This is a genomic window from Prevotella sp. HMSC077E09 (genome assembly GCF_001814685.1).
GTDB classification, from domain to species: domain Bacteria; phylum Bacteroidota; class Bacteroidia; order Bacteroidales; family Bacteroidaceae; genus Prevotella; species Prevotella oris.
The window spans coordinates 1-53,774 of record NZ_KV817567.1 but is presented as its reverse complement, the minus strand read 5'-3'; the positions used below and the strand labels follow the sequence as shown (position 1 = coordinate 53,774).

The window sequence follows — 53,774 nt, the reverse complement described above, 5'->3', positions numbered from 1 at the left end:
AGTAAATTCGCATTTGGTAGTTGAAACTACCCAAGTATAAAATAAGTAAAAAAAATTACTCTTTTTATACTTTTGTGGTCAAATTCAGAAGATAATTGTCTAATATTACCATAGCAGCCATAGCTTCAACAACAGGGACAGCTCGCGGCAATACGCAGGGGTCATGACGCCCACGGACATCTATCGTTGCAGAATGACCTTGGATATCGACGGTCTGTTGTGGCATGAGAAGCGTAGCCACAGGCTTGAATGCAACGCGAAAATAAATATCCTCGCCATTGCTAATGCCTCCTTGAATTCCTCCACTATGATTGGTTACCGTTGAAATCTGACCATGATGTGACACAAAAGCATCGTTCATGGTGCTGCCACGCTGTCCCACTCCCGCAAAACCCATACCATATTCAAAGCCTTTCACGGCGTTGATACCGAGCATGGCGGCTCCCAACTGGGCATGAAGTTTACTGAACTCCGGTTCTCCGAGTCCTACAGGACAACCCTGAATAACACAAGTGATGACGCCACCAATGGTGTCTCCTTCTGCTTTTACCTGTGCAATGAGTGCTGCCATGCGTGCAGCCATCTCCTGATCCGGGCAACGAACGATGTTATCTTCTGTGGTGTTGAGGTCGTAATGACGGTAATCGTGGTCAAGCGCAATGTCTCCCACTTGCGAAGTATAAGCTCTGACACTGATATTCAGCTTGCGGAGCACAAGCTTGGCCAAGGCTCCTGCCACACAGCGGGCTATGGTGATGCGGGCCGAAGAGCGACCACCACCACGATGATCGCGTAGCCCATATTTTGCATAATACGTGAAATCGGCATGCGAAGGGCGGAATAAATCACGCATGTTGTCATAGTCTTTCGAGTGCTGATTAGTGTTGTAGACAGCAAAACCGATTGGAGTTCCCGTGGATTTACCCTCAAAGACACCACTGAAAAACTCTACCTTGTCCGGTTCAGCACGGCTTGTAGTAATTTTACTCTGGCCCGGTCGACGGCGGTTCAGTTCGTTCTGGATGAACTCCATGTCGATAGCTATGCCGGCAGGCATACCATCAACAACGCCTCCCACAGCCACACCGTGACTTTCACCAAAGGTAGTGAGCGTGAATATATTGCCAAAAGAGTTTCTCATCATGCCTGTTTTTTCATCCTATTCATGGCAACCGCCACCACAGCTGCCACCGCAACAGCCTTCACCGCCGCTTTCACAACCACCTTCGCCACAGCCACCTCCGCAGCCACTGCAACCACCTTCACCGCTGAGCATATTCATAAACTTGGAGATTTCCTCATTTGTCGCCTCGCGGTTTTCTGCAATCTCACCAACGAAATTCAAGGTCTTGCCTGCCAACGGATGATTGAGATCCACCTTCACCTTATCCTCTGAAATGGCAAGTACGTGGCCGTTGAAGCGGTTCCCATCTTCGTTTTGAAGTGGAATGACAGCATCTACAACAATATGTTCATCGTCAAACTTACCATTGACACAGAAGATTGACTTGTCAAGATCAAGCACATGCTCCGGATTATGGTCTCCATAAGCCTGGTCGGGAGTGAGCGTGAAATCGAAATGTTCGCCCTTGTTAAGATTAACCAAGGCCTCCTCGAATGCAGGAATAGTGATACCGAAGCCACTCAGGAAATCGAAAGGACGTTCATCAACGGTCTGTTCTATCACTTCTTTCTTGCCATCTGTCACATCATACAGCGTGTATGAAGCAGCAATATATTTGCTGATTTTATTTTCCATTATACCTATTATTATATATGATTATTCTACAAAGTTAATGCTTTTTATTGGAACGCCACATATTGTACGCCATTATTACGGTCAAATGACACTAATAATATCCCTGACACTGGTGCAACCATGGGCATCAAGCCAGGTATTTATTCCGTCTTTCACCTTTTTCGTAATCGCAGGATCTACAAAATTAGCAGTTCCTATCTCTATAGCTGTGGCACCACACATCAGAAATTCAATCGCATCCTCTGCACTGCTGATGCCTCCTAAGCCTACCACGGGTATCTTTACTGCATGGGCCACATCGTAAACCATACGCAAAGCTACAGGCTTCACGGCAGGACCACTCAACCCTCCCGTGCGGATGCTCAACAGCGGTTGTCGCTTTTCAATATCCACAGCCATACCCATTAAGGTATTGATTAACGAGACGGCATCAGCTCCTTCAGCTTCACAAGCGCGGGCAATTGCAGCGATATCCGTCACATTCGGAGAGAGCTTCACAATCAATGTCTTGTGATATACGGCTCTGACAGCCTTGACAATGCTTGCTGCCCCCTCACAGGTCACACCGAAAGCCATACCTCCTTCTTTCACATTCGGACAGCTGATATTCAATTCTATGGCAGGAATACGATCGAGTTCATCTATCCTTTGAGCACATGCAGCATACGACTCAGCACTGTTTCCACTCACATTGACAATCATGTTCGTGTCAATATCCTTAATCTGTGGATAGATCTTTGAACAAAAATAATCGACACCTTTATTCTGCAATCCAACACAATTGAGCATCCCACTGGCTGTTTCGGCCATACGAGGATAATCATTCCCTTCGCGCGGAAGTAATGTCGTACCCTTTACGATAATGCCTCCAAGTTCATCAAGTGGTACAAGATCTGCAAACTCCAGACCGTACCCAAAGGTCCCTGAAGCAGTCATTACAGGGTTCTTGAAATTTAAGTTATTTATTTTTACATTTAGATCTGCCATAATAACTTCTTAATATTTAACACCGGTCCCTCTTTACAGACGCATAAATTACCCTCTGTTGTCTTCTCAACACAACATAGACAAGCACCCAATCCGCACGCCATTTTATTCTCTAAAGACACCTCACATTCGATGCCTCTTGCATGTGCATAACGCGCTACACTCATCATCATTGGCTTAGGCCCACAGGTAGCTATACGCGAAAACTTTTCTTTTTTGAGAACTGAATGGTCTGTTACAAAACCTTTCTCGCCCAAACTGTCATCTTCAGTCGTCACATAGACATGCCCAAGTTGCTGAAACAGGTCAAGCTCTAACAGGTCATCTTTAGTGCGGGCACCCAACAGGAAAGAGGGTTCTCCACCTCTTTCTTTAATTTCATGTCCTAAATGAAGCAGTGGAGCTACCCCCACACCGCCACCAACCAACAGCATGTTTTCACTCGGATCCGTAGGGAGTGTGAAACCGTTTCCCAAAGGATAAAGACAATTCAGCGTATCTCCGACATGGAGTTTTCCTAACTGTCGCGTTCCATCACCAATCATGGCAATGAGAAGCCACAGTTCATTTTGCTGATAATCTACTAAGTTTATTGAAATTGGACGCCGAAGATAGGTTGACGGAGAATAATCAACTCGGACTTCGACAAATTGTCCTGGCGTTATAGTCGGTAGAGGACTATCAGACGTAAGCTTCAAAAGCACGTGCTTAGAACTAAGTGCCTCTACTGACTTAACCGTCAGATCATGAATGAATTTCTTCATCTTTGCTTTTGCATTTAGATTTATGCAAAGATAAGAAAAAAAACTAAATCGACAAACAGTTAACCTTTTTGAGGAACAAAAGTCTCCCAAGTCTTATCATCATAAAAGACTCTTATCTCTACAATTTTACGTTGATGATTGTCAATTATTTTCGTAGTTATTTTCTTAGTATTATTGAGTGTTGCTCCAACACCGTGCACAACATCTTGATCAAACAGTGTTGGAGTGGAGGAGTTAGAAGCTCCAGGAAATTCGACCAAGCCTTCCTGAGGCACTGAAGTGTTATCAGTTGTCCCGGAATCAGATGCAGATTTATCTCCCATATACATGGATCCTGAACCAAACAAAAGCCAGTCGGTAGACAAAGATGGTATCTTCGCCTTAATAGCTTCAGCGATAGCCAAGGTCGGTTTGGTTCTCCCATTGAAGATACTGCTGAGTGAAGCAGGGGAAATTTGTATGAACTGAGCAAAGGTTTGCTGAGTCATGTGTTGACTCTCCATAATCATTTTAATTCTATCTTTCATAAGCTTATAACATGCAAAAAAGGGAACTTTACCCTAATTTTCATTGATTTTACAAAAGTAAAACAAAAAAATGAGATACGCAACAATTGTATATTAAATTTAGAACCAAAGAATTTATGTTTTAATTTGTAAAGTTTACAATTCTACATATACACATGTGGCAGAACAACTATATAAAATACAAAACTAAATTTACAAGTCAAAATGCTATATAATGCTTCATATAGTGAAGTATAGCAAAGTTATTGGTTTATAGATAGATATTTATTGGTATTAAACAAGATCTATATGGATATGCAATATAGAAATAAGAATCGAGGCGTTTATATTGATATTTGATTTGAAAAAACTGTATAAATCACTGGATATCAATGCTATTATGTTAAATTATAATCCGAAACATATATATGCATATAGGATTTTATATCTAAATATACACATTTGTATATTGCAGCTAAGAACAAGAATATGCTTATATAAACATAAATACAACATTTACATATACAAACATGCAGTGTAATTATTGTTGTTTAGTATCGTAAAGTTTATCATTGTAAACGCAAATAAAAGTTAACTCTAAATTTAAGGGGGCTTAAATTGGCTAAAAACGCCATAGCTCGCGTATTCTGAACGAGGGGTTTATATTTTGAAAATACGCGAGTTTTAGAGGGGGTAAAAACAGGTTAAAGCATTTATTTATAATGATTTAAGCCTAAAAAAAGCACCCTTCAAGAGTGCTCGTTTTAGAGGAAAAAGAGGTAGAAAAAGGGTGTGTTTAGTGCAAAATGAAGAAAATCAGCTCCTTCATTAACTCTCCCGGAGGTGTATTTGGGTTATCAAGACCCTTACTTTTGGCATCTATTTCTCTTATTTTAGAAATTATCTGCATCGTTTTCATTCCCGAGTAGTTTCGCATCCCTGTAAGATAGTCTCTGGCAGCCCACCCATTTCTCAATTCCAGGAACTCTGCAACAGCATTTTCATTGTTTTTATTTGGCGAATAAAATGCTATCATCAGATTTTCGAAATAAGAAAAGAGCATTGGGAGAAATGAAAACAACGATCCTGCTTTGGGATTGTTGTCAAAATATTTTATAATTAAATTCGCCTTATAAATATCCCTCTGAACGATTGCATTTCGTAGTTCAAAAGCATTGAAATCTTTACTGACTCCTATTTCCTTTTCAACCACATCAGGGGTCACCCTCCTGTCAGATGCAGGCAAAGAAATCAAGACCTTATCAAGTTCAGAAGTCAATCTGTTCAAGTCAGCTCCCACATGATCGGCAATCATCTGGGCAGCTTTCTGTTCTACCGTGGCTTGATGCTGTCGCAAATAAGTTTCAATAAATCCAGGCAATTCGCGCTCATAAAGTTTCTTACTCTCAAAAATCACAGCGCCACCTGCCTGTGCAGCTGGAATAATCTTCTTTCTTTTATCAATACTTCCATTCTTATGACAAAAGACAAGAACCGTGGAAGGAACTGGATTTTTGAAATATTTCTCCAAAGGTTCCGTACCTTTCAAGTTCTGTGATTCTTTCACTATCACAACCCGTTTCTCGGCCATCATTGGAAAAGCCTTGGCAGAATCCACGATTTGTGAGGCCGAAACATCAGAGCCAAACACTATAGTTTGATTGAAATCACGCTCTTCCGGCTTCAGCACATTATCTGCAATATAATCTGAAATCTTATCAATGTAATAGGATTCTTCCCCCATCAATATATATATAGGTGAAAAATTGCGTGCTTTCAAGTCACGCATTATCGTTTCATACGATGTTCCTGTATTTTTCTTTTCAGGCATCCCGATATTTTATTTTTATTGTTTATCTTTGCAAAAAACAGGCAATAGAGGCTTGTAATTATAAGAAAGCCCTTATCTACAGCCCGTTCTTTCTCTGCAAAAATAATAAAATGATTCCATTAAACCTACCCGATTACGAAATAAAGTTATCCCGCACTCCCACAAAGCCAACGATTTTCGATATTTTACGCCGTAAGTATGTGGCTCTCACTCCAGAAGAATGGGTGCGCCAACACTTTGTACATTTTTTGATTAATCACAAAGGTTACCCCGCAACTCTTTTGGCAAACGAAGTGAAACTCAAGATTGGCGACAAGCATCTTCGTGCAGACACCGTACTCTATTCACGTGAACTGAAACCGCGTATCATCATTGAATACAAGGCACCCCATATTGCCATTACACAGAAAGTGTTTGACCAAATCACGGTCTACAATATGCTACTCCACGTAGACTATCTCATTGTGTCTAACGGTCTCCAACACTATTGCTGCAAAATGGATTATAACTATCAAAAATATTTATATTTAGAGGACATCCCAAACTATCAAGAAATTCAACAAATTTGATTGGAAATCAACCTCTAAACAGGTAATTTTTCAAGACGATCTGCTTCTACCGAAAACGAAATCCAGACACAATGATACCACAAAAAGAAAACTTTCTTTCAATCACAACCTTTAGGTAAACCATCATCCTCCTACAGATGTTGCAACAAAGCGTATCTATTTTCGACAACTCCTATAAGGAAACGAATTATATGTTAATTTTCTTCAACTAATTTTACAATAGCTCTCATCAGATTTGCGTATTTGAAACGAAAATCTTCCTCACTCCAAATTCGCTCAAATTTCAGGCATTTAACAAACTATTGAAAATCAGCACGTTATGAATTTTCAAGCTGATATTCGCAGTAAAATCACGACAAAAAGTATTGCAATCTGTATGGAGTTACAGCGTAATCTGCATCATTTCATCGCGTATTCTGACGCAAAAAAGCGTGTAATTTGCATCAAATTACAATGCATTACACGCCATATTGTATGCTAAAATCAATTAAATCATGAGGTAACTCCCCTATTTCTGCTTCTTTATTTCTACAGAAGGAGAAGCTTAGAAGTGTTAAAAACAGGATATAATATTTACAAAAAGCAGAGTTACTTGGCCGTTATTTCCCTGCTTTTCACATGCCGAGTTCCAACGGGCGATAATCCAACAGCACGGTCATGCCCTCTTCCAACGAGCGCTTTACATCAATCAGACGCTGATTGCTGCTACCTCTGAAAATCAAATCAGTATCTTTCTGCGCCTCTATAAAAGGACCATCAACCAACACATCAACGTATTGAAGCAATTCACGCTGTGCCGGGCTCTTCAACAATGTTTCGAAAACAAAGCCGCTATAACACCATATCGTTTTCTTCGTCTGATGCTTGATAGCCTTTGCCAAGGCCAGAAAACCTTCCGGTTGGAACATCGGATCACCCCCCGTGAAGGTCACATTGGCAAAAGGATCCTTAGTGATTTCCTGCATAATTTCGGCAGTTTCCATCATCGTTCCATTCTTAATATCCCACGACTGCGGGTTATGACAACCTGGGCAGCCATTTGGGCAGCCTGCACAATAAATAGATGTGCGAAATCCCGGGCCGTCAACCATCGTGTCGTGCACTATTTTCAAAACACTTATCATAGCCATTTTCCAAACAAAAATACAGCAAAATCCCCTCCCTTCAGACAAGGGAGGGGATATCATTCTTACTTACAAGCACCATCAACATGCGTCACGCGATCATTCAATTCGGCTAATTTTCCTTGGTTCCAACGGTCTGTTGTTCCCACTAAATAGCCTGTGATGCGCTGCAACCTATCTATATGTCGGCTGCCACACTTAGGGCAGACATCGAGCTTGGCATCCGAATTTTCATAGCCACAATCCATACAACGGTTGCGGTTATGGTTCACACTGCCATATCCAATGTTGTATTTATCCATCATATCTACTACGTTAGCAATGACCTCCGGATTATGCGTTGCATCGCCATCAATCTCTACATAGAAGATATGTCCACCACGTGTAAGGTCATGATAAGGCGCTTCCACCTGTGCCTTATGCAGTGCCGAGCACTTATAATATACCGGAACGTGGTTTGAATTGGTGTAATATTCACGGTCAGTCACGCCTTCTATCTCACCGAAACGCTTGCGGTCGAACTTTGTGAAACGGCCCGACAGTCCTTCAGCCGGCGTTGCCAACACACTGTAATTATGCTGATAACGCTCCGAGAAATCGTTAACACGGTCACGCATATACGTTACAATCCTCAAACCTAAAGCCTGCGCTTCTTCGCTTTCACCATGATGCTTGCCTATCAAAGCCTTCAGACATTCGGCCAGACCAATGAAACCGATACCGAGAGTGCCTTGATTAAGCACACTTTCAATCGTGTCTGAAGGCTGAAGCTTATCGCAATCAATCCACAACTTCGTCATCAACAGCGGGAATTGCTTAGCAAAAGCAGTCTTCTGGAACTGGAAACGGTCGTCTAACTGCTTAGCTGTTATCTCCAATATATTGTCGAGTTTGGCGAAGAAAGCATTGATACGCTCTTCCTTATCAGCAATTTGCATGCACTCAATAGCTAACTTAACGATGTTGATTGTCGTAAAACTAAGGTTACCACGAGCCACACTTGTCTTTGGACCGAAACGGTTTTCAAAAACGCGAGTGCGGCATCCCATTGTCGCAACTTCCCACAGATAGCGCTTCGGATCGTCAGCTTTCCAGTTGCTGTTCCGGTTGAATGTCGCATCAAGATTTAAGAAATTCGGGAAGAAACGGCGTGCAGTTACCTTGCAGGCCAACTGATAAAGATCATAGTTTCGGTCTTCAGGAAGATAGCTTACACCACGTTTTTTCTTCCATATCTGTATCGGGAAAATAGCCGTTTCACCATTACCTACACCCTCATACGTTGATTTCAGCAGTTCACGCATGATGCAACGCCCCTCTGCCGAGGTATCCGTTCCATAGTTGATTGACGAGAAAACCACCTGATTTCCACCCCTACTGTGAATGGTATTCATGTTGTGAATGAAGGCTTCCATAGCTTGATGCACGCGGTTCACGGTCCTGTTCATAGCGTGCTGACAAAGTCTTTCGTCACCTTCAAGCCCATCAAGGTCTTTCAGAATAAAGTCATCGAACTCCTTATGATACAGTGAAGCAAGATCACGTCCCGTCAGTTTCTCCAAGTTTTTCACATCTTCTATATATGAACTGCGCACATAGGGGGCCAAATAGAAGTCGAACGCAGGGATAGCCTGACCGCCGTGCATTTCATTCTGACAGGTTTCCAAAGAGATACAAGCCAGTACTGCCGCCGTTTCTATGCGCTTGGCAGGTCGCGAAGAGCCGTGTCCGGCCACGAAACCATGCTCCAGAATATGATCCAACGGATGCTGAACGCAAGTCAGACTCTTTGTCGGATAATAGTCTTTGTCGTGAATATGAATGTAATTATGTGCCACAGCATCACGCACATCTTCAGACAACAGATAATCATCCACAAAAGGTTTCGTTGTTTCCGAAGCAAACTTCATCATCATTCCGGCCGGAGTGTCTGCATTCATATTGGCATTTTCGCGTGTCACATCATTATTCTTGATGTTCACAATCTCCATAAACACGTCACGGGTCTTGGCTTTTCGTGCGATGCTTCGCTGATTGCGATAGGCAATATACTTCTGTGCTACATCCTTTCGAGCACTCTTCATAAGCTCCATTTCAACGGAATCCTGAATTTTCTCCACGGTCATCTGACTCTTGCCATGAATGCAAATGTGGTCTGTAATCTTCTGTACGAGTGCGTCATCCTCACCCTTTTCGGTGTGCATCATGGCCTTTCGGATGGCTGCCATGATTTTCTGTTCGTTGAAACCGACTATTCGTCCGTCTCTTTTTACTACGGTCTGTATCATTATTTTATAGGTGAATATGGTTTGAAATTCATTTGCAAAGATAGCATATAAATATATAAGTTAATCATTTTGGACAACTTTTTGCGTGTTAATAAATGTCAAGTTATTAGTTATCAATATATTACAAAAATTTTTGGAAAACTTTATAAATAATATGATTTAATTTTGTTTTCAAAACAGGAAACATTTAATCAACATGCAATACGTAAAACATTATCATTTAATTAATTTGCAATCTACATACCTCATCCAACAAATCAGTCTGAAACTTGTATCAACCTGCACCTCAACACATTACGGACAGCCTTGCAATATAAGTCGAATTACGTGCTGATTTGACGCAGATCAGCGTGTCATTTGACGCAAGTTAGCGTGTCACTTGATGCAAGTCAGCGTGTCATTTGATGCAGATGACAAGCTAAAATAACAGAAACTACATCTTCAACACCCCTCATAGAAGTCCATTCTAACTGATAAAAACAATCCGTTTTCCATGTGCATTATGCTTATTACGCATTATTCGTCTCCAAAACTTGCGTATTCCAGAGAAAATTCCGAATATTGCATTGGAATTCATCCATAACAAAATACATTCAAACGAAGCTGAAAACATGAAATATCTATTGGTATCCGACATTCACGGTTCACTGCCGGCATTAGAGAAAGTGCTTGATTTCTATCATCAACAACATTGCGACATGATGTGCATCATGGGCGACATATTGAATTATGGCCCACGAAACGGACTGCCGGAGGGCCTGAATCCCAAGGCCATTGCTGAAAAACTGAATGCCATTGCCAATGAGATTGTGGCCGTAAGAGGCAACTGTGACTCTGAAGTCGACCAGATGTTGCTCTCCTTTCCTATCCTGCAAGACTACATGCTTCTGGTAGATGAGGGTAAGAAACTATTGCTTACGCATGGTCATATATATAATAAGGTGAACCGCCCCAAAGGTAATTTCGATGCAATTATCTATGGACACACCCATCTTTGGGAGCTTGAGAGGACAGAAAACACCGTTATTTGCAACACAGGGTCGGTCACATTTCCTAAAGGAGGAAATCCTCCGACGCTTGGAACATACGAAAATGGAACCATAAAAATATTCCATCTCAATGGCAATCTCTTGAAAGAAATCAGCCTTTAAGATGGAACATCCCTGACATTTTGGCTTTGAAAGTGCTGTTCTTAGCCTTTCAAAGCAATATTGTAATTATAATATTGCTGCACACCTGTAATGTCTTTTACCACTTTAATGAAAGGAGGGAAGTTCACAGACTCCTTTTCTGCAATGCCTTTTGTTTCCAAAATCATCAGTCCGCTGACAGGCTTCTGGAAGTTATCCAATTCAAAATACTGCCCTTTCCAAATGAAACTCTTGCGCGTTTTCTGTATTTTTTGCCGATAAGGATCGGCTTGTTGCAACAGCGATGTATAGAGGTTCTTGCTTATCTGACGCTCTGTTTCAAGCTGTTCTGTGTCAGAAATATTCTTTTTTGTCGTATGCACATAGACGTATTTGCCCTGCCAACCACGACGGCGCAAGCGCACTTCGCACCCCGGTTCAGCCACTAAATAGGTCTGGGTGATTTCACTTTCAATACAGTTTGGTATCTCACCGGTCAGTTCTACAATGTATTTTCGCTCTTCAACGATTGGTTGTGGAATACCCAGAACATTCGAAATCTCCTTCAATACACGATGAAGCTTGTTATTAAAGTCCTCATGATTATTGATAACTCGCAAGTGCGGATGTCCCGTCCAGGCTTCAATCACCTTCTTATCAAGCACACGGGCCAACTCCAAACCCTCTGTACGCTGTTTGTTATTGCTGGTAATATAGAACTTTTCTGCACCATCTGCAGCCGAAACCAAATGTAAGACCGCATCATAACGGTGGTCGCGAAGTTCGCTCGTACTCGTTCCCACATCTTTCGTTATAGCGTTCCACATCTCGGAACTCATATAGGCAGAGATATCCATTGCACCGCGATCACAGATAATCACAGCCGGTTCTTCACACTGTTCAGCCATTCGTTGGAACTTATCCTCAAGCGCCAACTGTACTTCCAACGTAGCCTTTTCGCCTTCATAAAAAAGTTTTTTATTCGTCGTCAGATAGTCCATACCCGACTGACTGAACATTGTCGGCACTTCTGGAATGGTAAAAACCTTATAGCCAAGGCTCGAAAAGTGTTCAATAACCTTGACCAAAGCCGTCGTTTTCCCTGCACAAGGGCCGCCCGTGAGAACTATTTTCTTAACTGTTTTCATCTGTTTCGTTGTGTACAATCAAGACACAAAGTTAAGCTAAAAATCCCACTTAAACAAATTTTCAGGCTGTTTTACGCGAACGATTGCGTGTAGTTTTCGGCTTAGCCAATTCAGGATGACTATCCATATAATTCTGACGATACTGTCTGGGAGTCATATTCTTGAAACGGAAGAAAGCACCATAGAAGCTCTGTCGATTGGAAAAGCCAACCATTTCTCCGATATCTTCAATGCGAAATTTAAGATATCGCGTATCAACAAGCATTGACATGGCTTCATTTACACGCTGTGCATTAACCAATCCGCAATAGTTTGTGTGGAAACGTTCGGCACATACAGCCGAAACATAACGCACATTAGTTCCCAAATCATCAGCCAATTGCTTTGCACTGTAGTCTTTATCCCTATACTTCTGCTCGATTATAATCTTTTGATTAATTCTCTCTTGCAGGTCATCTTTTACCTCTGAACTCATCAGAACGCGATAAACGGCCGACCGTTCACGCTTTTCTGTAATATTATACTTAGGCATTGTTCGCTATTTTTTTTATTGATTATTGTTATTCCTATATACAATCTACAGATTGTCTACCAATCACTTTCCTTTTTATGGGCTGCAAATTTAATAAGAAAAAAAGAAAAATGAGCAGACAAAATATAAAAAAAACTGAAAGATTGTCAATCTTTCAGTTTCCTGTTTCCATTACAGTTGCTGCCTCATTCAGCAGTTTCTGTCTCTTCTTTCTTCTTGCGAATTGTTCGTTTTGCACGCTTCGGCTTCTCCTCTGCAGCAGACTTTTCTGTCTTTACACCAGCCAATTCCGGGTCAATCATAATGCGACCGCAGTACTCACAAACGATGATTTTCTTATGCATCTTTATGTCTAACTGGCGCTGTGGAGGGATTTTGTTAAAGCAACCACCACAAGCATCACGCTGAACATAAACAATACCAAGTCCATTACGGGCATTCTTGCGAATTCGTTTGAAGCTTGTCAGCAGGCGAGGCTCTATCTTTGTCTCGAGTTCCTTAGCCTTTGCTTTCAGCTTATCCTCTTCTTCGCGGGTCTCTTGCATAATCTCATCCAGCTCATCTCGCTTCTCATTGAGATCTTCTTCACGTTCACTGATACTCTGTTGTGTACTTTCAAGATCGCGTTTACACTCCTCTATCTTAATCGCTGCCTCTTTAATCTTCTTGTTACAAAGCTCTATTTCCAGCGACTGGAACTCGATTTCTTTCGTCAAGGTGTCATACTCACGATTGTTCTTCACATCGTTAAGCTGGCTCTTATAGCGCTCTACACTGGCCTCAGCATCAGTAATCTCGTGCTTTTTCTGGGCAACTGCATCCTGAAACTCTGCGATTTCGTTCTGAATTTTCTCTACGCGGATGTGCAAACCTTCAAGTTCATCTTCCAAATCTTGAACCTCCAAAGGAAGTTCTCCACGCAATGCTTTCTTCTCATCAATGCTACTCAATGTTGTCTGCAGCTGATAGAGGGTCTTCAACTTCTCCTCAACTGACAAATCTGTAGGATCTTTCTTTGCCATAATTCTTATAAATAAATGATGGGATTAGTGTTCAATTCCGTGAGATAACAACTCACACCAGCACACCGTTCCTCTATGATTGATTTAAAAATTTCATTCGTAAACTGTTCACTCTGATAGTGACCAATGACTGCAATCTGTATTTCCTGGTCGTGACCAAAGTACTCATGATAGTGCATTTCGCCCGTAATAAAAGCATCTGCACCTGCAGCTATGGCATCATCAAGCAGGAATGAGCCCGCCCCACCACAGACTGCAACCCTCCGAATGGGCCTACGCAGCAGCTGATTGCACTGCACACACTCCACATCGAAACGCTTTTTGAGCAACAATACAAGGTCATCGGCTGCCAATTCTCCCATGAATTCGCCCACAACTCCTTCGCCTCCTTCAACCCCGTCAACGACAGTCTGCTTACCAAAGAAATGCAGATTGTGCAGTCCGAGCTTTTCAGCTATCTTGAAGTTCACGCCACCTCGTGCACTGTCTATATTCGTATGCATAGACACAATAGCGACATGTTGCTCAATAGCCTTACGCACTGTCACCTGCACTTCATTCTCATCGGCAATCCTATTCAACTTGTGAAAAATGAGCGGATGGTGGGAAACGATGAGATTACAGCCTTTTGCAACCGCCTCATCAACGATTTTCGGGGTCACGTCAAGACACAATAAAGCCCCTGAGACTTCCGCTTCTGTCAATCCAATCTGTAGGCCGGCATTGTCATAGTCAGCCTGCAGAGGCAGAGGCGCGAACTGTTCAAGGGCACCAATTACTTCCTTTATCTTCATGCGATGCATAAAATGAGACTACAAAGATAGCCATTTTATTACATGATGTAAGGTCAATCGCCTATTGTTTAACGTTTTTTACCAGTCAGCAAGGTTTGCTTCAGCCTCCACTTTCGCTTCAAGTGCATCTTCAAGTGCAGGAAAGAAGTCGAAACCTGTAATGCGTTCTATCGCATCAATGCTATTCACATAGTCGCCTTTCGGTCGGTTTCCTGCCTCATTCTTATAGATGAAGCCTATCGCCTTGGGTGTCCCTTCCATACAAAGCACCACTTTAAAGAATGCTTCCGGCACCACAACCTTAGCCTTACCGATAGTTTTGTGCTTCTGATTGTAAAGGATTGGGCCTGCCACGATATAGATACGGCCATACTGTTTAGCCCACTTGCGACACTGATTTTCCATTTCATTCCAGTCACCTGCATTCAGATTGTGGTTCTGCGGACATATATTCGTCATGAGAAATGACTGTTGTTGTGCCGTCTTATCCCACTTATTATCGCCCGAAGGACACATATGACCGCGATCATAGCCACTCCTACTGTAGTCAAACGTGTTTACTTTCACGCCTTCTGCCTCGTTGTCTTCCTGAAATTCAATGCCTTTGCGCTTGTAAGGGCCGGTAGTATGCGACTCCGTCAGCTGCCAAGCCACCCAATTTGGAATATGCGTTTCTGGATTATACGACACCACATAGCCCACTCTTCGCAACAACTGTTGTGGAATACCCTTAGGAACCAGCTGTGTCAGCAACCGATCATCGCCTGCAGGGGCCTTGTACTTGATGTTCTTTCTGACAATGGTTTCAGTGTCGTTCACTGCGCATGCTTCGACCGTCTGCCGTATACTGCCTATCAAAGGCTTGTGCCCTCCCTTAGCAAAGTCACATCCTAACGCCCCAAAGAGCAACGTCAGAAAAGCTAAACCAAGCAGAAAAGTCTTTTTCATGCTTCTGCCTTGTTTACCATTTCCTGTGATTTCAGCTTGCCATATTCATCGAATGCGTAGCGTTTGGCAAGCATCAGAGTCAGTAACAAGGCTAAAGGCGAGGCTGCCAACACCATTGCAAACGTCAGCAACTGCATCAGAACAGCCGAATAAACATCGCTTCCTGCCAGCAACATTGCCCATATCACCATTGGTGTTACACCTATTATTATATAAGCCATGCGCCCCAATGACGGTATCATGCTACGTTCCAAAGCCCGTTTCACGAAATATCTTACAGCCTGATTATGGCTTGCCCCATTACCCAGAAGATAGTAGAAAAGAGCGTTATGATTTCTCAAACCCGCATAATAGGTTTCAAGTGCCTTGCAATTGCTCTCCATAATGCCACCAAGAATGAAGCCCGTCACGGGAATAAGATAGCGTGCATCAAAGGGATTTTCGGTCGAAAAAGCAGCCAGAACCACAAGAACACCGATGCCGAATGTCACGACAAGTGTAGAAATGAAAGCCGGAATGAAATAGCTTTTCATGGTCAAGCGTGCCCTGTTCACCGTCACCACCGAAGTCAGCAAGGCCAACAACACCACCCAAAGGATATTCAGTGCGATGTTGTTCATGCGGAAAACAAACTCCAACATGATGCCAGTCAAAGCCAAATAACCCACGACTTTAGCCAAAGCCAAGGCAAACTTGCGCTGCAGATTGAGCTTATAGAAATAAATCAGATATACCGGGACACACAGCAGTATCACGAGGATACAGATACCCATAAAACCAATATTCATTGCTTGTTCTATTTAATCATTACGGTTCGAGCAGCGACTTATCGCACTGCCCCTTTACTTCTTCATCGTCAGTAGCTATCACAATCAGTCCGCCCGAAGCCGTGTACAGCCGTAGATAGTCCATCATTTCAGGCGTCATAGCCCCGGGAAGCAGGTCGATAATCATGTGGTTGCACCCTCTCATCACGGCTACAACCATCATCATTTGCTGCAAAATATCCTGCCCTACGTGCTCAACAAGCGCATTCCACAAGCCATCCGCTATGCCCACCTTACGCCATTCGCTTTCAATAGTGCCTTTTGTCAAGTCTTTATCGACCGTCATCATTGCCTGCATAGTCTCGCCAACAGTTTTGAAAGGCAACCGTAAATCGCGCGGCACGAAGGCTGTATGACTTCGATAATAAGCTGCCGAACGCTCGTCGATTACATCACCATCAACCGACATAAAGCCCGACTTGAGAGGCTGTAACCCTAAAAGAGTGTGGACAATCGCCTGCCGTTTGTCGCTGCTCCAAGCATAGATACAGAGCATTTCGCCCGCATCAACCACTAAGTTAATGTCGGCAGCCATCGCGGGATGCTCCACTCCGCTTAGGGTTCCGTTCTTGATTTCCAGCATTTCCGTTGCTTTTTATAAGGCAAAGTTACGGTTTTTTATCCTAAATGCAATATCAATCAATATAATTTTAGCAAGGAGTGACCGTAAACACTACCATGAATGCTATGCTTTCTCTATGGATATTCGAGCATCAGAAAATAAATAAAAATAATCAAAAAACATGACAACAAGAGTTATTCTGCATGGTTCTGTTTTTCTATTAACTGCAAATCATCTTCCCGAATGAATGCTTTTGACTTGTCATTCATATCATTTCGCCTTTCAATCTAAGGCATATTGCGGTGCATTTTGCATCACTTCAGCACATAACTTGACGCATATGACACGCTGATTTGACGCATATTGCAAACCATTCTGCAAGGCATAACAAAAAAGGGAAAACCACATTGCGGTCTTCCCCTACGGCAAAGATAATCAATTTTCTAAGCAAATGCAAATCAACTGTCATTTAAGTTTACAATCAAAGCGCTCATTCCGGCTTTCCAAAGCTATGAAAACCGCATTCGAAACGCACTGAAAAGCTTCACGATGCACCCTGAATGAAGCGTGTGCTACTCTCATTTCTCACAAAAATATTCACCTTTCTATTCTTCAAACTCACAACAATTGGAAAAAAACAACTAATTTTGTAACCGGCAAACAATTATATATTGAACTATCACTCCTACGATATGGCAAACAAAGACTTTGTACTTCCAGCCGAATGGGCACCGCAACGAGGCATTCAACTCACGTGGCCCCATGCTCAAACCGACTGGCTTCCCTATCTCGATGACATTACAAAGACATTCGTTGAAATGGCAAAAGTCATCACAACGGATGAGCAACTTCTCATCGTTACGCCTGAACCCGACAAGGTGAAAGCCCTGCTTGAGCAGCAACTTTCAAGCAGTCAACATGCCAATATCCGCTATTTCGCGATAGATACCAACGACACTTGGGCACGCGACCACGGGGCTGTCACGCTCTCGAACGGCACCTCATTACGCATGCTTGACTTCAAATTCAATGGCTGGGGAGAGAAATTCAACTGGCAGAAAGACAATGCCATCACACGCAACATGGCTCAAATGGGCGCCTTTGACGGCACCATAGAAGACCACACCGACTTTGTTTTGGAAGGCGGAAGCATTGAAAGTGACGGTAAAGGCACCATTTTCACCACCGCATGTTGCCTCATGGCACCTCACAGAAACCAACCCATGACGCGCGAAGACATTGAGAGAAAGCTGCTCGAAACACTGCATGCAGAGCGCATTGTATGGCTTGAACACGGTCAACTCCTTGGCGATGACACCGACGGACATATTGACACGACCGTGAGATTGGCGCCCAATGACACCTTATTATATATATATAGTGACGAGAACGATGTGCATTTCGCTGACTTCCAAGCTTTGGAAGACCAGCTGAAAACACTGCGCACGCTTGAGGGGAAGCCCTATCATCTGCTGCGATTGCCTTTTCCTGAGCCGATATACGACAATGAAGAGCGGCTTCCTGCAACCTATGCCAACTTCGTTATCCTCAATCATCACGTGCTCTGTCCTACGTATGCACAACCCGAAAGAGACCGTTTAGCCATGCAACAACTGCAGAATGCCTTCCCCGACCGCAAGGTTATAGGCATTGATGCACGCACGGTTATCCGCCAGCACGGCTCACTCCATTGTCTCACTATGCAATATCCAAAGTTATGAAAGAAATAAAAATAGGTTTTCTCCAGCAACATAATGTTGCTGATCCTGCTGTGAACATTCAACGCTTGGCAAAGGGAATAGCCGACTTAGCTGCCCGTGGAGCACAGCTCATTGTGTTGCAGGAACTTCACAATTCGCTTTACTTCTGCCAGGTGGAAGACGTCAACAACTTCGATTTTGCAGAGCCGATACCAGGGCCTTCAACGGGTTTCTATGGTGAATTGGCCAAGCAATACGGAGTGGTTATCGTCACTTCGCTGTTTGAAAAGCGTGCCCCGGGACTCTATCACAATACGGCTGTAGTGATAGAAAAAGACGGAACGATAGCCGGGAAGTATCGGAAAATGCACATACCTGACGACCCTGCATACTACGAAAAGTTTTATTTCACGCCTGGAGATCTTGGCTTTCATCCCATCGACACAAGCATAGGACGACTCGGAGTGTTGGTATGTTGGGACCAATGGTATCCCGAAGCAGCCCGCTTAATGGCGCTGCAAGGGGCCGAAATCCTTATCTATCCCACGGCCATTGGCTATGAAAGCAGTGATGCGCCCGATGAACAGGAGCGACAACGCGAGGCATGGACGACCGTAATGCGTGGGCATGCAGTGGCCAACGGACTACCTGTCATTGCTGTTAATCGCGTTGGTCATGAGCCTGATCCAAGCGGACAAACGCGAGGAATTGAGTTCTGGGGCAGCAGCTTTGCTGTCGGACCGCAGGGCGAAATCCATTACAGAGCCAGCAATAATGAAGAAGAAAGCATCGTGATAGAAGTTGACATGCACCACAGTGAGCAAGTACGCAGGTGGTGGCCCTTCCTCCGTGACCGCCGCATTGACAGCTATCAGGATATCACTAAGCGCTATATCGACGAGTAAAATAGCTGTAAAGTTATGTACAAACCATTGAAACATCATCGCATTCTCGGTGAACATCGCCCCAAAAAATCGTCAATCATCGGCGCGTGGATAGTTGCTTTACTCTTCATTTTCCTTGGTCTCATGACCTTTTACACCATGATGACGTTTGACGATTATGACTTATCAGCACGCATTTACTTGGGGTTGCTGGCCTTAGCCTTTATTATTGGCAGTATGGGTTATGTGATAAACCAAGTAGTTTCGAAGCTGTTCATCACACCAGAAGCCGTGATTCGTGTTAGCATTTTCGGCAAAACAATCCTTCCAATGGCCGAGATTGACTGCTATGAAGATGAGAAAAACCGAATCACTCTGCATGCAACGAGGTTGTCAAAGTTTATTATTATATCCAATGATTACGATGGTTTTGCGAGCATAGAAGCATGGGCTCATTCGCAATTTCAAAACAAAGATGTCATTGATGAAAAGCAAGAGACGGAAGAAATGCTATCAGATTTGCACTATGGAGCAAGTGAAGAAGATATCAGAAATAAGGCAAACAAGCTCAAGAAAATAATCTATCCACTCAATGTCGTCACTACAATCGTAGTCTTATTCATTGTGTTTCTCCCCTCGTTTGCACATGACTTTATCGTCTCAATTGCCGCACTTTTGCCCCTCGTTGCAATCATTGTCTACAACAAAAGCCATGGATTGGCGAAATTTTATGTCAGTAAAACAGACCCTCATCCATCGCTATTGTCGATAGGAAGTGTTTGTTCTTTAGGCCTGTTATATAGTGCTTGGCGAGAGAATCTCCTTCATATTCCTTCTCAATTCTGGTTGATTGTCATCGTGGTTACACTCGTCCTGACTTATCTTTGCACACGAAATGAGCACATAACGCCAACGTATGGGCAGCGCGATCTGTTTCTTTTCATTGGAGTAACACTAATCGGTTGCTTTGTTTATAGCTATAGTACGCTCATATTTTGCAATATAACTTTCGACCCATCTAAGCCAAAGTATTTTGATTCGAGCATTAAAGATAAGTCGAGTACAACAGGAAAAGGGCATCGATATTACTTAAAACTCGCTCCATGGAATGACTTAAAAGAAGATGAAAGGGTATATATCTCCCACAAACTTTACAATAAATTACAAATCGGGGCGCCTGTAAAGATTGAGCAATATGAGGGGTGTCTCGGCGTCAACTATTATTATCCAATACTTGATTAAAGCCCAACGACATGAACAAATACTTGTTGTTACTCTATTCCTTGCTTTGTCTTGCTTTTCAAGGACAATGTGCAAATGTCGGAAAGACTGGTTCTCGAGAAGAGATACCATGCTGGGACGTATGGCAAAGACTGACATTGAAAGGTCAGTTATATGGCAAAAAGACTTATCAAATAAGGTATGTCAGAGATACGAATGATGAGTTTCGACGCGGATATATCCATTTCTCAAGTGGTAAGACAAGGTTTGCAACCATCAAATTACCGCTTACCGACTTTGAATGTAAGAACTTCTGTGTAGACAGTCTCATGCAAACCAAGCGTGGTTTCATATTGCTTATCAGTTGGGGAGGAGGCAAATATTTCTACAATATGAAATATATCTTTCGCTATCGGCAAGGTTCTTTCTTCCTCGATAAAATTATCACACGACTTTTTCAGCCAGAAGAAGATGAGGAAAAGACCACATATAAGCGCATGAAAAAGCCTTTGAAAATGAAAGGAATGATTGCTCTGCCCGAACTTCTGAAATGAAAACATCTAATATAAAAGGCCTGCAGACATCACCGTTTGCAAGCCTTTTCCTTGTTTTATAATTCTTCTTCGACTTCTTTCTTACCGAAATTCGGATCGATTTTCAGGAAGGAGGCAACGGCGAACGGCAGCAAACAGCTGATCATCACAATGATAAAGAACATCCGATAGCCTACCGCCTGGGCCAAAGCACCGGCAAACAAGCCCGGCAACATCATCGAAAGGGCCATGAACCCCGTGCAAAGTGCATAATGAGATGTCTTGTGCTGACCTTGAGAAAAGTATATCATGAAGAGCATATATGCACTGAAACCAAAGCCATAACCAAAGTTCTCAAGGCATACGCACACGTTGATTGCAATCAGGCTTTCAGGCATTGCATAAGCTAAATACACGTAAGCAACATTGGGAATTGTTATTGCACAGGTCATAGGCCATAGCCACTTCTTCAGTCCATCACGGCTCGCCAGCATCCCACCGATAACACCTCCCACCAACAAACCTATCACTCCGACAGTTCCATTGACCAATCCGAACTCCTGAGGTGACAGTCCTAATCCGCCTTTACTTGGCAAGGCTTGCAGGAAAAGCTGTGATACGGGAGTCAACAATGCCTCTGGAAGTCGGAAAAGAAGCAAGAAAGGAATAGCCACAAGCACTTGTTTCTTGGAGAAGAATGTAACGAAAGTCATCACAAACTCCATCAGAATATCCTCTGCACACCGCTTCTTTACATGGTCAGCATCCTCTTTCGGGCGTGGAAGAACATAGTTATGATAGAGATAGAAAGCAATGAAAAGTCCTGTCAGTCCATAGAAAATAAGACTCCATGAGAATTTAATCTGATAACGGAATACCACTTGAAGCACACCGGCAAGCATGATAAGAACGCCTTTTCCGACTATCATTGAAAGACGATAGAACGTACTCCGAATGCCCACAAAGAACGCTTGGTCGTGTTGGTCAAGTCCCATCATGTAGAAACCATCAGCAGCTACGTCGTGAGTTGCACTTGAAAAGGCCATCATCCAAAAGAAACAAATCGTTCCTTGCAGCCACCATGAAGCCTGAATGGTAAAGGCAACGCCCGCAAAAGCAGCGCCAAGAAGCAGTTGCATGGCTGTAATCCACCAGCGTTTTGTCTTATACAACTCGAGAAAAGGACTCCAGAAAGGCTTTATCACCCATGGTAAATAGAGCCAAGAGGTATAGAATGTCACTTCTGCATCACTCAACCCAAGCTGCATATAGATTTCGATGGCCAGCACTGTCACGGCAATATAAGGCAGCCCTTCAGCGAAATAAAGTGAAGGAACCCATGTCCAAGGTCTTGAATTCTTCATGTCTAATGATAGATTTGTTCGATAGTTGCACCTTTATAATAATGCAACAGGATTTCATTATAATTGTAACCACGCTCTCCCATGACGGCTGCGCCAATCTGACAAAGCCCTACACCATGCCCCCAACCGGCTCCAATGAGGACAAACCGCTGCGGAATTCCCTGCTCATTGCGGTCAAGTGCATCGACCACAAAAGCCGAACTGTAGAGATGAGTCTTGCTCAAAGCACGGCGAATCTCCAGTTCCTTGCCAATGACAAGCGTCTTTCTGTCGCCTATTATCTTAAGCTTTGAAAGTCTTCCACTCGTTCCACGCTCCATAGGAATAAGGGCAATGATATGCCCAAAGTCTATTCCAAGTTTCTCGGTTATCAGCATCTGAAGCTGCTCCTGCGTATATTCCACGCGCCAACGGTAGAAGTCTGACGTCTCCTGGTCATAGTTGTTGAGCACTTGTGAAAGCACTTTTACATCGTGTGTATTGCAGAAACTCTCCGGATTTGAGCGTATCCAACGGTCTGCATCAGCCTCAATATTCAACTGAAGTGACTCATTATGCGGCGCATCACGTAGGGCAACGAGATAAGGTTTGCGCAGATTTTCCCAGCAATACTGGAACTCTTCGGTCTCACCTCCACAGCATTTAGAGAACCTTGCATCGCAGATTTCACCGTCATACAGCAGTACCTGCCCCTTGGTTTGCCTGATAGCCTCTGCCACCTGTGGGCTTGTTTCTTTCGTTATTCCTTGATAACGCTGGCAATGATCATCGGCACAGACATCGAAAAGCGTATGATCTTCGCGGTCATACCAGCGGATAAGTTCTCCTTCGGTCGGCATTTCAGACGACATGGGCTTGCTTTTTCCATGATTATCCTTGCGGTTTTGCATCTGCACCAACAGCCAACTACGCGATATCACAGCATGAGCCTTGAGCAGTTCGAGGCTCGAAGTAGCACTCATTTCACTTGAGATAACACTCTCCAAATAGCTTTCAACCGGCAATTCATTGACAGCACACACCTTATCTTCATTGACTATGAACTTCAATCTGCCAAGAAAAGTCTGCGTTTCCTTACGCTCCCAATGAAAGTTTACACCTATAGTGACACCGAAAAGTGAGAAAGAAGCATCGCTTTGTTGTGGTATAAAAGTCAGCTCTTGATAGCATTTTCCTTTCCAATGTATGCCTTTTTCTGCAAAATCAACCGTTTGTTCGCCCTCTGCAAGCGTCCCCTCTACAAGATAAGGCGCATCAAGACGAAACCTAATCTGACTTCCACTGACAATGCCTACCGACACATCCGGCTGTGCATCTACCTGCATATGATTATCTTTCAAGACCATTTTCAGTTGTTTTCTTTTATGCGTTCAACCACCGCCTGCATTGTCTTTTCAGTGACACCACACTCTTTCAGGATGGTTTCAGCCTGCGTTTCGGTCAGTTTATTGAAGTCTTCTTCACGCGGAACTATCAGTAATCCCGACATATCCAAGGCTCCGGGACTTACCAACAACTGTTTTTCGCCCTCGTCAGAATAGCAATCCGGACGATGCTTTTCACGCGGAATAACCACTGAAATATACTGTCTGCCTTCACGCCAAGCCACGATATTCATCATCGGCTCGGTCTCTCCGTCACGTAACGGCAAGCACTTATACACAAGATGAAAGAGCTTTTTGTCGCTCTCGGCACTCGTACTGCGAATGACAAGCGCTGGAACCACAAAGTCACGAAGCAGACAAACATCGTTATCTTCATTCAATGTGACTATCAGTTCAAGGCTCTTTTGCATGCGTTTCCATTCACGTTGCAAGGGCACAAGCCCACTTTCACCCGCTTGCAGATGCTGATGATCGGGAGCACTCGCCCCACATTTCGGCCCATTATAGAACACCATGAGCGCTTTATACCTTGAAAGCAGCTTATGAACCTCACCATAATGCGACAGAATAGCCTGTGGCTCATGGCGCAAAGCAGGAATAGTGAAGTGGACAGGAAGGATAGGGAACGGATTAACAAGCAGGCAGAAGTCATCATCAAGCCTTTTCGTCAGCTGTTCTTTCGGCCGATTTGATGCACAAAGAAAGCAAGGACGCTGTGCCAATGTGTGTGCATCAATCTTCGCCCCAGTACTTACCATGCGTGCCGGATTATACTGCACGCGCAATATGCCTAATTGTTTTGTCTTCACATCCCGCAGGTCTTGATAGCGTTTTCGGGCATCCTCCCACTGTTTCAACTGTTGATTGAAAAAGCGTTTCAAGTCGTCATCGTCACCAAGAGAAGCCTTTTTGCTCACCAACTGACGGCGTGCCTTCAACTCTATCGTGCGCAAACGATCCTTATAAAGATTGTTGGCATTCACCTTTTCAATGCTCAATGCAGCATCGCTGTTGCCTCCCCACCGCCTGCAAAGATAGAGTTCATCGTATATTCTGCCTATACGATAACGGCGACTGAAAGCCAATCCCAACGCATAATCCTCGCCATAACTGGTGTTGGGGAAATGAATTTCACGCAGAAGTGGCGTAAAGAATGCGCGTGGAGCACCCAAACCATTAATGCGTAAGGCATTGTTGCAACCGTTATCTTCGGTCCATTCACGATGTTCTATCATTCCCGGAGGCAGTGTCTTGAGTTCAAAATCACACATACGATAGGCACCTATAATCATTGCTGCATGCTGTTCATGGAACGCATCAACGATTTTCTGCAGCGTATGTGGGGAAGAATAGAGATCATCGCTATCCAACTGAACGGCAAAACGGCCACACCTTGCATCGTCAACAGCTACATTCCAGCAGCCGCCAATCCCCAAATCAGTGCGTTCAGGCTCAATAACTATGAGGCGTTCGCAAGCTAACTCGCGCAGGATATCACCCGTATGGTCACTGCTGTGATTATTGACAACAATCACATTATACTTGAAATCGGCCTCTTGTTGCAATGCACTTTTCACGGCATCGGCTATCGTTCGCTCGCGATTATACACTGGAATGACGACAGAGGCCTCGCAATTGAAAGGCTCACAGTCAAAGTTTGGCGCTTCATAATCATGCGTATCAATGCATGCACCAACGGCTTCGAGATGCAAAGTAACAGCCTTTTCCATTTCTATCTGTACCTCGCGGTTGCGCGGATTGACGTAATCGAACTGGCGTTCACCGCTCTTTCGCGTATCAAACTCCTGTGCTGTGTAGAGATATTCATTGATATGGAAGAGTTCCCCCTTGCGACTGAGGAACAGACGCAGGTCGTAAAGTCCGGCAAAAGCAAACTGATGACCGCCCTCTTTGCCGCAAGTTGCAGCATATTCATGCAACAGATCGGCACGAATGAACAGCAAGGAACCGAAATCAAAATCGTCACGAAGACTCCCCATCTGATAGTCTATGACTGGATGTTGCTCGCGTTTCCCGTCAACAACCGCATGATAATCGCTGTAAACCAAGGCCACATGGGTATCTGTGGCCACACGAAGCAGGCGGTCAAGTGCATGCAGGCCTAACACAAGAGGCGTTGATTTGAGCGCAAGAAGCACATAGTCGGCCTCTGCATTTTCACTGACTTTGCGCATGGTGTCGGTCGAAAGCAAATTGTCAACAACGATAGTCGTGCAGTCATCAGCCCGCTCCGCGACCTTGAAATCCGAGTCCACGAGTAAGTTTATCTGTCGGATTGTCTTACTCCTCCGCAACATCTCGATGGTCTCTTTCAGGTCGTTGGGATTGCTGCAAGGCAGAAAACAGTCTATTTTTCCAATCATAAAAATGTGTTTAACGCGTGTTGAGGCACTGTTGCAACCGCCGGATTGCCCATTGGCATGTCAGCAACGACACCATATTTCCTGCAAAGATAGCAAATAAAATCGAATTACATGCTGCTGAAACACGATTTTTCCACAGGCGCTTTAATGTCGCTCTAAAAGTAAAGATATTTCATTATCCATTTGCATTTGCCTCAAAAAATGATTATCTTTGCCGTAGGGAAGACCGCAATGTGGTTTTCCCTTTTTTGTTACTCCTTCCAAGAAGGCATCCAACATGCGTCAAATCAGTGTGTAATATGCGTCAAATCGCAAGATAAAATGACGCAAAACACACTGCAATATGCCTTAGATGGCAAGACGAGATGATGCAAATGGCAAGACTGAAGCATTCATGTGAGAAGATAATTTGCTGTTTATGGAAAAACAGAACCATGCAGAACAATTCTTATTGTCATGTTTTTTGATTATTTTTCAAAATCTTTTTTGCTGCTTTCCAATATCAAATTACAGACCTGTGAGCCTATACCTAAGTCGTAATTTGCAAGGGCTTAAAGACTGTCTGAAAACAAACCACACTCCTACCCCCTGCATTCCACGCTCTCTCCACAAATCAAAAAAACAATACAAAGCGTGAAACATTCAACATTATTTATTATCTTTGCAGTATGATTTCTTCGAAGAAAGCACTTTTAGGCATGACCTTGAACGAGCTCAAGGAAGCCTGCAAGCAATTGGGAATGCCTGCCTTTACGGGCGGACAGATTGCAAAATGGCTATATACGCATCACGTGAAGCACATTGACGAGATGACAAATATATCCAAAACTAACCGTGCAAAATTAGAAGAAGCCTACACTATAGGTTGTGCAGAAGCTTTGGAAGCACAGCAATCCAAGGACGGAACCATCAAATATCTATTCCCCACAGCAAGCGGAAAGTTTGTAGAAACGGTGTATATCCCCGAGAATGACCGCGCCACTCTTTGCGTTTCGTGTCAGGTGGGCTGCAAAATGAACTGTCTTTTCTGTCAAACGGGAAAGCAAGGCTTTGAGGGAAGCCTGACAACTTGTGACATCTTGAACCAGATTTATTCGCTTCCCGAAGTGGATAAACTTACGAATATCGTGTTCATGGGACAGGGGGAGCCGATGGACAACCTTGACAATATTCTGCGAACAACGGAGATTCTCACGGCCGACTACGGCTGGGCATGGAGTCCGAAGCGCATAACAGTGAGCAGTGTCGGCGTTAAGAACAAACTGAAACGCTTCATTGAAGAGAGCGATTGCCATGTAGCTATCAGTCTTCATTCGCCGATAGCCGAGCAAAGAGCCGAGCTTATGCCGGCTCAAAAGGGCATGAGTATTGCGGAAATCGTGGAACTTCTGCGCAATTATGACTTCTCCCACCAACGTCGTTTGTCGTTTGAATACATCGTCTTCGGAGGCGTAAACGACTCTATGACACATGCCCGTGAGCTTGTAAAACTGTTGAAAGGTCTTGACTGTCGCATCAATCTGATACGCTTCCACCAAATACCTGACGTGCCACTGCATGGTGCCGACGAGAAGAGAATGGAGGAATTGCGCGACTATCTGACATCACATGGCATCTTCACTACTATCCGTGCGAGTCGCGGACAAGATATCTTTGCAGCCTGTGGACTGCTTTCTACGTCGAAGAAAATCGGCGAAATCCGTCATGAGCAATAAGATCATTGTCTTCATGTTGGCTGCAATGCTCGTGTTTTGTGGCTGCAACGGTCGGCGAAAGGGAATGCTCGGACGGCTCAACCGCCCGTATGAAGACAATCCCGAGATGCAGGAACGAGTGCGCAAACTGATGGGAATGAGCATTGAATTGCCTGCTGACATGCGATCGAGCAAACAAGGAAAAGGATTTCTATGGATATCCAACAATGCCACAACAGGCATGAAAAACGTAGCTATCTACAAAGTAACGACTGCCGACACACTGCCACTAAGCGTGGAACGTTTCTGTCAGTTGCACGACAGTGTGATGCAAATCAATATTAAAGGTGAAACCGATTCGATGTTCATCACAACGCTGAAGGCTTCTGTCAAGGGGCATTTCAACCCAAAGAAAAGGCGATGTCGCTATGAAGGACTATGGGAGATGCAGGGCGATGCCATGGGAGGGCCATTCATCTGCAACGTCTATAAGCGCCCTGAAGGAGAAGGACTCATCTTCGCAGAAGGCTTCCTCTATGCGCCCGAAATAAGCAATAAGAAAACTCTGCTCGGTCAGCTTAACGCCATACTGGGCTCTATAAATATAAAGAATAACAATGGAAAATAAGAAAATTCGTGTGGCTATCACACATGGTGATACTAATGGTATCGGATATGAACTCATCTTTAAGGCTTTCTCTGAACCCGAGATGCTAGAGCTTTGCACGCCAATCATCTATGGTTCTCCCAAGATAGCATCTTATCATCGCAAGGCACTTGACATTCAAGGAAACTTCAGTATCATCAATACTGCCGATGAAGCAGTTGAAAACCGCATTAATCTGCTGACATGTTTCGATGAAGATGTGAAAGTGGAGATGGGCATAGTGTCGCCTGAAAGCGGTGCAGCTGCATTGAAAGCACTTGATAAAGCCATGACCGATTATCGGGATGATGCCTATGATGTGCTCGTGAATTGTCCGGTGGAAGACAGCAATATTCACATTGAAGGCTACAAATTTACCGGCATCAGCAAGTATATTGAAACTTGTTTAGGCGAAGGAAACAAAGCTTCTACCCTTTATATCAGTGACAACCTGCGGCTGATGGTTGCGGCAGAAAGGGCTTCTGTAAAGGACATTGCAAATGTGTTGACCAAGGATTTAGTAAAAGAAAAGGCTACATTATTATTCAAAACCATTCGCCGCGACTTTAATATTTCCAATCCACGCATTGCTGTTTTATCCTTAAATCCTACGGCACAAGGCAAAGAAGAGCAAGAGATTATCTTGCCTGCAATTAAAGAAATGGAAGAGGACAGCGTGCAGGCATTCGGTCCTTACACTGCTGAAGAATTCTTTGAAAATGGTTATTACGACCAGTTTGACGGCATCTTGGCCCTATATTACGACCAGGGAGTGCCTCCATTAAAAGCCCTTGCTACGGAAAGTGTGGTAAAATTCAATGCCAACCTACCCATTATAGCCACTGAACCCGATTGCCATACTCGCTTTGATATTGCAGGTCAGTGCATAGCCGATGCTTCTTCACTGCGTCATGCCATTTATACAGCCATCGACATCTACCGCAACCGCAAGCGTTATGACGAGCCTTTGCAGAATCCTTTGCCTAAGCTTTACCGCGAAAAGCATGATGATGGAGAGAAGGTTCGCTTCTCTATACCAAAGAAAAAGCATGAATAAGAAGTATCAGAACGGATTTTTCATCTTCGGGATTGTCGTTCTCGGCATCATGATTACACAGCTTGATTTCCACCAAGTGTGGGAAGGGCTGTGTCATGCAGGCTATTGGTTCATTGCCGTTGTCGTGCTTTGGGCCTTTCTCTACATCTTCAACACTTCGGCATGGTATATCATTATCAATTCACAGAAAGCCGACAAAGGACAAAAGAAAATATCCTTTGCATGGCTTTATAAGATTACCGTGTCGGGATTTGCCCTCAACTATGCCACTCCCGGCGGTCTGATGGGGGGCGAACCTTACCGTATCATGTCGCTTTCTCCATACATAGGACCGGAGCGTGCATCGTCATCGGTAATCCTTTATGCCATGACTCACATCTTCAGTCATTTCTGTTTTTGGTTACTTTCGATAGTTATTTTCATGCTCACACAGCCTATAACGCTGCTCTTAGCAACGCTACTGGCTGTCACAGGTGCCTTCTGTCTATTAGGAATTTGGTTCTTCATATCGGGCTATCGCAAGGGATTGGCCAACCGAGTGATGAAGTTTCTCGGGCATATTCCTCTCTTGAAGAAGTGGGCGCAGCCTTTTGTTGAAAGTCATCGCGAGCAACTTGACACCATAGATCAACAGATAGCAGCTCTTCATAAGCAGAACCCCAAGACCTTTGTTTCGGCAGTTCTGTTGGAATTATCATGTCGCATTTGCTCGGCTTTAGAGATATTTTTCGTGCTATTGGTGCTCATGCCGAATGTTGATTTCTTGCAATGTGTGCTCATTCTTGCCTTTACAAGCCTCTTTGCTAACCTGCTTTTTTTCATTCCTCTGCAGCTTGGAGGACGCGAAGGTGGCTTTCTGATGTCGACAACGGCATTGGGTATATCAGCAAGTGCGGGTATCTTCGTAGCATTGATTGTAAGACTTCGCGAGTTGCTTTGGACGGGAATAGGCCTGCTACTCATCAAGTTTGGCAAACGAAATTAATGGATTGGCGAAACCACTGCACGGTAATCGCTACCCTAAAAACATATAAAAAGTCTGCCAAATTAGCAGGATTATGGAATAAAATATGTAATTTTGTCATCCAATGAATACTTCAGAACTGCAAAAAATAAAGCAACGCTACAACATTGTTGGCAATAGTGATGGGCTAAACAGGGCTTTAGACATAGCCCTGCAGGTAGCCCCTACTGATTTATCTGTATTGATTGTGGGTGAAAGTGGCGTCGGCAAAGAGATTATTCCACGCGTTATTCACGACAATTCTCCCCGCCGTCGCGAGAGATATTTTGCCATTAACTGCGGTTCTATCCCTGAAGGAACGATTGACAGTGAACTGTTTGGCCACGAGAAAGGCTCGTTCACAGGAGCTATTGGAGAAAGCGAAGGCTACTTTGGAACAGCAAACAAGGGTACGATTTTCCTTGATGAAGTGGGCGAACTGCCACTTGCTACACAGGCACGACTGCTCCGTGTGCTCGAAACGGGTGAGTATATTCGTGTTGGAGGACAGGAAATCAGGAAGACAAATGTGCGTATCGTGGCTGCAACAAACGTCAACATGCGCAAGGCTGTCAGTGAAGGCAGGTTTCGTGAAGACCTATTTTACCGTCTGAACACTATTCCCGTGCAGATGCCTCCCTTGCGAGACAGGGGCGAAGACATCGTACTTTTGTTCCGTCTTTTCGCCATGCAGATGGCTGAAAAGTATCATCTTCCGAAGATTACGCTTACAGATGAAGCCAAACAATTACTCATGCAATACAAATGGCCGGGTAATATTCGCCAGTTAAAGAACATCACAGAGCAGATGTCGGTACTCAGTGAACAGCGCGAAATCAATGCAGAGGCCTTGTTACACTTTATTCCAAAGGATACGGAAAGCACACAGTTGGCCACTATCTCGAAGCCGGGAGAGCACTCTTACGAAACAGAACGCGAGATACTATATAAGATATTGTATGAACTCCGAGGCAATGTCAGCGACTTAAAACGCGACATGAACATGCTGAAAAAGCAGCTTGACGAGACCCGTTCGTTATCCGGTGCACAGGGTTTTCAAAGTCAACAGCTCGCTTCTCCACAGGAAACAGCGCTTATACGCGGTGAGAATAAAAATCCTTATGGTATCATCAGTACACCAAGTCAGCAAACACAACCTGCTGCCTACGATGTTATTGCTGAGGAAATACGTGAACCCGAAAGCTTGAACCTCAATGACTTAGGGCGTCAGATGGTAGAGAAAGCCCTGGAACGCAATGGTGGAAATCGCAAGAAAGCAGCACAGGAATTGGGTATTTCAGACCGTACGCTCTACCGACGTATCAAGCAATACGGATTAGATAAATCTATTTGACGTCATCAACTCCCACGAAAATGAAGAAACTGAAATATATATTGGCAGTCGGTCTGCTTATACTGATAAGTTCATGTGCTTTCAAAGGCTATAAGTTCAATGGCGCAAGCATCGACTACAGCAAGACAAAGACGATTCAGATTGCCGATTTTCCCATTCGTTCCAGCTATGTATGGGGACCTATGGGGCCTCTTTTCAACAACCGATTGAAAGATCAATTTGCCGATCATACGAAACTAATTCTGGTGAAACGCAATGGAGATATAAAGATAGAAGGAGAGATTACGCAATACAATCAGCGCAATAAGTCGGTGACAAGTAATGGTACTTCGGCCCAGACTGAACTCTCTATGACTGTCAATGTGAGGATTACCAATCCCAAAAACCGCCCGGAATTCATCGAGAAACAGTTTACATCGACTGCCAGTTACGAGTCTGCCAGAAGCTTGAATTCCGTTCAAGAGGAACTCGTTACACAGATGATAAAGGATATTGTCGACCAAATTTTCAATGCAACTGTAGCCAATTGGTAATAAAAGATGGACATTAAGCGCCTTATACTGCATCCCGAATACATGGATCGCGAGACCCTTTACGATCTCCGTAGCTTCATTGCACTCCACCCCTACTATCAAACGGCACGCATACTGATGCTGCAAAACCTTTACATTCTGCATGATCCTGCATTTGATGAAGAGCTGCGCAGAGCTGCTATCTGCATCACCGACCGACGCATTCTCTTCAATATGATTGAGGCTGCCCATTATAAAGTGCATGCAGACAAGTCTACTTCGACCCAAAGGAAGCTACACGAGACAACGGCCGAGAACGGAGATCGCACAACGAAACTCATTGACAGCTTCCTCGATTCCATCCCCGAAGACACAGAAGAAGAAGCTAAGGACAAAACCCGCCGCCCCACTCCAGCCGATGCAACCGTGGACTACGTCTCTTATCTGCTTAACCTTGAAGAGGAAGAAGAACAGGAACAACGCGAGCAGAAGACCCAGGATCGTACAACAACTCTGATAGACAACTTCATTGAAGACGGCGGTTTCAACCTCAGAACAGAAGAGGATACGAATGAAGAACTGACAAAGAACTACGCCATAAGCTATCAGATAGAAGATTTTGAAATAGAAACACCGACACCAACACTCCCACTTGAGCCTGAACCACAGCCCCAAGAAAAGAACGAAGGCGATGAAAACTATTTCACAGAAACGCTGGCTCGCATCTATGTCAAACAGGGACGATATGAAAAGGCATTGGAAATTATTAAGCGTTTAAATTTGAATAATCCAAAAAAAAATGCTTACTTTGCAGACCAAATACGTTTCTTGGAGAAATTGATAATAAATAATAAAAACAAAAAATAAGGGAAATGATTTACACATTATTCGTTGTATTGATTGTATTAGCAGCCATTTTGATGGTGCTTGTCGTACTCATTCAAGAATCAAAAGGTGGTGGTTTGGCCTCAAACTTCTCATCATCAAATGCCATTATGGGCGTTCGCAAGACGACCAATGTGGTAGAAAAAGCAACATGGGCGCTCGCTGTTTCAATGGTAATCCTTAGTGTTGCATGTGCTTATGTAGCACCACAGGCAGCAACAGAACAAAGCGTTATGGAGAAGAGTGCAACCGAAACACAGACCACCAACCCAACAAATACCCAGGGATTTGGGGCAAGTCAGCAGGTACCACAGGCTCCTCAAACACCTGCCAAATAAAAAAACAGCAAAAAAACAAGGGAAAAGTTTGGTCAATCCAAACTTTTCTCATACCTTTGCACCCGCTAAACAACAATAGCAAACGCATTACATGGTGGATGTAGTTCAGTTGGTTAGAGCGTCAGATTGTGGTTCTGAATGTCGTGGGTTCGAGTCCCACCCTCCACCCCAAAACGGGAATCCTTATTCAAGGGTTCCCGTTTTTGCGTGCAATAGGCTATGAATAATAGGGCTTGAAGCTTATAACTATCACTTCAATCCCATGCAGATGAGTTGACATAAAATGAAGAATATCAAATGACACAAGTCAACAGCGTCCTTGGCTTCTATCTTTAGGCAGACATCCCAATATCAGAAACCAAGGACTCACGGCCTCATTTCAACAGCTACTGCTGTCAGCGTTTCGCCTTTAATATTAATCGAAGGCTCTGTTTATAATTGAAATAACTCCACATCCAATTGAGAAACACAATCGTTTTATTCCTTACTCCAAGAATAGAACGCAAGTGAACAACCAACCAGAGAAGCCAGGCAAAGAAGCCTCCAAACTTCAATCTACCGATTTCTACAACGGCCTTTTTGCGCCCAATGGTTGCCATTGTGCCTAAATTTCTATAAGAAAAGGGATGCTCCTGCTCGTTCTTATCCTGCCGTTTCAGGTTCATTGCCAAGTTCTCTGCCTGTTGCATTGCCACCTGAGCCAACTGTGGATGTCCCTGCGGATAGGCCTCATCACCTTCTATCAAGCATTGATCGCCAATGGCATAGACATTCTCCATTCCCTTAACCCGATTGAAACGATCCGTTATGATGCGGCCACCACGTCCGATACTATCAGCCGGAATACCGTCTATATGGTTAGCACGAATACCGCTCACCCATATCACTGTCTCCACAGGAAGATGACTTCCATCCTTCAAAATCAATTCATGATCTACATAATCTGTCACCATACATCCGGCCATTATCTCCACTCCGAGTTCTTTCAAGGCTTTCTCTGCCTCACGAGAAGACTTTTCAGTCATGGCACCTAAAAGGCGTGGAGCTGCATTGATGAGATAGATGCGCATGCAAGAAGTATCAAGATCGGGATAATCACGAGGCAGAATGGTGCGCTTCATCTCAGCCAATGCACCGGCAATCTCTACACCAGACGGGCCACCTCCTACGATTGCAATGTTCATCAACGCTCGCCTGCGAGCTTCATTGTCTTCAGTTTCAGCCCTTTCAAGGTTCTGCAAAATCGTGTTGCGCAGCCGCATAGCCTCACTAACCGACTTCATCGGCAACGCAGAAGCCTCGATATTCTTGTTTCCAAAGAAATTGGTTGTTGCACCGGCAGCCAGCACCAAGTCGTCATAGTGTATCGTTCCGATGGATGTGCGAATGGCTTTCTCCTCGGTATCAATATGTTCAACCTCGGCCATTCGAAAGAAAAAGTTCTTCCATCCCTGAAACAATCTACGAAAAGGAAACGATATATTGCTCGGCTCCAAACCAGCCGAAGCCACCTGATAAATCAGCGGTGGAAACTGATTATAATTGTTCTTGTCTACCAACACCACCTGATAGTCTGTCTCACGGAGACTTGAAACCATTTTCAGTCCCCCCAGACCACCTCCTACGACAACAACTCTTCGCTGTTCATTCCGCTTAATATTTGCTCTCATATCTTTATTATCCCAATACGATTAATACGTTGTCATACACAGCAAAAACAGTGCCGAAACCACAAAAAGCATCCTTTTTCTCTATGATTTCTCCCACTTTGCAAAACCGCAGACAGCATGCTGCAATCCCGAAAGACGAAGAACATGAGTTCATGAAGGCCGAAAAGTGAGTGAATTTACAAACAACAGCCCGTACTACTCCTTGAAAATCCAATCCCTTTTGTAAAGATAAATCGTTAAAAAACACCCACTTTCAGAAACACCTTCCAGGAAAACAGAAGCCACATAAGTGCCCATTTCACACTCATTTGCAGCTATTCATCTGCCCATAGTAATCGACTTATCACGCCATTTGCGTCAAAACACACCGCAATATGGTGCATTTCGCAAGCCAAGATGCGTCAAAATGAAGTGTAACTTGCCTCAAATCAGCCAACGATTTGCGTCAAATCAGCACCCAATTACAACGAAAACAAACTCCAAGAAAGTTTTTCTTGACTTAAATATCTGATGCTCAAGCCATTGCTTAAAAGCCTTAAAACTCGCGTATTTGAAGCCACCTGCATTTTATTTTTCGGCAAGGCCATTCCTGAGAAGGCTTTTGTAAAGAAGAATGACAATCTGAAAAACATGGCAACAAAACCTTGATGAGATTATATTTTCTTTTGTTATGCACCACGCTTTGCGGTTTCAACGTTTTTTATTAACTTTGCCTTATCTATGATTGACAGACTAACAGTTGAGCGAATCAAAGACGCTGCGAACATCGTTGACGTTGTTTCCGAGTTTGTTACGCTGCGAAAAAGTGGCAGTAACTATAAGGGATTATGCCCATTCCACAATGAGAAGACACCGTCTTTCTATGTTTCTCCGGCCCGTGGAACCTGTCATTGTTTCGGCTGTGGCAAAGGAGGAAACCCCATAAGTTTCATCATGGAGCATGAGCAAATGACCTATCCCGAGGCGCTTCGCTGGTTAGCTAACAAGTATCATATAGAGATAAAGGAACGCGAACTGACCGATGATGAGAAACGAGAGCAAAGCGAACGCGAAAGCATGTTCATCATCAACGAGTGGGCTTCCGGCTATTTTGAAGACATACTCCATAACAATGTCGACGGCGTGGCTATTGGGATGCAATACTTCCGCACGCGAGGCTTCCGCGATGATATTATCAGAAAGTTCAAATTAGGCTTTGACTTACCCGACCGTTTGACGCTCGGACGTACGGCACGGCAAAAGGGTTTCCAAGACGAATACCTGCTGAAGACCGGCATTTGCTATCGAAATGAGCGCGGAGAATTAGTTGATCGCTATTCAGGTCGCGTCATCTTTCCTTGGATAGGCATAAGCGGCAAGGTGGTTGGCTTTGGGGGGCGCGTGCTCGATGCACGCACAAAAGGCGTCAATCAGAAGTATGTCAACTCGCCAGACAGTGACATCTATCACAAAGATCATGAGCTTTACGGCATCTATCAGGCCAAGAAAGCAATTGCAAAAGAAGACCGTGTCTACATGGTTGAAGGCTACACGGATGTGATTTCCATGCACCAGTGCGGCATTGAAAACGTCGTTGCAAACTCCGGAACGGCCTTGAGCATTCACCAGATACATACACTTCACCGTTTCACTGCCAACATAACATTGCTCTATGACGGTGATGCGGCAGGCATTCATGCGGCACTTCGCGGTACAGATATGCTGCTTCAAGAGGGCATGAACCTTAAAGTGCTGCTGCTTCCCGACAATGACGATCCCGACAGTTTCGCACGAAAACACACGGCAGAAGAGTTCAAAGACTATATCGAACAACATGCCACAGACTTCATCCGCTTTAAGACGGCCTTGCTGCTTGACAATGAAACCGACCCCTTGAAGCGCTCGGAGGCTATCAACTCCATTGTCACGAGCATCTCGATGGTGCAGAATCCCATCCTCCGCGATACCTATCTGCACGACTGTTCACAGCGTATCGGCATCAATGAAGCCACACTTATCACCCAGATGAACAACATGATACGTGACAGAAAGGCCACAGGTTCGATGACTCCTACGGCAGTTCAGCCCACAGCTACGGGCCCACAGCCTCTTCAAGCCAATCAAAGCGCTATTCAATCTCAAAGCCAAGCAAACATAGAATCCAAGGCAGAGCAGCTCATGTTGCAGATGATTATCAAGCATGGCAATCGAGTTGTCTTCGAAAACATAGAGGATAGCGACGGGAAACCACTGCAATTATCGATTGCCGAATACTTTGATTACTGTCTTTCTGCCGATGGTTTGTCGTTCGAAAGCCCTGTCTACAATCAGATTTTGAAAGAAGTTGTGGAGAAAGGACACGACCGTTCGTTCGACACTGAACCTTATTTCGTGCATCATCACGACATTCATATCAGCCAATTAGCTATCCATATGACCGAAGAACGGTTCAAACTGTCTGAAAGTCAGCAAGTGAAGAGCGACAATGAGAGCCTTCGAAACCGTGCCATTCACTTGATGCTCGACTTCAGAATGGAGTATGTTGAGAAGCATCTGCGCGAATTAAAGCAGCAAATTGCCAAGGCTTCGGCTGACAATCTCATGCCACTCATGACCGAATATAAGGAAATGACGGCCATACGCAATGCGCTTGCAAAGCAGTTGGGCAATAATATTATCGTATAGACTAACCGAAAAGAACAGGATATGTATTACATACAAAAGAGTTTCGAGGTATCAGCCTCACACCATCTGACCCTCTCTTACAAGAGTAAATGCAGCAATGTGCATGGCCATAACTGGCACATCACGGTGTTCTGCAAGGCACGTGAGCTCAACAAAGACGGCATGGTGGCCGACTTTTCAGAAGTAAAGCGCCTCATTCATGGCCGACTTGACCATGCCGATATCAACAAAGTGCTGCCTTTCAACCCTACAGCCGAGAACATTGCACGCTGGATAACCGAGCAGATTCCTACCTGCTACAAGGCCACAGTGCAGGAAAGTGATGGAAATATAGCCACGTATGAAGAAGACGTATAAGGTCAATGAAATCTTCTACTCACTGCAAGGCGAAGGCCGAAACACGGGCCGTGCAGCAGTGTTTATCCGTTTCAGCGGATGCAACTTGAAGTGCAGTTTCTGTGATACTGATTTCAAATTGCATCACGAAATGACGGCCGAGGCTATCGTTGATGCTGTCAGAGATTGGAAAACGGTAGGCTTCGTGGTGCTCACCGGAGGCGAACCTACGCTGCAAGTCGACGACCAACTGATTGACGCCTTGCATGCCGAAGGCTTCTATGTAGCCATGGAATCCAACGGAACAAACGTGCCCCCGGCCAATCTCGACTGGCTGACCATATCGCCGAAAGAGCATGTCGTTGTTACCGAATGCAACGAACTGAAGTGCATTTTCGACGGACAAAAACCTGTTGATGACCTCGGAATTGAGGCCGACTACTATTATCTGCAACCCTGTGACGTGGGCAACGACGTTCAGAACAAGGCCATTACGCAGGCTTGTATCCGTTATATAGCGTCACACCCCAAGTGGCGTCTGAGTCTGCAAACCCACAAAATGATTGGTTTTCAATAAATGTCTTATCTGCATTGGATTATAGTAAGCATCTACACTATCAGTGTCATACTGGCCATGATAGCCGTTCTGATGGACAATCGGCAGCCTGCAAAGACTGTAGCTTGGCTCATGGTGCTTTCTTTCATACCGATAGTAGGCATCATCATTTATATCTTCTTTGGACAGAATTACCGCAGACAACACTTCATCAGTCAGCACAGTTTGGACGAACTGACGAAGCGAAGTATGCTTGAATTTACGGAACAACGCAACCTGCATCTGCCTGAAAACGCACGCCAGTTGATGCATCTTTTTGCCAATCAGAGCATGGCTTTGCCTTTCAAAGACAACAATGCAGACATTTACACCCATGGAAGTGATTTCTTTCTTGCGCTGCTCCGCACTATCGGAAGGGCACAAGACCACATCCATATCGATACTTATATCTTTGATGACGACCCGCTCGGCATGCTCATTGCTGACGCATTGATTGACAAAGTGAGGCAAGGGGTTGAGGTTAGGATTATCTATGACGACGTAGGTTGTTGGAATGTTCGCGACAAATTCTTCAATAGAATGAAGCGCGAAGGAATAGAAGTGAAGCCCTTTATTCCCGTTCGTTTCCCGGCTTTGACAAGCAAGGTGAACTATCGTAACCATCGAAAGATATGCGTTATCGACGGAGAAACAGGCTTCATCGGTGGCATGAACATCGCTATGCGCTATATAAAAGGCACTAAAGGACAGCCTTGGCGCGACACCCATATGCGCATCACAGGTAGCGTTGTCTATTCCATGCAGCGTGCATTCCTGATAGATTGGTACTTCGTTGCACGCACATTGCTGGCCGACCACCGCTATTATCCGGAGAATACACACATTGAAAGAAACAACTGTCTGGCGCAGATTGTAACGAGCAGTCCCATTCAACCATGGCCTGACATCATGCAAGGTTATGTGCGCATTCTTATTGAAGCGAAGCATTATGTGTATATGGAAACGCCCTATTTCCTGCCTACCGAGCCCATACTTTTTGCCATTCGGACAGCTGCTTTGTCGGGAGTTGACGTGCGACTGATAATCCCCATGCACGGCGACGCCAAGCTTGTGGAGTGGGCATGCAAGTCATATTTGGGTGAGATTGTAGAGGCGGGAGCCAAGGTTTTCCTTTATAAAGCAGGCTTCAATCATTCAAAACTGATGGTAAGTGATGACCATCTCTGCACTTGTGGCAGCACGAACATCGACTTCAGAAGCTTTGAGAATAACTTCGAATGCAATGTTTTTTTCTATGATAAAGACATGGCTTTACGCATCAAGGAAATCTATTTGGAAGATGAAAAGGATTGTGTTGACATCGAAGAAATACGTGATTTCACACATCGTTCATTCTTCTTACGACTTTGGGAAAGCATTGTGAGGTTGCTGAGTCCGTTACTATAAGGCGAGAACATCCACTACAGCCCTCTCCAAGAAAGGGAAGTTTTACTTGCAGCAAGCTTCTATCAAAGTTATACTTGCCTGCAGACAGAGCATCATTAAAACCATACAAAAGGATAAAACAAAAGAGCAAAGCTGATGTTTCAACTTTGCTCCTTTTTATATTCAAATCTCAATACAGGGTTTACTTCTTCTCTTCAGGTGCCTTGTCAATCAAATCCATGAACTGATCAAGCTTCGGAGTGATGATAATCTGGGTACGGCGGTTGCGCTGTTTGCCCAATTCCGTGTCATTGGAAGCAACAGGATTGTATTCTCCTCGGCCTCCGGCAGTGAGTCGTTTCGGTGCAACCCCAAAGTGATCCTGCAGATATTGCACAACAGAAGAAGCGCGCAAAGCAGAGAGATCCCAATTGTTGCGGATATTCTTCATTGCCGCTGACTTCGTATTGACAGGCACATTATCAGTATTTCCCTCAATAAGTACGTCATAATCCTTATAATCCATGATGATCTTAGCTATCTTTCTAAGCGTTTCTTCGGCACGATCATTGATCTCATAACTGCCACTCTTATAGAGCATGTTATCGGCCAAAGAGATATAGACAACTCCCTTGAGCACCTTAATATCAACTTCTTTCATCTCTTCCCGACTCAACGAGCGGGTCAAGTTATTGGTAAGTACCATGTTGAGAGAGTCACTCTTACTCTTCACCTCAACCAAATGGCGGATATACTGATTGCTTTCGTTGATCTGATCTACCAGCTTTGAGATATTGATGTTATTGGCATTGGCATTCACAAGACTTTTATCGAGAGCGTTTTGCAATGCTGCAACATTCTTCTTTTGCTGTGCCAACTGCTCTTCAAGACTTGCAACGCGTGCCTTGCTCGCAGCAAGTTCTTCCTTCGTGTTCTGATAATTGGCAGTCAATTCGCGGTTTTCATTCTGACAATTCTCCAGATCTTTCTTGCTGGCACAACTGCTTATGAGAAGCACTCCGGCCACCATTGTAAGTAAAAATACGTTTTTTTTCATATTCCTCTCTTTTTAATTGATAATCCATTTGTTCGATATTGCAAATATACACCTTAGATATTGAAAAACGAAATAAGTTTACCGGTTTTTGTGTTATTTAACGAACATCACCCCTGATGCCTGCCCTTGACAGCCATTGACTTTCAGCTTTACTCATCATCTCTATCTTCTCTCCCTTTCATCGTGCATCAAAAATTCAAAAAAAGATAAGAAAACATAAACTCGGGGAAGCTTTCATGGCCTTCAATATTTTATATTTATCTTTGCAGAAAAGGTTGAAATCTTCTATCAAGTAACAAGAACGGAAAATGAAAATCAGGTATTTCTTTCTTACACTCCTACTGATTCTGACAGCCATTCAGGGCATGGCGCAACGTAACGGCGTGGTTCTTGACATGGAAACTCGCCAACCTTTAGCAGGCGTTAAAGTCTACACGAACACCAACAAAATGTATATGACCGACCGACAAGGCCATTATACCATTACTGACAGGGCTTCGCGGAGCGTCACTTTCTCGCATAACAGCTACGTAAATCGCACATTAAATCTGACCAATATAAAGGATACGGTATTGCTCTTGCCTAAAGCTATCACGATTAACACGGTCGTTATCACGGCAAAAGCCCCCAGTATCATGAGTTCCAACCCTGTAAACGCGTCTACGGTCATCAGTAAAGATCCGCTTCTCAAGCCGACATCACCCTCCGGAATGAACTTTCTGTGGTTTCTTGAAAAACGCAGTAAACTATCAGGTAAAGTCATGAAAAAGGCTCATGAGGCTGTTGAGAAATACACACCGGACCCAAATCCGACAACTGAAAACGATGGAAAATCAAAAACATTACCTTGAACAAAAGGCCAAGATGACCGCTGTCATCAGCCGACTGAAACGTTACAACCGTTATTTTATCGTGGGTGAAATAGCCCTTTTCATGCTTATCGTTGCCTCGATTGCCGTTTTTGCCATGACAGCATGGAGCAAATCAGGCCTTCTGATGGCTGTGATTTGCCTTTCAGCATACCTGTTTACGCGCTTTTTCGACAACAAAAACGCAAGCACTATCAAGCAGACAGAGCAACTACTTGCCGTCTATACGCACGAATTAGAAGCCATTGAAGGCAACTATTCAGCCTTTGACAGCGGACAAGACTTCATGGATTATCATCATCCTTTTACCTTTGACCTCGATGTTTTCGGGCAAAACTCACTCTTTGCACGCCTCAACCGCACGGTGACCACAGGCGGAAAAGCTTTGTTGGCACGCAATCTTTCATTTGAAGAGATACAGTTTCAGCCCAAGGAAATCCATTATATGAGCCACCAAGTCAGCTTCATGGACAACTTTCAAGCTTTGGGAGAAGGGCAAACCATTGACACCTTGGCCATGCTCGCCTTGCAAAACGAGCTTTCGAAAGCATCATGTCCAAGGTGGTTTTCCACGCGCTGGTCGCTCATCGTGGCCTCTCTGATGCTCTGCCTGCTGCCTTTACTCATCATTCTTTCACTCTTCGGACTCATCGAAGGCAATGTCCCTGTCTTCTATGCCACCCTGCAATTCTTCATCGTTTACCTTGCCTGCAACGCTGCAACCCGCAATATTGCCAAGCGAACTGCCAAAATTCATCGCGAGGCAGAGGGCTTTCAACAACTCATCAAGCAATGTGTCAGCCTGCACGACCTGCCACTTTCCCTGCAGAAAGAGGTCGACACACTGCGCAATGCCCGCCAACAGGCTGCACTATTGACAAGTATCATCAACCGACTTGACCGCAGGGGAAACATCTTAGGATTGATGATTATCGACACATTTGGGCTGAACGACTACTTCCTTATACGCGAATACTTGCGTTGGGAACATGATTTTAAAGCACAAATTGCCGCTCAAGTCAAGGCATTAAGCCATATTGATGCCCTCGTTTCGTGGGGACGTTTCGCCTATAATCACCCGGAAACCACCACAGCAGAAGTCACGACAGAACAGAAGGTCTGTTTTGAAGCAGAGGAAATCTATCATCCTTTCCTCGGAACAAAAGCCGTCAAGAACAACTTTTCGATTGAAAATGGCAGTTATACCATTGTGACCGGAGCGAACATGGCAGGTAAAAGTACGTTCCTAAGAACCATAGGTATCAACTATATTCTGGCCAGAAACGGTGCTCCGGTGTTTGCAAAACGAATGCGAACCTCCTCATTCAACCTCTTCAGCAGCATGCGCACGACGGATGATCTGGCAGGAGGCATCTCGTATTTCAACGCCGAACTGCGACGCTTGCAACAGCTCATACGCTTCTGCAAACACCCTGTTTATGTCCAAGGGAAGCCTGCCGACAGTCCGTCTACGCTCATTATCCTCGATGAAATACTGAAAGGAACGAATTCACTCGACAAGCTCAACGGCTCAAGACTCTTCTTGGAGAACATCTGCAAACTACCCGTTACGGGCCTTATCGCCACACACGACCTTGAACTTTCAAAGCTTGCAAACGAATACCCCCGCCATTTCAGCAACTATTGCTTTGAGATTGAACTCGGAACGGCAGTCACCTATTCCTATAAAATCACGCCAGGCGTAGCACGAAATCAAAATGCAACCTATCTGTTGAAAGGCGTATTGAAAGAGATAGACGGCCTTTCGACGGCGCAACCTCAAGGAGAAACTGCCGAGTTTGCCGGCTGAAGCTAACTTTTCTCCATACATTTGAATGCGGAAAGTCTGTCGCCTTATCCGGTATTTCCTATCCGAATGTTAACAAAAAGGCTGTAAATCGTCTCATATAATTGCATATAAGAAGGTATAATTTGTATTTCCCCAAGAAACTTTACAAAAGCCTTCGCTATACTCGCGTATTTGAAATGAAAGACATCTTCGGTCCAAATACGTGCTGTTTTTTAATAGTTTGCAACACACTGTCTATCAAGTTATTATGAAATTCGAAGCAAATAAAGAAGTGAAATCACGCAGAAAAGCCTTGCCATTTGCGTCAAATTGCCTTGCAATTCGCATGAGATGACTGTGTGTTTTGACTCAAAAAGCACGGTAAAGTGACTGAGATGACAAGACAAAGAGACAGAAAACAGGAATGCAGAAACCAAGAAATGACTTCGTAAAAGCATTGAGAGCAGCTTTTCTTTTCTATTTGGTGTGCTCTGGAAGTGTTAAAAACAGGGGAACAATATTTACAAAACCAGAAGAAAACTACAAGCGAAACAGCGTGTCAGTTCAATGGTGCCGTTCACCATTTCCCTTCAAAAAGACAGGAAAGACTGTGCTGCTGAAAGACAAACAACTTACAATGGGGAATTTATCAGATTGGTCTTTGCCCAATCCTTCAATAAAAACATCACTTTTATTTTGATTTATGAGCGATTTACATTAACTTTGCACAACAGATTATATTACCTATTTTTAATTATAGAAAAGTATGATTCTTTTTTTCAGAACTCAATCAAAGAGTGTGATTGCGACTGAAGTTGACCATCAGCTCAATCCAGATGAAATCAGTAAACTTAGCTGGCTTTATGGCGATGCAACGCTTGAAGAGGCTCAAGAACTTACGGGTTTCTTCGTAGGGCCACGTCGCGAAATGATTACTCCATGGAGCACGAATGCCGTTGAGATTACTCAAAACATGAGTCTTGACGGCATTCTGCGTATTGAAGAGTATTTTCCCGTTGACTCGGAAGACGCAGAACACGACCCCATGTTGCAGCGCATGTACAACGGTATCGGTCAGGATATCTTCACGGTAAACCATGAAGCCGAGCCCATTCAATACGTGGACGACCTTGAAAAATACAATGAAGAAGAAGGACTTGCATTGAGTAAGGATGAAATTTCATATCTTCATAAACTGGAAAAAGAGAATGGAAGACCGCTCACCGACTCTGAAATATTCGGCTTTGCACAGATAAATTCAGAGCATTGCCGCCACAAAATATTCGGTGGTCAGTTTGTGATTGACGGCAAAGAAAAGGAGTCTTCGCTTTTCAACATGATTAAAAAGACCACCAAGGAGAACCCCAATAAGATTCTTTCTGCCTATAAAGACAACGTAGCTTTTGCCCAAGGCCCGGTCATTGAGCAGTTTGCACCGGCCGACCAAAGCACAAGTGACTATTTCAAAGTCAAGGAAATAGAGAGCGTTATTTCGCTGAAAGCCGAAACACATAACTTTCCAACGACTGTAGAACCCTTCAACGGAGCTGCCACAGGAACCGGAGGTGAGATACGTGACCGCATGGGTGGTGGCACAGGTTCATGGCCAATAGCCGGCACAGCCTGCTATATGACGGCTTATCCGCGCCTGAAAGACGACAACGGAAAGACCGATATGGAGCGCGAATGGGAAGACATCATGCCTGTCAGAAAGTGGCTTTACCAGAGTCCTGAACAGATATTGATCAAGGCTTCCAATGGAGCGAGCGACTTTGGAAACAAGTTTGGTCAGCCTTTAATTTGCGGATCGGTGCTCACTTTCGAGCATCAGGAGAACCAAGAAAAGTATGCTTACGACAAAGTTATCATGCTTGCAGGCGGTGTGGGCTATGGAAAGAAACGCGATTGTCTGAAGAAAGAGCCACAGAAAGGCAATAAGATTGTCGTTGTAGGCGGTGATAATTACCGCATAGGCTTAGGTGGTGGCAGCGTTTCTTCTGTGGATACAGGTCGCTACAGCAACGGAATTGAACTGAATGCCATACAGCGTGCCAATCCCGAAATGCAGAAACGAGCTTATAACCTCGTGCGTGCTTTGGTTGAAGAAGACGAAAATCCTGTTGTCAGCATTCATGACCATGGCAGTGCAGGCCACTTGAATTGCCTTTCAGAATTGGTTGAAGAATGCGGTGGAGAGATTGACATGGCCAAGCTTCCGATTGGAGACAAGACCCTTTCGGCAAAGGAAATCATTGCCAATGAAAGCCAGGAACGCATGGGATTGCTCATTGATGAGAAGTATTTAGACCATGTTCAAAGGATTGCCGAGCGTGAACGTGCACCGATGTATGTGGTCGGTGAGACGACAGGTGATGCACATTTCTGTTTCAAGCAGGCTGATGGTGTGAAGCCGTTTGATTTGGATGTGGCACAGATGTTTGGTCATACGCCAAAGACTGTCATGGTAGATGAGACCGTAGAACGCCGATATGAGGATGTCAAGTATAGCGAAGATCACCTCGACAACTATCTGAATCGCGTGCTTCAATTAGAAGCTGTGGCCTGCAAAGACTGGTTGACAAACAAGGTTGACCGTTCAGTTACGGGAAAGATTGCCCGCCAACAGGGACAAGGTGAAATTCAATTGCCACTCTCCGACTGTGGAGTTGTGGCCTTGGATTACCGTGGAGAGAAGGGGATTGCCACTGCTATGGGGCATGCTCCGCAAGCAGGATTGGCCGATCCAAAGGCAGGAAGCGTGCTCTCTGTAGCCGAGTCACTGACCAATCTTGTGTGGGCGCCGTTGGCAGAAGGCCTTGACAGCGTCAGTTTAAGTGCCAACTGGATGTGGCCCTGCCGTTCACAAAAGGGCGAAGATGCCCGCCTTTACGCAGCAGTTGAGGCATTAAGCGACTTCTGTTGTGCCATTCATGTGAATGTTCCGACTGGAAAAGACTCGCTTTCTCTTTCACAACAATATCCAAATGGTGAGAAAATCATTGCTCCCGGCACTGTAATCGTCAGCGCAGGAGGTGAAGTGAGCGACGTAAAAAAGGTAGTAAGCCCTGTAATTATCAATGACAAGAACTCCAGTCTCTATCATATCGACTTCAGTTTTGACGAGCAACATCTCGGAGGTAGCGCCTTTGCACAGAGTTTGGGCAAAGTAGGCAGCGACGTTCCGACAGTAAAGAACCCCGAATACTTCGTAGATTGCTTCAACACTATACAGGAGTTAATCCGCCGCGGGTGGGTAATGGCAGGACATGATATCAGTGCAGGTGGTCTGATTACCACCTTGTTGGAGATGACTTTCGCCAATAAAGCGGGCGGGTTGAACATCAATCTGCACGATATTGCAGGCAATGACCTCGTTAAAATGCTGTTTGCAGAGAACCCAGGTGTCGTTATTCAGGTGAGTGATACACACAAGGCAGAACTCTTGGAATATCTTGAAGATGCAGGAATAGGCTTTGCAAAGATTGGTTATCCTACGCCAAACAATCGCAAGATAACCGTAAAGAAGGATGAGATTGTGCATGAATTCGACATTGATGCACTGCGCGACACATGGTTCAAGACTTCATATCTGCTCGATCGCGACCAGAGTTTCAACGGAATGGCAAAGAAACGCTTTACCAACTACAAGAAGCAAGCGATTGAATTACAGTTCAACAGCAACTTCAAAGGCACTTTGGAAAGCTATGGTTTGACTGTAGGCCAGCGTCAACTTTCAGGCGTAAAGGCCGCAATCATACGCGAAAAGGGAACCAATGGAGAGCGAGAAATGGCTTATACGCTTTATTTGGCGGGCTTTGATGTTAAGGATGTCATGATGACTGACCTCATCAGTGGACGCGAAACGCTTGAAGATGTAAACTTCATTGTGTTCTGTGGCGGTTTCTCCAATAGCGATGTACTCGGCAGTGCAAAGGGTTGGGCAGGCGCATTCCTATATAATCAGAAGGCAAAAGAGGCGCTGGAGAAGTTCTATGCACGTCAAGATACACTCAGTCTTGGCATCTGTAATGGTTGTCAGTTGATGATAGAACTCAATCTCATCAACCCTGAACACACGCACAGGAGCCATTTATGCCACAACAATTCCAAGAAGTTTGAGAGTTCATTCCTCGGCTTAACTATCCCTCAGAACGAAAGTATCATGATGCATAGTCTTAGCGGAAGCAAGCTTGGAATATGGGTTGCACATGGTGAGGGGCGCTTCTATCTGCCCGAACCGGAGGACCATTACAACGTAGTTGCCAAATACAACTATGCTGAATACCCAGGAAATCCAAACGGATCAACCTATAATGTGGCTGGCATTTGCTCTAAAGACGGTCGTCATTTGGCCATGATGCCACATCCGGAACGTGCAATCTTCCCCTGGCAGAATGCTTACTATCCGCGCAATCGCAAGCAAGATGAAGTGACACCTTGGATAGAAGCCTTTGTCAATGCACGCAAATGGATTGAAGAAAAGACAAATAATTAAAATTGATAACACGAAAACAAGAATGTATATAAACCTATTCAAGACATTCTTCAAGATTGGCATAGTCACCTTCGGAGGTGGCTATGCCATGATTCCTATGATAGAAGAGGACGTCGTTCGCCGCAACAAATGGGTCAGCAAGGACGAGTTCATCGACCTACTTGCCATTGCCCAGACCTGTCCCGGCGTCTTTGCAATCAACATCAGCACCTTTATTGGCTACAAAATCAAGAAGATTCCAGGTGCAATCTGCACTGCCTTGGGAGCTACTCTCCCCTCTTTTATCATCATTCTTCTCATTGCCATGTTCTTCCATCAGTTTCAAAACAATTCGGTTGTTGCTGCGATGTTTGCCGGCATTCGCCCTGCTGTGGTGGCCTTAATAGCAGCACCAACATTTACTTTGGCTAAGGATACACACATCAATTTGGCCAATTGTTGGATACCGATTGCAGGGGCTTTGGCCATATGGCTGCTTGGAGTGAACCCTATTTGGGTGATTGTTGCAGCGGCATTTGGTGGCTATATCTACGGTAAATATATCAAACCAACAGAATAAACGATATCAGACAATGGTTTTTCTACAGCTTTTCATCGCATTTTTTGAAATTGGTTTATTCGGTTTCGGTGGCGGATACGCCATGATTTCGTTAATCCAGAGCATGGTAGTCACCCGATTTCATTGGCTCACTACCAGCGAATTTACCAACGTTATCGCTATCAGTCAGATGACACCCGGCCCTGTTGGTATCAACTCGGCTACCTATTGCGGCTACAGTGCCATTCATCATGCAGGCTATTCTGAACCAATTGCCATTCTCGGTTCGGTCACAGCAACCTTTGCTTTGGTGCTTCCTTCGTTCATATTGATGATACTTATCAGTAAGATGTTCATGAAATACATGCAGACAACAGCTGTTCAGAGCATCTTTCTTGGGCTTCGTCCGGCTATCGTTGGCCTGTTGGCAGCAGCAACATTGTTGCTGATGACGCCCGAAAACTTCTCTACTCCCGCTGATCCTTGGACTTTCTGGATAAGCATTGCCCTTTTCGTTGTGACCTTTGTAGGTACGAAAATCATCGGCATCAACCCCATCCGAATGATTGGTTATGCAGCTTTTGCAGGATTACTGCTGCTTTATTGATTTACGCTACATAAGATCTCAACGACTCATGATGCAAAACTCAAAGCTAAAAGGCTATGTCGAAGCCATCATTTCTTCGGCAACTTTCGGGACAATTCCCCTCTTCAGCATTCCTGTCTTGGCTGCAGGCATGCAGATTTCTTCCCTGCTTGTCTATCGTTTTGGCTTCGCTTGCCTGTTGATGATGATAATACTCATCTATAACGGCAAGTCACTTCGACTCACTTTCGGTGAGGGATTACGGCTCAGTTTCATGGCACTGCTCTACGCCGTTTCAGCCATTTGCCTTGTCAACGGCTATAATTATCTGCCGAGCGGTGTGGCAACAACGCTGCTTTTCTCCTACCCCGTATTCACAGCAATCCTTGAAATCATCTTCTCTCATCATCGACTTACGCTCCCCATTGCGTTCTCCATAATGCTTGCCGTGGCTGGTGTTGCCATGCTGTCAGGCATTATCACGAATGGCTTCGACGTGAAATCAAGTGTCGGGTTGCTGCTTGAACTCTCTTCAGGACTACTGTATGCAATTTATATGGTGGCCTATCCGAACATGAAAATCAAGAATATGGGCAGTCTGAAAACCAACTTCTTTGTCTTTCTAATGGCTATGATGCTGCTTGCTTTATATTCACTGTTCACCACGGGATATATCCAACCGATCGGCAATATCAACGTATTTTTCTACCTATTATTATTAGGTTTCATCCCAACGACTATCAGTAACGTGACCCTTGTCATGGCAATGAAGAACATAGACAGCACGAGTGTGGCCACACTTGGTGCTTTCGAACCTCTCACGGCCATGGCTATCGGCATCCTTGTCTTTGGAGAACCCATGACATGGTGTGTCGGCATAGGCTTCGTGATGATTGTTTCTGCAGTTTATATCCTTATCAAGCACAACGCATAATAGAACAAGACCTGTCGTTTCAGCGCATTCTCCGTATCTTGAAAGAGGCGTTCACAGCACTGTATAAAAGCCAGGCAAACAGCAGAATAAACAGTACTGTGACTGCCACACGCGGCAAAACAACAGGCACAAGCAGCATGACTACGCACGCACACAAGAGGATGATGCAGACCGTAAAGCGATAGACAAGCTGCCTTAGAGCCTCTTTCTGAACCTCATTCATCTTGCGCATAGAGAGTCCGTTGATGCGAATTGGCAGGTTCTTGCTATGCCCTGCGGCGACACCTGCCAAGCCAAAGCAAATGCCTATGACTGCAACAACCAGCAAAGATGACTTAGGCCCATACCCTATTGGACTTGAAAGGTTCAGCCCGAAATGGGTAGGTATCAGTGCAGGAGCCATATCATAAACATGAGCTGTAAGCATAACAAGTCCTACCAAGAGGGCTAAAATCATGAAATCCTTGCTGTATTTCAGGTTCACTTGTTTGTTTTCAGGTGTTTCCATCTCATCAATGATTATTTCATTCCATTGCAAATTTAGGTATAAAAAAATGATTTTGCAATGATTTTGACAAGAAAACAGCCTATAATTCTACGAATTATCAAGAAACACAAAACATCTTTGATAAACTATCATCACTGCAACTGTTACCGAATTATAAAAAAGAAACAAAACAGGAAGTAAAGAATGGATTTTTCATCTAAATCATGTAATTTTGTCATAGTAAATAAATTCATGTAACATCTAACGAAAAAATAAAAAGAAGATGAAGAAAATCAGAGCAGCAGTAGTAGGCTATGGCAACATCGGCCACTACACCATTGAAGCGCTTGAAGCCTCACATGACTTCGAAATTGCAGGTATCGTACGCCGTCAGGGAGATAAAGACAAACCTGCAGAACTGTCAGCCTACAACGTTGTTGACGACATTACGAAACTCAAAGACGTTGATGTGGCCATCCTTGCAACGCCTACTCGCAGCTGTCCGGAATATGCAGAGAAGATCACTGCATTAGGTATCAACACCGTTGACAGCTTCGATATACATACTTCTATCCTTGACTATCGCACCAAACAGATGGCAAACAACAAGAAAACCAATACTGTAAGTGTCATCTCTGCAGGCTGGGATCCGGGTTCAGACTCTATCGTTCGCGTGCTTATGGAAAGCCTTGCGCCGAAAGGTTTAACCTACACCAACTTCGGCCCTGGCATGTCAATGGGTCACTCAGTGTGTGTACGTAGCAAGGAAGGGGTAAAGAATGCGCTTTCTGTTACTATCCCATTGGGCGAAGGTATTCATCGCCGTATGGTCTATGTAGAACTTGAAGACGGTGCAAAACTCGAGGATGTGACCGCTGAAATCAAAGCCGATCCCTACTTTGCACATGATGAAACCCACGTATTTGCAGTTGCCTCAGTCGATGATGTACGCGACATGGGCCATGGTGTAAACCTTATTCGCAAAGGAGTTTCAGGCAAGACGCAGAACCAACGGTTGGAGTTCAACATGAGCATCAACAATCCTGCACTCACCGCCCAAGTGCTTGTCAACGTGGCGCGCGCATCAATGCGTCTGCAACCGGGCTGCTACACGATGCCTGAAATCCCCGTTATCGACATGCTTCCAGGTACGCGTGAGGAGATTGTGGCAACGTTGGTGTAACACGGTTTCAAGCCAATCGGCCTTGTTTTCCCTATAGAAGACAAAACAAAGTCATTGACTGACAAGAACTATAAACAGGGAGAAAAGACAGGTATAGCATTTGCAGGCCCATCTTTATGACAGCCCAAAACAGACAAGGACACATGAAGTATATGCCCAAAATGCATTAACATCTTTTATGGAAATACTCAAAAAAGCGGACAAGGCGGTTTCAACATGCAAATGCACCGCCCGCAAAGTTAAAGAATATTTTCGTAAAAACACTCAAAAGGGGTACGAAAATTTAATTTTTCTCTTGGGCGACGGTTTATTTTGTCAGCAACTTTGGTAACAAACTGATGACTGATATTTTCAAAAGTGGATGATTTGGGGATATATTGCCTGATAAGACCGTTCTGATTTTCAATCGAACCTTTTTGCCATGATGAATACGGATCGGTGAAGTAGACCGTAACACCCAATTTTTTTGTAATGTATTCATGACAGGCAAACTCCAAACCGTTATCAGTCGTTATTGATTTAAGGAAAGCTTTATATGGCATTAGTATTCGAACAACCGTCTTTGCCAGTTCTTTGGCTTCTTTTCCTTTGTTCAACTTTCTCATAAACAACATGCCTGTACTTTTTTCAGTAAGGGTCAGTATGGCTCCATGGTTCCCTTTGCCTACAATGGTGTCCATCTCGAAATCACCAAAGCGTCTACCATCTGCTTCTTCCGGTCTTTCGCTTATATTTACCCTATTACAAATAATTGATCCACTGCTACTTACTGGACGTGCCCGGTGTTTAAGTTTATGACGACAGTAAAGATACAAAGCCCCTCCATTCTTCTTGTCTGTGCGGATGATCTTGTATATAGTCTCATGAGATATTGACATACCCCGTTCCTTTAAAACTGCCGAAATCTGTTCCGGAGACCACTGTTCTTCCACTAATAGCCGCACTGCTTCATCCTTTATCTCTTGAGAAATGGCGCGGTTGCCTGGTCTTCGTATCTTTCTATAGTCGGCATTTTTCTGGGCAGTCTCCCAATTATAAGTTCCACGGACTCCGCTGTTGCGGTTGATTTCACGAGTAACGGTAGAATGATTAACTCCTATCGAGTCTGCTATCTTTGCCCTGCTCCATCCGTTTTGAATAAAAGTTGAAATTGCGTATCTTTGCTGTGAAGTTAAATGGTTGTACATAAATGTATAATCTGTTACTTAATGAGATAATTGATCTTATTATTTTAATTAAATAATTTTAACACGAGGCTTATAATGCCTATGTTTATGATTTTTTAATACTTACGCTTTGTAGTCTTTTTTATTCAATAGGCTACTGCAAAAAGTCTCTTCCTGTATTATTTATTTGATGTATATCTATCTTTCCATTTCCGTTTCTGGTTTCGACCTCACTTTCGTCCGCTTGTAGTCATCCATCGACTTTTAT

Annotated in this window: 48 protein-coding genes and 1 tRNA gene; 27 read left to right on the top strand and 22 right to left on the bottom strand. The window is 44.2% G+C overall.

Going from position 1 to position 53,774, the window contains the following annotated elements; genetic code table 11:
* Nucleotides 1–64: 64 nt before the first annotated feature.
* The 6 genes from aroC to holA all read right to left on the bottom strand — a co-directional run bounded on the left by aroC (nt 65) and on the right by holA (nt 5,847).
* Entirely contained in the window at nt 65–1,144 is a 1,080-nt protein-coding gene (gene aroC / locus HMPREF2983_RS07580; protein ID WP_070667596.1) for a chorismate synthase, read from the bottom strand.
* A 15-nt stretch (nt 1,145–1,159) separates the two neighbouring features.
* Complete coding sequence (locus HMPREF2983_RS07575) at nt 1,160–1,759, bottom strand: FKBP-type peptidyl-prolyl cis-trans isomerase (protein WP_070667595.1); 600 nt, start codon at nt 1,757–1,759, stop codon at nt 1,160–1,162.
* An 81-nt stretch (nt 1,760–1,840) separates the two neighbouring features.
* Nucleotides 1,841–2,746 carry a dihydroorotate dehydrogenase gene (locus tag HMPREF2983_RS07570; RefSeq protein ID WP_070667594.1) on the bottom strand — a complete coding sequence of 302 codons (906 nt, stop codon included), beginning with the start codon at nt 2,744–2,746 and terminating at the stop codon, nt 1,841–1,843.
* Nucleotides 2,734–3,510, bottom strand: coding sequence for a dihydroorotate dehydrogenase electron transfer subunit (locus tag HMPREF2983_RS07565; RefSeq protein ID WP_070667593.1), 777 nt, complete (start codon nt 3,508–3,510; stop codon nt 2,734–2,736). The genes HMPREF2983_RS07570 and HMPREF2983_RS07565 overlap by 13 nt, the downstream gene beginning before the upstream one ends.
* 59 nt (nt 3,511–3,569) lie before the next feature.
* The gene (locus HMPREF2983_RS07560) at nt 3,570–4,037 is read right to left on the bottom strand and encodes a helix-turn-helix domain-containing protein (protein ID WP_004377794.1); all 468 of its coding nucleotides are present in this window, start codon (nt 4,035–4,037) and stop codon (nt 3,570–3,572) included.
* A 775-nt stretch (nt 4,038–4,812) separates the two neighbouring features.
* Entirely contained in the window at nt 4,813–5,847 is a 1,035-nt protein-coding gene (gene holA / locus HMPREF2983_RS07555) for a DNA polymerase III subunit delta (RefSeq protein WP_004377792.1), read from the bottom strand.
* 110 nt (nt 5,848–5,957) lie between these two features.
* Here holA and HMPREF2983_RS07550 point away from each other — a divergent pair, with 110 nt between their 5' ends.
* On the top strand, nt 5,958–6,416 hold the full coding sequence (locus tag HMPREF2983_RS07550; protein ID WP_070667600.1) for a type I restriction enzyme HsdR N-terminal domain-containing protein: 459 nt from the start codon (nt 5,958–5,960) through the stop codon (nt 6,414–6,416).
* Between the two features lie 614 nt (nt 6,417–7,030).
* Here the strand turns inward: HMPREF2983_RS07550 and nrdG are convergent.
* On the bottom strand, nt 7,031–7,540 hold the full coding sequence (gene nrdG, locus HMPREF2983_RS07545) for an anaerobic ribonucleoside-triphosphate reductase activating protein (protein ID WP_210400368.1): 510 nt from the start codon (nt 7,538–7,540) through the stop codon (nt 7,031–7,033).
* Between the two features lie 65 nt (nt 7,541–7,605).
* Nucleotides 7,606–9,828 carry an anaerobic ribonucleoside triphosphate reductase gene (locus tag HMPREF2983_RS07540; RefSeq protein ID WP_070667591.1) on the bottom strand — a complete coding sequence of 741 codons (2,223 nt, stop codon included), beginning with the start codon at nt 9,826–9,828 and terminating at the stop codon, nt 7,606–7,608.
* Between the two features lie 611 nt (nt 9,829–10,439).
* Here HMPREF2983_RS07540 and yfcE point away from each other — a divergent pair.
* A complete protein-coding gene (gene yfcE, locus HMPREF2983_RS07535) occupies nt 10,440–10,979 on the top strand; it encodes a phosphodiesterase (protein WP_036891075.1) in 540 nt (179 codons plus the stop codon).
* A gap of 41 nt (nt 10,980–11,020) precedes the next feature.
* Here yfcE and HMPREF2983_RS07530 read toward each other — a convergent pair whose 3' ends face one another.
* The 7 genes from HMPREF2983_RS07530 to HMPREF2983_RS07500 all read right to left on the bottom strand — a co-directional run bounded on the left by HMPREF2983_RS07530 (nt 11,021) and on the right by HMPREF2983_RS07500 (nt 16,812).
* Complete coding sequence (locus HMPREF2983_RS07530; RefSeq protein WP_004375575.1) at nt 11,021–12,106, bottom strand: AAA family ATPase; 1,086 nt, start codon at nt 12,104–12,106, stop codon at nt 11,021–11,023.
* Between the two features lie 61 nt (nt 12,107–12,167).
* Nucleotides 12,168–12,638, bottom strand: coding sequence for a helix-turn-helix domain-containing protein (locus HMPREF2983_RS07525; protein ID WP_004375577.1), 471 nt, complete (start codon nt 12,636–12,638; stop codon nt 12,168–12,170).
* Between the two features lie 185 nt (nt 12,639–12,823).
* Entirely contained in the window at nt 12,824–13,660 is an 837-nt protein-coding gene (locus HMPREF2983_RS07520) for a zinc ribbon domain-containing protein (protein ID WP_004375578.1), read from the bottom strand.
* Between the two features lie 5 nt (nt 13,661–13,665).
* Complete coding sequence (locus HMPREF2983_RS07515; protein ID WP_070667599.1) at nt 13,666–14,454, bottom strand: Nif3-like dinuclear metal center hexameric protein; 789 nt, start codon at nt 14,452–14,454, stop codon at nt 13,666–13,668.
* Between the two features lie 78 nt (nt 14,455–14,532).
* A complete protein-coding gene (locus HMPREF2983_RS07510; RefSeq protein WP_070667590.1) occupies nt 14,533–15,402 on the bottom strand; it encodes a DNA/RNA non-specific endonuclease in 870 nt (289 codons plus the stop codon).
* The gene (locus HMPREF2983_RS07505; protein ID WP_070667589.1) at nt 15,399–16,190 is read right to left on the bottom strand and encodes an ABC transporter permease; all 792 of its coding nucleotides are present in this window, start codon (nt 16,188–16,190) and stop codon (nt 15,399–15,401) included. The genes HMPREF2983_RS07510 and HMPREF2983_RS07505 overlap by 4 nt, the downstream gene beginning before the upstream one ends.
* Nucleotides 16,191–16,209: 19 nt before the next feature.
* Entirely contained in the window at nt 16,210–16,812 is a 603-nt protein-coding gene (locus tag HMPREF2983_RS07500; protein WP_070667588.1) for a P-loop NTPase family protein, read from the bottom strand.
* Nucleotides 16,813–17,483: 671 nt separating this feature from the next.
* Between HMPREF2983_RS07500 and HMPREF2983_RS07495 the strand changes: the two genes are divergently transcribed.
* From HMPREF2983_RS07495 to HMPREF2983_RS07480, 4 genes are read left to right on the top strand one after another with little or no spacing between them, the layout of a single operon-like run.
* Complete coding sequence (locus HMPREF2983_RS07495) at nt 17,484–18,512, top strand: agmatine deiminase family protein (protein ID WP_070667598.1); 1,029 nt, start codon at nt 17,484–17,486, stop codon at nt 18,510–18,512.
* Nucleotides 18,509–19,396: a carbon-nitrogen hydrolase gene (locus tag HMPREF2983_RS07490; protein WP_070667587.1), complete on the top strand. Its 888-nt coding sequence runs from the start codon at nt 18,509–18,511 to the stop codon at nt 19,394–19,396. The genes HMPREF2983_RS07495 and HMPREF2983_RS07490 overlap by 4 nt, the downstream gene beginning before the upstream one ends.
* Before the next feature lie 15 nt (nt 19,397–19,411).
* On the top strand, nt 19,412–20,617 hold the full coding sequence (locus tag HMPREF2983_RS07485; RefSeq protein ID WP_070667586.1) for a hypothetical protein: 1,206 nt from the start codon (nt 19,412–19,414) through the stop codon (nt 20,615–20,617).
* Between the two features lie 11 nt (nt 20,618–20,628).
* Nucleotides 20,629–21,150 carry a hypothetical protein gene (locus HMPREF2983_RS07480; RefSeq protein WP_070667585.1) on the top strand — a complete coding sequence of 174 codons (522 nt, stop codon included), beginning with the start codon at nt 20,629–20,631 and terminating at the stop codon, nt 21,148–21,150.
* Between the two features lie 56 nt (nt 21,151–21,206).
* Here HMPREF2983_RS07480 and HMPREF2983_RS07475 read toward each other — a convergent pair whose 3' ends face one another.
* The 3 genes from HMPREF2983_RS07475 to HMPREF2983_RS07465 are packed head-to-tail and all read right to left on the bottom strand — an operon-like array spanning nt 21,207 to nt 26,262.
* Nucleotides 21,207–22,493 carry an MFS transporter gene (locus HMPREF2983_RS07475; protein ID WP_070667584.1) on the bottom strand — a complete coding sequence of 429 codons (1,287 nt, stop codon included), beginning with the start codon at nt 22,491–22,493 and terminating at the stop codon, nt 21,207–21,209.
* A 2-nt stretch (nt 22,494–22,495) separates the two neighbouring features.
* Nucleotides 22,496–23,839, bottom strand: coding sequence for a SpoIID/LytB domain-containing protein (locus HMPREF2983_RS07470; RefSeq protein ID WP_246829373.1), 1,344 nt, complete (start codon nt 23,837–23,839; stop codon nt 22,496–22,498).
* Nucleotides 23,840–23,841: 2 nt separating this feature from the next.
* The gene (locus HMPREF2983_RS07465; RefSeq protein ID WP_070667583.1) at nt 23,842–26,262 is read right to left on the bottom strand and encodes a DUF4922 domain-containing protein; all 2,421 of its coding nucleotides are present in this window, start codon (nt 26,260–26,262) and stop codon (nt 23,842–23,844) included.
* Nucleotides 26,263–26,930: 668 nt separating this feature from the next.
* On the opposite strand from HMPREF2983_RS07465, the gene rlmN reads away from it, so the two are divergent.
* The 9 genes from rlmN to HMPREF2983_RS07420 all read left to right on the top strand — a co-directional run bounded on the left by rlmN (nt 26,931) and on the right by HMPREF2983_RS07420 (nt 33,922).
* A complete protein-coding gene (gene rlmN / locus HMPREF2983_RS07460; RefSeq protein WP_070667582.1) occupies nt 26,931–27,977 on the top strand; it encodes a dual-specificity RNA methyltransferase RlmN in 1,047 nt (348 codons plus the stop codon).
* Nucleotides 27,967–28,584, top strand: a complete 618-nt coding sequence (locus HMPREF2983_RS07455) for a DUF4837 family protein (protein WP_070667581.1) — start codon at nt 27,967–27,969, stop codon at nt 28,582–28,584. Before rlmN ends, HMPREF2983_RS07455 begins: the two co-directional genes overlap by 11 nt.
* On the top strand, nt 28,574–29,659 hold the full coding sequence (locus HMPREF2983_RS07450) for a PdxA family dehydrogenase (protein WP_004377772.1): 1,086 nt from the start codon (nt 28,574–28,576) through the stop codon (nt 29,657–29,659). The genes HMPREF2983_RS07455 and HMPREF2983_RS07450 overlap by 11 nt, the downstream gene beginning before the upstream one ends.
* Nucleotides 29,652–30,644, top strand: coding sequence for a lysylphosphatidylglycerol synthase transmembrane domain-containing protein (locus HMPREF2983_RS07445; RefSeq protein WP_018921026.1), 993 nt, complete (start codon nt 29,652–29,654; stop codon nt 30,642–30,644). Before HMPREF2983_RS07450 ends, HMPREF2983_RS07445 begins: the two co-directional genes overlap by 8 nt.
* Before the next feature lie 103 nt (nt 30,645–30,747).
* On the top strand, nt 30,748–32,016 hold the full coding sequence (locus HMPREF2983_RS07440; protein ID WP_070667580.1) for a sigma-54 interaction domain-containing protein: 1,269 nt from the start codon (nt 30,748–30,750) through the stop codon (nt 32,014–32,016).
* Between the two features lie 20 nt (nt 32,017–32,036).
* Nucleotides 32,037–32,549, top strand: a complete 513-nt coding sequence (locus tag HMPREF2983_RS07435; RefSeq protein WP_004375601.1) for an LptE family protein — start codon at nt 32,037–32,039, stop codon at nt 32,547–32,549.
* 6 nt (nt 32,550–32,555) lie between these two features.
* Nucleotides 32,556–33,395 (top strand): tetratricopeptide repeat protein, encoded by an 840-nt coding sequence (locus HMPREF2983_RS07430; RefSeq protein WP_070667579.1) that lies wholly within the window; start codon nt 32,556–32,558, stop codon nt 33,393–33,395.
* A 5-nt stretch (nt 33,396–33,400) separates the two neighbouring features.
* Entirely contained in the window at nt 33,401–33,751 is a 351-nt protein-coding gene (gene secG, locus HMPREF2983_RS07425; protein WP_004375603.1) for a preprotein translocase subunit SecG, read from the top strand.
* Nucleotides 33,752–33,845: 94 nt separating this feature from the next.
* Nucleotides 33,846–33,922: transfer RNA gene (locus HMPREF2983_RS07420), tRNA-His, on the top strand.
* 224 nt (nt 33,923–34,146) lie between these two features.
* Here the strand turns inward: HMPREF2983_RS07420 and HMPREF2983_RS07415 are convergent.
* Entirely contained in the window at nt 34,147–35,421 is a 1,275-nt protein-coding gene (locus HMPREF2983_RS07415) for an NAD(P)/FAD-dependent oxidoreductase (RefSeq protein ID WP_070667578.1), read from the bottom strand.
* Between the two features lie 720 nt (nt 35,422–36,141).
* Here HMPREF2983_RS07415 and dnaG point away from each other — a divergent pair.
* Genes dnaG through cls form a run of 4 tightly spaced genes read left to right on the top strand, consistent with a single transcriptional unit; the run spans nt 36,142 to nt 40,423 of the window.
* Complete coding sequence (dnaG, locus tag HMPREF2983_RS07410; RefSeq protein ID WP_070667577.1) at nt 36,142–38,085, top strand: DNA primase; 1,944 nt, start codon at nt 36,142–36,144, stop codon at nt 38,083–38,085.
* 21 nt (nt 38,086–38,106) lie between these two features.
* Nucleotides 38,107–38,442, top strand: a complete 336-nt coding sequence (locus tag HMPREF2983_RS07405; protein ID WP_018921033.1) for a 6-pyruvoyl trahydropterin synthase family protein — start codon at nt 38,107–38,109, stop codon at nt 38,440–38,442.
* Nucleotides 38,426–38,998, top strand: a complete 573-nt coding sequence (locus tag HMPREF2983_RS07400) for a 7-carboxy-7-deazaguanine synthase QueE (RefSeq protein WP_070667576.1) — start codon at nt 38,426–38,428, stop codon at nt 38,996–38,998. The genes HMPREF2983_RS07405 and HMPREF2983_RS07400 overlap by 17 nt, the downstream gene beginning before the upstream one ends.
* On the top strand, nt 38,999–40,423 hold the full coding sequence (gene cls, locus HMPREF2983_RS07395) for a cardiolipin synthase (RefSeq protein ID WP_070667575.1): 1,425 nt from the start codon (nt 38,999–39,001) through the stop codon (nt 40,421–40,423).
* Between the two features lie 181 nt (nt 40,424–40,604).
* On the opposite strand, the gene HMPREF2983_RS07390 is transcribed toward cls, so the two are convergent.
* Entirely contained in the window at nt 40,605–41,459 is an 855-nt protein-coding gene (locus HMPREF2983_RS07390; RefSeq protein WP_070667574.1) for an OmpA/MotB family protein, read from the bottom strand.
* 308 nt (nt 41,460–41,767) lie between these two features.
* Here HMPREF2983_RS07390 and HMPREF2983_RS07385 point away from each other — a divergent pair, with 308 nt between their 5' ends.
* The 7 genes from HMPREF2983_RS07385 (at nt 41,768) to HMPREF2983_RS07360 (ending at nt 50,670) form a co-directional block, all read left to right on the top strand.
* Entirely contained in the window at nt 41,768–42,310 is a 543-nt protein-coding gene (locus tag HMPREF2983_RS07385) for a carboxypeptidase-like regulatory domain-containing protein (RefSeq protein ID WP_018921037.1), read from the top strand.
* Nucleotides 42,285–44,138 carry a MutS-related protein gene (locus HMPREF2983_RS07380; protein ID WP_070667573.1) on the top strand — a complete coding sequence of 618 codons (1,854 nt, stop codon included), beginning with the start codon at nt 42,285–42,287 and terminating at the stop codon, nt 44,136–44,138. The genes HMPREF2983_RS07385 and HMPREF2983_RS07380 overlap by 26 nt, the downstream gene beginning before the upstream one ends.
* A gap of 403 nt (nt 44,139–44,541) precedes the next feature.
* Nucleotides 44,542–44,817: a hypothetical protein gene (locus HMPREF2983_RS13805; RefSeq protein WP_141757641.1), complete on the top strand. Its 276-nt coding sequence runs from the start codon at nt 44,542–44,544 to the stop codon at nt 44,815–44,817.
* A 66-nt stretch (nt 44,818–44,883) separates the two neighbouring features.
* Nucleotides 44,884–48,612 carry a phosphoribosylformylglycinamidine synthase gene (purL, locus tag HMPREF2983_RS07375; RefSeq protein ID WP_070667572.1) on the top strand — a complete coding sequence of 1,243 codons (3,729 nt, stop codon included), beginning with the start codon at nt 44,884–44,886 and terminating at the stop codon, nt 48,610–48,612.
* A gap of 22 nt (nt 48,613–48,634) precedes the next feature.
* Nucleotides 48,635–49,171 (top strand): chromate transporter, encoded by a 537-nt coding sequence (locus HMPREF2983_RS07370; protein WP_039873990.1) that lies wholly within the window; start codon nt 48,635–48,637, stop codon nt 49,169–49,171.
* 13 nt (nt 49,172–49,184) lie between these two features.
* Nucleotides 49,185–49,757: a chromate transporter gene (locus tag HMPREF2983_RS07365; protein WP_070667571.1), complete on the top strand. Its 573-nt coding sequence runs from the start codon at nt 49,185–49,187 to the stop codon at nt 49,755–49,757.
* 28 nt (nt 49,758–49,785) lie between these two features.
* Nucleotides 49,786–50,670 carry a DMT family transporter gene (locus HMPREF2983_RS07360; RefSeq protein WP_070667570.1) on the top strand — a complete coding sequence of 295 codons (885 nt, stop codon included), beginning with the start codon at nt 49,786–49,788 and terminating at the stop codon, nt 50,668–50,670.
* Between the two features lie 19 nt (nt 50,671–50,689).
* Here HMPREF2983_RS07360 and HMPREF2983_RS07355 read toward each other — a convergent pair whose 3' ends face one another.
* Entirely contained in the window at nt 50,690–51,178 is a 489-nt protein-coding gene (locus tag HMPREF2983_RS07355) for an SdpI family protein (RefSeq protein WP_246829372.1), read from the bottom strand.
* Between the two features lie 262 nt (nt 51,179–51,440).
* Between HMPREF2983_RS07355 and HMPREF2983_RS07350 the strand changes: the two genes are divergently transcribed.
* The gene (locus tag HMPREF2983_RS07350; protein WP_070667568.1) at nt 51,441–52,340 is read left to right on the top strand and encodes a diaminopimelate dehydrogenase; all 900 of its coding nucleotides are present in this window, start codon (nt 51,441–51,443) and stop codon (nt 52,338–52,340) included.
* A 239-nt stretch (nt 52,341–52,579) separates the two neighbouring features.
* Here the strand turns inward: HMPREF2983_RS07350 and HMPREF2983_RS07345 are convergent, their stop codons facing one another.
* Entirely contained in the window at nt 52,580–53,527 is a 948-nt protein-coding gene (locus HMPREF2983_RS07345) for an IS30 family transposase (RefSeq protein WP_004345294.1), read from the bottom strand.
* Nucleotides 53,528–53,774 lie beyond the last annotated feature (247 nt).

Bases quoted from the DNA above. Each gene is read 5' to 3' on its own strand.
- HMPREF2983_RS07500 (WP_070667588.1), bottom strand. From the start codon at position 16,812: ATGCTGGAAATCAAGAACGGAACCCTAAGCGGAGTGGAGCATCCCGCG.
- HMPREF2983_RS07385 (WP_018921037.1), top strand. From the start codon at position 41,768: ATGAAAATCAGGTATTTCTTTCTTACACTCCTACTGATTCTGACAGCC.
- HMPREF2983_RS07540 (WP_070667591.1), bottom strand. From the start codon at position 9,828: ATGATACAGACCGTAGTAAAAAGAGACGGACGAATAGTCGGTTTCAAC.
- HMPREF2983_RS07480 (WP_070667585.1), top strand. From the start codon at position 20,629: ATGAACAAATACTTGTTGTTACTCTATTCCTTGCTTTGTCTTGCTTTT.
- HMPREF2983_RS07465 (WP_070667583.1), bottom strand. From the start codon at position 26,262: ATGATTGGAAAAATAGACTGTTTTCTGCCTTGCAGCAATCCCAACGAC.
- HMPREF2983_RS07565 (WP_070667593.1), bottom strand. From the start codon at position 3,510: ATGAAGAAATTCATTCATGATCTGACGGTTAAGTCAGTAGAGGCACTT.
- purL (WP_070667572.1), top strand. From the start codon at position 44,884: ATGATTCTTTTTTTCAGAACTCAATCAAAGAGTGTGATTGCGACTGAA.
- HMPREF2983_RS07550 (WP_070667600.1), top strand. From the start codon at position 5,958: ATGATTCCATTAAACCTACCCGATTACGAAATAAAGTTATCCCGCACT.
- cls (WP_070667575.1), top strand. From the start codon at position 38,999: ATGTCTTATCTGCATTGGATTATAGTAAGCATCTACACTATCAGTGTC.
- HMPREF2983_RS07350 (WP_070667568.1), top strand. From the start codon at position 51,441: ATGAAGAAAATCAGAGCAGCAGTAGTAGGCTATGGCAACATCGGCCAC.
- HMPREF2983_RS07505 (WP_070667589.1), bottom strand. From the start codon at position 16,190: ATGAATATTGGTTTTATGGGTATCTGTATCCTCGTGATACTGCTGTGT.
- HMPREF2983_RS07455 (WP_070667581.1), top strand. From the start codon at position 27,967: ATGAGCAATAAGATCATTGTCTTCATGTTGGCTGCAATGCTCGTGTTT.
- HMPREF2983_RS07575 (WP_070667595.1), bottom strand. From the start codon at position 1,759: ATGGAAAATAAAATCAGCAAATATATTGCTGCTTCATACACGCTGTAT.
- HMPREF2983_RS07405 (WP_018921033.1), top strand. From the start codon at position 38,107: ATGTATTACATACAAAAGAGTTTCGAGGTATCAGCCTCACACCATCTG.
- holA (WP_004377792.1), bottom strand. From the start codon at position 5,847: ATGCCTGAAAAGAAAAATACAGGAACATCGTATGAAACGATAATGCGT.
- HMPREF2983_RS07440 (WP_070667580.1), top strand. From the start codon at position 30,748: ATGAATACTTCAGAACTGCAAAAAATAAAGCAACGCTACAACATTGTT.
- HMPREF2983_RS07400 (WP_070667576.1), top strand. From the start codon at position 38,426: ATGAAGAAGACGTATAAGGTCAATGAAATCTTCTACTCACTGCAAGGC.
- HMPREF2983_RS07485 (WP_070667586.1), top strand. From the start codon at position 19,412: ATGTACAAACCATTGAAACATCATCGCATTCTCGGTGAACATCGCCCC.
- HMPREF2983_RS07515 (WP_070667599.1), bottom strand. From the start codon at position 14,454: ATGAAGATAAAGGAAGTAATTGGTGCCCTTGAACAGTTCGCGCCTCTG.
- nrdG (WP_210400368.1), bottom strand. From the start codon at position 7,540: ATGATAAGTGTTTTGAAAATAGTGCACGACACGATGGTTGACGGCCCG.
- HMPREF2983_RS07365 (WP_070667571.1), top strand. From the start codon at position 49,185: ATGGTTTTTCTACAGCTTTTCATCGCATTTTTTGAAATTGGTTTATTC.
- HMPREF2983_RS07435 (WP_004375601.1), top strand. From the start codon at position 32,037: ATGAAGAAACTGAAATATATATTGGCAGTCGGTCTGCTTATACTGATA.
- HMPREF2983_RS07430 (WP_070667579.1), top strand. From the start codon at position 32,556: ATGGACATTAAGCGCCTTATACTGCATCCCGAATACATGGATCGCGAG.
- HMPREF2983_RS07360 (WP_070667570.1), top strand. From the start codon at position 49,786: ATGATGCAAAACTCAAAGCTAAAAGGCTATGTCGAAGCCATCATTTCT.
- HMPREF2983_RS07370 (WP_039873990.1), top strand. From the start codon at position 48,635: ATGTATATAAACCTATTCAAGACATTCTTCAAGATTGGCATAGTCACC.
- HMPREF2983_RS07495 (WP_070667598.1), top strand. From the start codon at position 17,484: ATGGCAAACAAAGACTTTGTACTTCCAGCCGAATGGGCACCGCAACGA.
- aroC (WP_070667596.1), bottom strand. From the start codon at position 1,144: ATGATGAGAAACTCTTTTGGCAATATATTCACGCTCACTACCTTTGGT.
- HMPREF2983_RS07510 (WP_070667590.1), bottom strand. From the start codon at position 15,402: ATGAAAAAGACTTTTCTGCTTGGTTTAGCTTTTCTGACGTTGCTCTTT.
- HMPREF2983_RS07520 (WP_004375578.1), bottom strand. From the start codon at position 13,660: ATGGCAAAGAAAGATCCTACAGATTTGTCAGTTGAGGAGAAGTTGAAG.
- HMPREF2983_RS07445 (WP_018921026.1), top strand. From the start codon at position 29,652: ATGAATAAGAAGTATCAGAACGGATTTTTCATCTTCGGGATTGTCGTT.
- HMPREF2983_RS07570 (WP_070667594.1), bottom strand. From the start codon at position 2,746: ATGGCAGATCTAAATGTAAAAATAAATAACTTAAATTTCAAGAACCCT.
- dnaG (WP_070667577.1), top strand. From the start codon at position 36,142: ATGATTGACAGACTAACAGTTGAGCGAATCAAAGACGCTGCGAACATC.
- HMPREF2983_RS07345 (WP_004345294.1), bottom strand. From the start codon at position 53,527: ATGTACAACCATTTAACTTCACAGCAAAGATACGCAATTTCAACTTTT.
- HMPREF2983_RS07525 (WP_004375577.1), bottom strand. From the start codon at position 12,638: ATGCCTAAGTATAATATTACAGAAAAGCGTGAACGGTCGGCCGTTTAT.
- yfcE (WP_036891075.1), top strand. From the start codon at position 10,440: ATGAAATATCTATTGGTATCCGACATTCACGGTTCACTGCCGGCATTA.
- HMPREF2983_RS07530 (WP_004375575.1), bottom strand. From the start codon at position 12,106: ATGAAAACAGTTAAGAAAATAGTTCTCACGGGCGGCCCTTGTGCAGGG.
- HMPREF2983_RS07475 (WP_070667584.1), bottom strand. From the start codon at position 22,493: ATGAAGAATTCAAGACCTTGGACATGGGTTCCTTCACTTTATTTCGCT.
- HMPREF2983_RS13805 (WP_141757641.1), top strand. From the start codon at position 44,542: ATGCAGAAACCAAGAAATGACTTCGTAAAAGCATTGAGAGCAGCTTTT.
- HMPREF2983_RS07380 (WP_070667573.1), top strand. From the start codon at position 42,285: ATGGAAAATCAAAAACATTACCTTGAACAAAAGGCCAAGATGACCGCT.
- HMPREF2983_RS07560 (WP_004377794.1), bottom strand. From the start codon at position 4,037: ATGAAAGATAGAATTAAAATGATTATGGAGAGTCAACACATGACTCAG.
- HMPREF2983_RS07355 (WP_246829372.1), bottom strand. From the start codon at position 51,178: ATGGAAACACCTGAAAACAAACAAGTGAACCTGAAATACAGCAAGGAT.
- HMPREF2983_RS07390 (WP_070667574.1), bottom strand. From the start codon at position 41,459: ATGAAAAAAAACGTATTTTTACTTACAATGGTGGCCGGAGTGCTTCTC.
- secG (WP_004375603.1), top strand. From the start codon at position 33,401: ATGATTTACACATTATTCGTTGTATTGATTGTATTAGCAGCCATTTTG.
- HMPREF2983_RS07470 (WP_246829373.1), bottom strand. From the start codon at position 23,839: ATGGTCTTGAAAGATAATCATATGCAGGTAGATGCACAGCCGGATGTG.
- HMPREF2983_RS07490 (WP_070667587.1), top strand. From the start codon at position 18,509: ATGAAAGAAATAAAAATAGGTTTTCTCCAGCAACATAATGTTGCTGAT.
- rlmN (WP_070667582.1), top strand. From the start codon at position 26,931: ATGATTTCTTCGAAGAAAGCACTTTTAGGCATGACCTTGAACGAGCTC.
- HMPREF2983_RS07450 (WP_004377772.1), top strand. From the start codon at position 28,574: ATGGAAAATAAGAAAATTCGTGTGGCTATCACACATGGTGATACTAAT.
- HMPREF2983_RS07415 (WP_070667578.1), bottom strand. From the start codon at position 35,421: ATGAGAGCAAATATTAAGCGGAATGAACAGCGAAGAGTTGTTGTCGTA.